General features: G+C 69.9%; 30 protein-coding genes and 7 pseudogenes (1 of these 37 running past the window's edge). 12 read left to right on the top strand and 25 right to left on the bottom strand.

Annotation, left to right across the window (positions count from 1 at the left end):
* Positions 1-488 (bottom strand): annotated as a pseudogene (locus tag ACFVJQ_RS36275) (hypothetical protein); the annotation flags it as partial.
* Positions 489-754: 266 nt separating this feature from the next.
* Here ACFVJQ_RS36275 and ACFVJQ_RS36280 point away from each other — a divergent pair.
* Positions 755-1,360 carry a dihydrofolate reductase family protein gene (locus ACFVJQ_RS36280; RefSeq protein WP_044577946.1) on the top strand — a complete coding sequence of 202 codons (606 nt, stop codon included), beginning with the start codon at positions 755-757 and terminating at the stop codon, positions 1,358-1,360.
* Between the two features lie 857 nt (positions 1,361-2,217).
* Here the strand turns inward: ACFVJQ_RS36280 and ACFVJQ_RS36285 are convergent.
* From ACFVJQ_RS36285 to ACFVJQ_RS36305, 5 genes and pseudogenes are all read right to left on the bottom strand, one after another.
* Positions 2,218-2,859 (bottom strand): TetR/AcrR family transcriptional regulator, encoded by a 642-nt coding sequence (locus ACFVJQ_RS36285; RefSeq protein WP_385789938.1) that lies wholly within the window; start codon positions 2,857-2,859, stop codon positions 2,218-2,220.
* Positions 2,860-2,954: 95 nt separating this feature from the next.
* Positions 2,955-4,172 carry an acyl-CoA dehydrogenase family protein gene (locus ACFVJQ_RS36290; protein WP_385789940.1) on the bottom strand — a complete coding sequence of 406 codons (1,218 nt, stop codon included), beginning with the start codon at positions 4,170-4,172 and terminating at the stop codon, positions 2,955-2,957.
* 188 nt (positions 4,173-4,360) lie between these two features.
* The gene (locus ACFVJQ_RS36295) at positions 4,361-5,029 is read right to left on the bottom strand and encodes a hemerythrin domain-containing protein (RefSeq protein WP_385515543.1); all 669 of its coding nucleotides are present in this window, start codon (positions 5,027-5,029) and stop codon (positions 4,361-4,363) included.
* Positions 5,030-5,284: 255 nt separating this feature from the next.
* Positions 5,285-5,638: an alpha/beta fold hydrolase gene (locus ACFVJQ_RS36300; protein ID WP_385515542.1), complete on the bottom strand. Its 354-nt coding sequence runs from the start codon at positions 5,636-5,638 to the stop codon at positions 5,285-5,287.
* A 65-nt stretch (positions 5,639-5,703) separates the two neighbouring features.
* Positions 5,704-6,222 (bottom strand): annotated as a pseudogene (locus ACFVJQ_RS36305) (SDR family NAD(P)-dependent oxidoreductase); the annotation flags it as partial.
* 380 nt (positions 6,223-6,602) lie between these two features.
* Between ACFVJQ_RS36305 and ACFVJQ_RS36310 the strand changes: the two are divergent.
* The 5 genes and pseudogenes from ACFVJQ_RS36310 to ACFVJQ_RS36330 form a co-directional block, all read left to right on the top strand.
* Positions 6,603-6,848: pseudogene (locus ACFVJQ_RS36310) on the top strand (helix-turn-helix domain-containing protein); the annotation flags it as partial.
* Between the two features lie 170 nt (positions 6,849-7,018).
* A pseudogene (locus ACFVJQ_RS36315) lies at positions 7,019-7,677 on the top strand (hypothetical protein); the annotation flags it as partial.
* A 129-nt stretch (positions 7,678-7,806) separates the two neighbouring features.
* Positions 7,807-8,286 carry a cyclic pyranopterin monophosphate synthase MoaC gene (gene moaC / locus ACFVJQ_RS36320; RefSeq protein ID WP_385515541.1) on the top strand — a complete coding sequence of 160 codons (480 nt, stop codon included), beginning with the start codon at positions 7,807-7,809 and terminating at the stop codon, positions 8,284-8,286.
* A pseudogene (locus ACFVJQ_RS36325) lies at positions 8,283-8,645 on the top strand (molybdenum cofactor biosynthesis protein B); the annotation flags it as partial. The gene moaC and the pseudogene ACFVJQ_RS36325, both read left to right, overlap by 4 nt.
* A gap of 1 nt (position 8,646) precedes the next feature.
* Positions 8,647-9,237: an IS30 family transposase gene (locus ACFVJQ_RS36330; protein ID WP_385789943.1), complete on the top strand. Its 591-nt coding sequence runs from the start codon at positions 8,647-8,649 to the stop codon at positions 9,235-9,237.
* A gap of 153 nt (positions 9,238-9,390) precedes the next feature.
* Here the strand turns inward: ACFVJQ_RS36330 and ACFVJQ_RS36335 are convergent.
* Together ACFVJQ_RS36335 and ACFVJQ_RS36340 are read right to left on the bottom strand one after the other, a co-directional pair.
* A pseudogene (locus ACFVJQ_RS36335) lies at positions 9,391-9,565 on the bottom strand (short-chain dehydrogenase/reductase); the annotation flags it as partial.
* 847 nt (positions 9,566-10,412) lie between these two features.
* A complete protein-coding gene (locus tag ACFVJQ_RS36340; RefSeq protein WP_385789945.1) occupies positions 10,413-10,709 on the bottom strand; it encodes a helix-turn-helix domain-containing protein in 297 nt (98 codons plus the stop codon).
* Positions 10,710-11,894: 1,185 nt separating this feature from the next.
* On the opposite strand from ACFVJQ_RS36340, the gene ACFVJQ_RS36345 reads away from it, so the two are divergent.
* From ACFVJQ_RS36345 to ACFVJQ_RS36355, 3 genes are all read left to right on the top strand, one after another.
* Entirely contained in the window at positions 11,895-12,161 is a 267-nt protein-coding gene (locus tag ACFVJQ_RS36345; RefSeq protein WP_385515538.1) for a hypothetical protein, read from the top strand.
* A 35-nt stretch (positions 12,162-12,196) separates the two neighbouring features.
* On the top strand, positions 12,197-15,040 hold the full coding sequence (locus ACFVJQ_RS36350; protein ID WP_385515537.1) for an AAA family ATPase: 2,844 nt from the start codon (positions 12,197-12,199) through the stop codon (positions 15,038-15,040).
* Between the two features lie 890 nt (positions 15,041-15,930).
* Positions 15,931-16,071, top strand: a complete 141-nt coding sequence (locus tag ACFVJQ_RS36355; protein ID WP_385789982.1) for a hypothetical protein — start codon at positions 15,931-15,933, stop codon at positions 16,069-16,071.
* Between the two features lie 11 nt (positions 16,072-16,082).
* On the opposite strand, the gene ACFVJQ_RS36360 is transcribed toward ACFVJQ_RS36355, so the two are convergent.
* Both ACFVJQ_RS36360 and ACFVJQ_RS36365 read right to left on the bottom strand, forming a co-directional pair.
* The gene (locus tag ACFVJQ_RS36360) at positions 16,083-17,300 is read right to left on the bottom strand and encodes an acyl-CoA dehydrogenase family protein (RefSeq protein WP_385789947.1); all 1,218 of its coding nucleotides are present in this window, start codon (positions 17,298-17,300) and stop codon (positions 16,083-16,085) included.
* A gap of 284 nt (positions 17,301-17,584) precedes the next feature.
* The gene (locus tag ACFVJQ_RS36365; RefSeq protein WP_385515534.1) at positions 17,585-17,962 is read right to left on the bottom strand and encodes an alpha/beta fold hydrolase; all 378 of its coding nucleotides are present in this window, start codon (positions 17,960-17,962) and stop codon (positions 17,585-17,587) included.
* 263 nt (positions 17,963-18,225) lie between these two features.
* Between ACFVJQ_RS36365 and ACFVJQ_RS36370 the strand changes: the two are divergent.
* Positions 18,226-18,441 (top strand): annotated as a pseudogene (locus tag ACFVJQ_RS36370) (IS5/IS1182 family transposase); the annotation flags it as partial.
* A gap of 446 nt (positions 18,442-18,887) precedes the next feature.
* Here ACFVJQ_RS36370 and ACFVJQ_RS36375 read toward each other — a convergent pair.
* The 10 genes from ACFVJQ_RS36375 to eccD all read right to left on the bottom strand — a co-directional run bounded on the left by ACFVJQ_RS36375 (position 18,888) and on the right by eccD (position 44,191).
* Positions 18,888-19,034 (bottom strand): hypothetical protein, encoded by a 147-nt coding sequence (locus ACFVJQ_RS36375; RefSeq protein ID WP_385515533.1) that lies wholly within the window; start codon positions 19,032-19,034, stop codon positions 18,888-18,890.
* A gap of 34 nt (positions 19,035-19,068) precedes the next feature.
* Positions 19,069-35,688, bottom strand: a complete 16,620-nt coding sequence (locus ACFVJQ_RS36380; protein ID WP_385789950.1) for a hypothetical protein — start codon at positions 35,686-35,688, stop codon at positions 19,069-19,071.
* A 54-nt stretch (positions 35,689-35,742) separates the two neighbouring features.
* Entirely contained in the window at positions 35,743-36,087 is a 345-nt protein-coding gene (locus ACFVJQ_RS36385; protein ID WP_385515531.1) for a hypothetical protein, read from the bottom strand.
* Between the two features lies 1 nt (position 36,088).
* Positions 36,089-36,535, bottom strand: coding sequence for a YbaB/EbfC family nucleoid-associated protein (locus tag ACFVJQ_RS36390; protein WP_385789953.1), 447 nt, complete (start codon positions 36,533-36,535; stop codon positions 36,089-36,091).
* Between the two features lie 97 nt (positions 36,536-36,632).
* Positions 36,633-39,698 carry an AAWKG family protein gene (locus ACFVJQ_RS36395; protein ID WP_385789957.1) on the bottom strand — a complete coding sequence of 1,022 codons (3,066 nt, stop codon included), beginning with the start codon at positions 39,696-39,698 and terminating at the stop codon, positions 36,633-36,635.
* Between the two features lie 86 nt (positions 39,699-39,784).
* A complete protein-coding gene (locus ACFVJQ_RS36400) occupies positions 39,785-40,309 on the bottom strand; it encodes a type VII secretion system-associated protein (protein WP_385515528.1) in 525 nt (174 codons plus the stop codon).
* A 32-nt stretch (positions 40,310-40,341) separates the two neighbouring features.
* Entirely contained in the window at positions 40,342-40,665 is a 324-nt protein-coding gene (locus tag ACFVJQ_RS36405) for a WXG100 family type VII secretion target (protein WP_385515527.1), read from the bottom strand.
* A gap of 66 nt (positions 40,666-40,731) precedes the next feature.
* On the bottom strand, positions 40,732-41,064 hold the full coding sequence (locus ACFVJQ_RS36410; RefSeq protein WP_385515526.1) for a hypothetical protein: 333 nt from the start codon (positions 41,062-41,064) through the stop codon (positions 40,732-40,734).
* 230 nt (positions 41,065-41,294) lie between these two features.
* A complete protein-coding gene (gene eccB / locus ACFVJQ_RS36415; protein ID WP_385515525.1) occupies positions 41,295-42,776 on the bottom strand; it encodes a type VII secretion protein EccB in 1,482 nt (493 codons plus the stop codon).
* Positions 42,777-42,796: 20 nt separating this feature from the next.
* On the bottom strand, positions 42,797-44,191 hold the full coding sequence (eccD, locus tag ACFVJQ_RS36420; protein WP_385789959.1) for a type VII secretion integral membrane protein EccD: 1,395 nt from the start codon (positions 44,189-44,191) through the stop codon (positions 42,797-42,799).
* A 312-nt stretch (positions 44,192-44,503) separates the two neighbouring features.
* On the opposite strand from eccD, the gene eccCa reads away from it, so the two are divergent.
* Positions 44,504-48,436: a type VII secretion protein EccCa gene (gene eccCa, locus ACFVJQ_RS36425; RefSeq protein WP_385515547.1), complete on the top strand. Its 3,933-nt coding sequence runs from the start codon at positions 44,504-44,506 to the stop codon at positions 48,434-48,436.
* 43 nt (positions 48,437-48,479) lie between these two features.
* Here the strand turns inward: eccCa and ACFVJQ_RS36430 are convergent, their stop codons facing one another.
* The 5 genes from ACFVJQ_RS36430 to ACFVJQ_RS36450 all read right to left on the bottom strand — a co-directional run bounded on the left by ACFVJQ_RS36430 (position 48,480) and on the right by ACFVJQ_RS36450 (position 56,027).
* A complete protein-coding gene (locus ACFVJQ_RS36430; protein WP_385515523.1) occupies positions 48,480-49,286 on the bottom strand; it encodes an ABC transporter permease in 807 nt (268 codons plus the stop codon).
* A complete protein-coding gene (locus tag ACFVJQ_RS36435) occupies positions 49,273-50,250 on the bottom strand; it encodes an ATP-binding cassette domain-containing protein (RefSeq protein ID WP_385515522.1) in 978 nt (325 codons plus the stop codon). Before ACFVJQ_RS36435 ends, ACFVJQ_RS36430 begins: the two co-directional genes overlap by 14 nt.
* A 38-nt stretch (positions 50,251-50,288) precedes the next feature.
* Positions 50,289-50,900: a cytochrome P450 gene (locus ACFVJQ_RS36440; RefSeq protein WP_385789962.1), complete on the bottom strand. Its 612-nt coding sequence runs from the start codon at positions 50,898-50,900 to the stop codon at positions 50,289-50,291.
* A gap of 592 nt (positions 50,901-51,492) precedes the next feature.
* Entirely contained in the window at positions 51,493-52,746 is a 1,254-nt protein-coding gene (locus tag ACFVJQ_RS36445) for a S8 family serine peptidase (protein WP_385789964.1), read from the bottom strand.
* A complete protein-coding gene (locus ACFVJQ_RS36450; protein WP_385789966.1) occupies positions 52,743-56,027 on the bottom strand; it encodes a right-handed parallel beta-helix repeat-containing protein in 3,285 nt (1,094 codons plus the stop codon). Before ACFVJQ_RS36450 ends, ACFVJQ_RS36445 begins: the two co-directional genes overlap by 4 nt.
* Positions 56,028-56,353: 326 nt before the next feature.
* Between ACFVJQ_RS36450 and ACFVJQ_RS36455 the strand changes: the two genes are divergently transcribed.
* Positions 56,354-57,671, top strand: partial view of a ricin-type beta-trefoil lectin domain protein gene (locus tag ACFVJQ_RS36455; RefSeq protein WP_385515518.1) — the 5' portion only. It continues 167 nt past the right edge of the window; 1,318 of the gene's 1,485 nt are visible here — the first part of the coding sequence; its start codon is at positions 56,354-56,356; its stop codon lies off the right edge, out of view.

Consider the following 57,671-nt stretch of genomic DNA (forward strand, 5'->3'; position numbering starts at 1 on the left):
CACATCTCGATCGGCAGGGCGCCTGGAAGCACGGAACTCAAGGAGTCCGACACACACCGATTTTCACGCCGCCAGGCGTGACGGGAGTTACGGGAGGACTCTTTGAAATTGGCCACCCCCTGCTCAGGGGTGTCCCCACACCTGCTCGCGATTCCCCAGCTGTGGAATGACCTCCTGGGGCAGGGGCCCGTTTGTCCTCGGCCGATGATTAGGTCTGGTTCGCGATCCGGCGGCCGAGCTGTTCGAGGAACCAAGCTGGACGCGGTGACCTCGAAGTCGTCAAACCAGGAGGCCGTGGTGGACTTCCAGACTTGTCCGCTGGCTCCGATCGCGAACAGATGGCTCCCGCCGTCGCTGGCGAAGACCAGCGCGATCGGTTCGCCGTCGATCGGAGCGGGGCCGTACTGACGGAAGTGCTCCGCCGCCGTCGCAGGTGAGTGGATGAAGTACCTGCTGTCGACGTCGGGCAGCGAGGCCTCACCGATCACCCAGTAGAGCGTGGTGGGCCGTTCGCGGGTGGGGCTGAGCTGGGGCTTTGACAGAACTCAAACCGCCGTTCCCAATCGCGTGTAGATCATTACCCGACTGCGTGCATAGTGCAATCATGTGGGCCTCCGGCCCTCCGAAGCAGTGCCGCTCCGCCGACCTGATCGGCTGCAGCGTCATGGGTTTTCTCGTTACTCCACAGCGCGGCCGATGAGTTTGTGGCTCCCGGCCGGTCCAAGCTCGTGACACCCTAGGAAAGGACACCGCCATGTCGGAGCTTCTCGTCGACTTCATCACCTCCCTCGACGGCCACGCATCGGGAGAGGGATGGCCCGGGTTCTGGGGCCTCGAGGGCCCGGAGTACCTCGCATGGCTCGGCGAGCAGCCCGAGGCCACCTACCTGATGGGAGCGAACACCTACCGCCTGATGTCGGGCTTCGCCGCAGGCGAGGTCCCGAATGGCCAAGACGAGTTCAGGCCCGAAGAAGAGGCGTCCGTCGACGAGCTCACGCAAGCGTCCAAGGTGGTGTTCTCCTCCTCACTCGAGGAGCCACTGACGTGGGCCAACTCCACGCTCGTCCGCGACGACGCCGTCGAGGCGGTCCGCGCCATGAAGTCGAGTGGCTCGGGGCTCCTCAGCACGATCGGCAGCCTCAGCCTGTGCCGGTCCCTGCTACGAGCCGGGCTCGTCGACCGCTTCCGGGTCGTGATGTTCCCGGTGATCACCGGGGCCACGGGCGAAGAACGCATCTACGACGGCTATCCGGACGTTGCCCTCGAGATGATCGAGCACCGCACCTTCGACGGCCGCATCCAGCTGGTCGAGTACAAGCCCCGCGTGCTCGAGCACCCGCCGCTCGGCGTCCCTGCGTGACGTCGCCCCGTCCGCCGGCCGGTCTGGACGGCCGCCAGGCCGGCGCCGGCGACTTCTCTCTGGGCCCTCACACGCGCTCTTCACTCCCCACATTCCCCACACGCTTCAAGACGCAACGAAGTGGAGGGAAAAGCGTCCCTGGCCGATTTCAGAGAGCCTCATCACGAGGTTGCCGGATAGGAGGTCAGTACCTGGACGCGGCGGACCTGGCCGTCGCGATGGGCGGCGGGGTCGGCACCCTTCACGAACTGACCACCGCCCTCTACTACGCGGGCAACATCCGCCCCGTACCCGTCTGGATTGTCGGATGGCTCTGAAGATTTCAGTAGCGCAAGATTCATTTCAGTGGAGATTTCAGTAGCGCACGAAAGATTTCAGTGCGCTCACCCAGGGTGACCGTCGTCGTTCACGTCGACGACACCGTCATGGACTACCGAGTATCTCCCATCCGCGGGCAGGGCGACGGGGGCATGGAAACGCCGTGCGAGCGGCATGATCACTCACTGGATCTTGTCCAACCTCAGCCGCACAAGGGGGGGTGGCAGCGGGAATGGGCCCGTTTTTTCGAGACACACACGAGGCAGCGGCGAGGGCCACCATGCGTACGCCTGCTTGCCGCGCGGCGTGGAGGCCCGGTGGCGTGAGGTGCCGCCGGTCGGCCGTGGCCACGGAGCCCGTGTCTCCGTCCCGGAGTCCCGGACATCCGCTGCTGCGCTTTCCGAGGTCCGGGTTTCGGGTTGGCCGATCGATCCGTGGCAGGGCAACGTCGTCGCGTCCGGGTAACACCCTGCGGCCGAAGCGTCACCCCGGCTCGGACACCCTCGTCACCGTCGTTGACCTCATAGGCAGCGGAGTCGTCAGTCGACGGTCGGGCTTCCGGGGCGGCGGTACACGCCGTACCAGTAGCCACACGCCAGTTCGCGCGCGACGACGGTGTCGTCGCTGCCGTCGCTGTTGGACACCTGCTGCGCGATGACCTGACCGCCTCCTTGGACGATCACCTTGGCCGCGAGTTCGGGGTCGATGTCCGCCGGGGTACGGCCGGCCCGCTGCTCCTCCTTCAGCACCGTCACGAGGTTGCCGATGAAGCGGTCCTGGTCGGCCGTCCACGCCCCGCGGACCATGGGGTCGTACGCGGCAACCTCGTTGATCGCCGCGAGCAGGGCCGCATGCTCGCGGTAGTGCCGCAGGATGAGCTCGTAGGTACGGGCCAGGCCGTCGAGGCCGCCGTCGGGGCCGGTGGGCCGCCAGGTCGCCGCGATCGCATAACTCTCGGTCTTGAGGGAGCCGCTCAGCCGGAGCAGCACGTCGACCTTGTCACGGAAGTACAGATAGAAGGTCGAGCGGGAGATCCCCGCGGCCTGTGCGATCTGCTCCACGCTCAGCTCGGTGTAGGTCACACCACCGCGCAGACACTCCTCGATCACGGACAGGATCCGCTTTTCGAGGGCAGCCCGCCGGTCGGCCGCGCTGGAGGGTCGTCGGGTGGTGGAAGCCATACAGGCATCCTAAGGAACCGGACGGAGGGTGTGCCGAGCATGTCACCGGCAACGTCCTGCCCACCGTGCCGAGCGCGCACAGCCGCGGGACGGGTTCAGACCATCAGGCTCACCCGCTCGCTGACGCCCAGGAGGGACTTGCCGTAGACCTCCAGGCCGACCGCCGGGACCAGGCCGGCGTGGCGCGCGGCGACGCCTGCGTCCCGCCAGATGCGCTGGAGGGGGCTGGTGTCGGCGAACGAGGATGCACCATGCACGTTCAGCAGGGTGCCGATCGCCTCGAGTACCTGCTGTGCGGCAAAGCCGGCCCGGGCCCTCACGTGCGCGCGTGCGGCGTAGTCGAGGGGGCCGCCGGAGGATGCGGCCTGATCCACCTCGTCCACGGCCCGGTAGGTGTGCAGGCGGGCCGTCTCCAGCTTCAGCGCGGCCTCGGCCAGCTGTATCTGGACGCCCACCGAGTCCGCCTGCCGGCTGTGGACGGTGAACGACAGCGGCTTCTGCGCGGCCGCCTCCACCGCCGCCTGCATGGCTGCCCTGCCCAGTCCGAGTAGCGGTCCGACCAGGCACAGCAGCAGCATGGGGCCGAACGTCGAGCCGTACAGCGTCTCGTCCCGGGACGCGCGCGGATACACGCCCTCCGCAGCCGCGGGAACCGACAGCACGCGGTGCTCGGGCACGAACACATCCCGCCCTGTCAGGGTGTTGCTGGCGGTCGCCTTCATGCCCGCGGTGTGCCAGGTGTCCTCGACATCCAGGTCCGAGGCAGGGATCAGCACGAGCGCCTGGTCCGTGACCGCTCCGTTGTCGTCCTTCAGCAGTGCACCGACCGCAGCCCAAGTGGCGTGCGGGGCCCCGGAGTTGTACGACCACCTCCCGCTGACGCGCCAGCCGCCGGGCACCCGCTCCCCCACGCCCGCCGGCGCGGCCACGCCGGTCACGCGCGCATCCGGATCGGCCCCGAACACCTCCTCCTGGGCCTTGTCCGGGAAGAGGCATGCCAGCCAGTTGGTCACCGAGATGATCATCCCGACCCAGGCCGCCGAGCCGTCGCCCTCCCCGAGGGCCTCGGAGACTTCGGTCAGGGTCCGCAGGTCGGTCTCATAGCCGCCGTACCGCCTGGGGGTCAGCAGCCGGAAGACGCCGGCCTCGGCCAGGGCGTCGACGACCTCAACCGGCAGGACGCGCTCCGACTCACCGCGCGCCGCCTGCTCCCGCAGCAGCGGCTGCAGGGCGACGGCCCGTCCGACGAGCTCGGCCCTGATCGCTTCCTTGGACAGCGCACCGGTCTTGTCCTGGTGGCTGTTGCTGTTCACTATGTCTCCTTCTGTACGGTTACCTGTCGGGCAGGCCGCCCCCGCTGTGCATGCCAGTCCGCCGGCATGAGCGGTCACGGTGCCTTCTGCACGGAGTCGTGCGCCGCGGCGGCCACCGCCGGAGGGCCGCCGCGGCGCGGTTCGGGAGGAAAGCGCGGACCGGGGGTTCTACGTCCCGGCCCGGCCGGTCAGGCAGCCGCCCCGTACACCTTGCGGGCGTGCCGGGCGTAGGCCTTCGGGCCCAGAAGGGGCATGATCAGCCGGGGCACCAGCGGGGCTGTTGAGAGCATGAGCTTGACGACGTCCGGGTCGGCGTACGAGGCGAGCATGCCGAAGACGATGGGCAGCTTGCTCTTGGGCAGTGCGTTGATCGCGTGGTCGCCGAGCTCGTGCCACTCCTTGGCCGTCACGTACTCCGGGACGATCGGCAGGACGTCCTTCTCCTCGATGCCGAGGTGCTCGGTCAGCAGGATCCCCAGGCGCTCCAGGGAGTCGGCGAGCCGCTCGCCCGAATCCTTCGCGGGCTGCGCGCGCCAGATGGCCAGCCGCTGCGCCGACTCGACGAGCAGCGCGGCGATCTCCTCATGCTGGCTTTCCAGGAGGGCCACGGCGTCACCGAGCCGATCGCCCGCACGCTCCAGGAGCTTGGGCCACAGCAGCTCGTCCTCGCCCTTGTGGTGCAGGTGGAGGAACTCCTCGATGAGCTGCGCGTGTTCTGCGACGACCGCGGCCCGCTCGACGTCGCCGGGACTGACCTCCTTGACCAGTCCGGGGAGACGGGCATAGCTCTGCCGAAAGGCCTCGTGCACCACCAGCATGTCTCGGACGTCGGCGCGGTCAGTGGATGTGTGGGGCATATCAATACCTACTCATGGAATGTCGGCAAAAGGGATTCCGCGTGGCGGCATCATGATGCCGGGGCGGCTGTTTGACAGTGATATGGGTCTACTGGAGCAGCAAAGCTCCTCAGATGAGTTCTTGATGTGTGTCATATGTCGCATGTACGTCGCGAGGGGACGGTGTGCCATCCCGTCCTGGTCAGGGCATCGCTGAAGGACTTCGCGCCCTGTAGCACCAGCCGCTTGGCGGCCTCCTCCGCCTCGGGCCGAGGTTCAACGCGACCGGATCATCGGGCACGGCCTCGAAATCACCCCGCTCCGGTGAAACGGGCGCACCGTAGAAGCCCAGGAAGCTCTCACCGACATCGAGCTGGAACGCCGCGAGGTAGACGATGCGCAGACGTTCCCCGCCTCGGCAACGGCCTGGCTGACCGGTATGCCTCCACAGGAATGGGCCACGACCACGACTGGGCCGTCGATGAGCTCCAGCTCTCCCAGCACCGCCTGCACGTCGTCCAGCACCCCGGCACGCCCACCAGCGCTCGGCAGATCAATCGTCCGAATCCGCCAGCCGTCGGCGTGAAGCACCGAGGCCAGCTTCTCCCAGCACCACGCGCGCCGCGCCACGCCCCATGCACTAAGAGCAGAGTCGGACGGGACACCCCATCAGTCACGAACTGTTCGCTTTCAGATCAGTCACAAGCGTGATGCGCCCAGCAGCGATCACGGGAGGACCCTACGGGTGATCGGACACTATGTCCAACGCAATGCCTTTCGAGGTCGGCGCCCGGTCCTCCTGCGGGCAATGACCTCTCGCTGGGCAGACGTCCCCCGTCGCGGACAACTTGGCCTCGATGTCGCGGATGGTGGCGGCGCCGAGAGGGAGGCGGATGGGCAGGGAAGGGCCCCTCCACCGCGGCGATCACGGCCTGGGCGGCCTTCACGGGATCACCTGCCTGGGCGTGACTGGTGCCCTCGGCCCCAGACCCGGGAGACCCCGGACCGGAGCTGGCCGCATAGTCGCTGATTACCGTGGCGGCGCGGTGCAGCGACGAACCGCCGAGGATGTCTATACGCAGCGGGTCCGGCTCCACGGCGCTGACCTTGATCCCGAGCGAGGCAAGCTCGAGAGCCATGGCCTCGATGAGCCCTTCGACGGCGAACTTGGTGGCACAGTAGACGCCCGATCCGGCCCAGCCGACGAAGCCACCGACGGAACTGAGTCACGATGGTGCCGGCGCGGGCGGCAGGTCGGCAGCACCGCCCGGGTGACGGTCAATAGGCCGAAGACATTGGTGTCGAAGACGCTGCGCGCCTCGCTGTCGGACGTCTCATCCATGGCTCCGACCAGGCCCGTCCAGCGGTGTTGACCAGCACGTCGATCCGGCCGAAGCGGTCGAGCGCGGCGGCACCGCGCGCATCGGCCCGGCCTGGCTTCGACACTGTGAGCTGGCCCCGTTCGACAGCTTGGGTTCTATAGGTCGTTGCAACACCTGCCCTGAGGAATGTTGCGATGACCAAGCCACGCCGAAAGCCCAAGAAGCCTGGACCTGCTCCGCTCGCCGAGAAGCGTGAGCAATACCTTCGGCTCATGGCGCAGGGAGTGAGCAACTCGGCCGCGTGCCGCGAGGTGGGTATCAACCGTAGGACCGGGACCCGGTGGAGGTACGGACGGAAGGTCGTTGACCGGGCAGGCCGTGAGCGCGTGTACGCGCCGATCGCCGAACAGCGGGACACCGTCGAGGTGTCGCCGCGCTATCTGTCCGAGGACGAGCGGATCGTCATCGCCTACCTGCTCCGGGCCAAGAAGTCCCTGCGCGCCATCGCCCGCGAACTCGGCCGCGACCCCCGCCACGATCTGCCGCGAGATACGCCGCAACCGCGACCCGCGCACCGGCAAGTACCACCCGTTTCAGGCCCAGTGGCGAGCTGCCGTGCGCCGCGCCCGCTCGAAGGAGGGGAAAATACGGCGCGATCCGGAGCTGAAGGAGTTCATCCAGCAGCACATGGACCGACGGTGGAGCCCGGAGTAGATCAGCCAGGTCCTACGCGCCGCCTTCCCGGACGAGCCGGACCGCCATCTGGCGCACGAGACCATCTACCAGGCGATCTACCTGCCGCACCGCGGAGGCCTGGAACAGACCGCGCGCTGGAGGCCGGCACCGTGCTCGGGCCGCCGCAGATCGCGCTGCTCGCCGCGATCGGCCGCGGCACGGTCCGGTCCGCCCGCGCCCCCGCGTGGTCGTCCTGTCCACCGGCAGCGAACTGGTCCAGCCTGGCGAGGAGCTGGGCAGCGCAAGCCCCAGGGCTTCGGCTCTATCGGCCCCGACCACACCCCGCTGCTGGCCCCGCCCGGCAACCCGGTGTCGTCGTACGACTCCTTCGAGCTGTTCGTCCGCCCCGCGATCCGCGCCCTGATGGGCCTGGAGGACATCCACCGGCCCACCACGCGCGCGAAGCTCACCGCGGACAGGGCGCTGACCTCCCCGAAGGGACGGCGGCAGTTCCTGCGGGCCGACTACACCGACGGCGCCGTCCGCCCGGTCGGCGGCGCCGGATCCCATCTGGTGGCGGCTCTCGCGCACGCCGACGCGCTGATCGTCGTCCCCGAGGACGTGGAGTCGGTGGAACCGGGCATCGAGGTCGAGGTCGTCCTGCTCCGCTGACCGCACCCGCGCGTGCCGTCCGCAGGACGATCCTGCGCCGTTGCCCGCGCCGACATGGGGGTACCGTGTCGCGCACAACAGGCCCGTGCGCCGCACCGCGACGGGCCGCGACCGGGAGCGGCAACGAGCATGAGTACGCAGGACCGACTGACGCACCTCGACGACGCGGGCGCGGCCCGCATGGTCGACGTATCCGACAAGGACGTGACGGCGCGCACGGCTCGCGCCAGTGGGCGCGTCCTCGTCTCCCCCCGCGTGGTCGAGCTGCTGCGTGGCGAGGGCGTCCCCAAGGGCGACGCACTGGCCACCGCGCGCATCGCGGGCGTCATGGGCGCCAAGCGCACTCCCGACCTGATCCCGCTGTGCCACCCCTTGGCGCTGTCCGGTGTGAAACTGGACCTGTCGGTCGCGGACGACGCCGTGGAGATCCTGGCCACGGTGAAGACGACGGACCGCACAGGCGTCGAGATGGAGGCCCTCACCGCGGTGTCCGTCGCCGCGCTCACCGTGATCGACATGGTCAAGGCGGTCGACAAGGGAGCGGTCATCACGGACGTGCGCGTGGAGGAGAAGACGGGCGGCAAGTCGGGCGACTGGAGCCGGGCGTGAACAGCGAGCCGTCCGCCGGTGGTGCGCTGCGCGCGCCGTATCGCGCGCTGGTCGTCACCGCCTCCAACCGCGCCGCCGCCGGCGTCTACGAGGACAAGGGCGGCCCACTGATCGCCGGGGGGCTCCAGCGCTTCGGCTTTGATGTCGAGGCGCCGCAGGTCGTCCCCGACGGGGATACCGTGGAGGCCGCGTTGCGCGCCAGCGTGGAGGCCGGATACGAGGTGATCATCACCACCGGCGGCACCGGGATATCGCCCACCGACCGCACGCCCGAGGCGACGCGCCGGGTGATCGACTACGAGGTGCCGGGCATCGCCGGGGCCGTGCGGGCGTTCGGACGGCAGCAGGTGGCGACGGCGGTTGCTGCGGTCCGGCCGCCGCGCTCGGCGCCGCCGTCGCCGCGTTGATGAGCGCGCCACCCGCTTCATCGACCCAGGCACCCTGATCAACCAGCGCCCGGCCGAAGCCACGGATCGCCAGATCGCCGGTCATGGGGAGGGCGACCTCATAGTCGGCCAGGGCAATAGATCGGCCATCGGCACCCTGGTCGACCGCACCACCCGCTACGTCAAGCTCCTGCACCTCCCCGACGGTCGGGGAGTCGAGCACGTCCGCGACGCCCTCCTGCACGCCTTCGCCGAACTCCCCGCCGAGCTCGCCCGGTCGCTGACCTGGGATCAGGGCAGCGAAATGGGCCGACACGACGAGTTCACCCGCGCCACCGACATCCCGATCTACTTCTGCGAGCCGGCCAGCCCATGGCAGCGCGGCTCCAGCGAGAAGACCAACGGCCTGCTCCGGCAGTACTTCCCCAAGGGCACAGACCTGTCGATCTACAGCGCCGAGGACCTGGCCTACGTCGCCGCCGAACTCAACGACCGCCCCAGCAAGATCCTCGGCTGGCGGACACCCGCCGAGCTCTTCACTAAGCTCGTCGCAACACTGGAGTGATCACGTATTGCGACGCTCGCTGGAAATCCGCCCTTCCGGCGCGGCTTGGTCATCGCAACATCCCTCAGGGCAGGTGTTGCAACGACCTATAGGACCCACGCTGTCAGGTGGGGCCACGAACCGTTGTCAAAGTCACCGGCCGGTCCAGGCGGCGTCGTTCACGTCCGGAGCCAGAACGAGCAACCGCTCCGTGTGCCCTGGCAGAGCGTCGACCACGGCCTTGCGGGTTGCGGGCGGCGGCCACCACGTTGTCGCGGCTCGCCAGGGCCTGCCGGGCGATCTCCAGTCCGAAGCCGCGTGAAGCACCAGTGATGAACCAAGTATGCATGAGAACACCCCATGAGTACTGGGCATCTGAAGTGGCAGGTCACGGGTCTGGTGTGCGTAGGGTTCGGGATGCTCGTGCTGCTCGCGGGCGGATATTTCGCCCAAGATCGTCGGTCACCGGGAGACTTCGCGGTTCGTCAGTACCAGCAGCGTCCTCACCAGGGCAGTCGCCCACTTGGGTTGGTGCCTACCTTGCCGAAGACCCGCCAGTTCTTCAGGCGGGCGAAGCCGTGCTCGACTGGGCCCGTACTGCGGCAAGGGCCCGTGGAGCCAGCTTCTGACCACGTGTCAGGGGACGGTGAAACCCAGCTCCTCGCCGACACCCTTGACCTGGGCCGGGCCGTCGGCGGCCCGCACCATCGCCAGAATCTGCGGTAGTCAGCGGGCAGGGCGGCCTCGTCGGGATTCTCGCTGCGGTACGGGATCAACAGGACCGCCCGCCCGCCACCCGGGCGGGAGTCGGGGCGCGGCCGCGGCGTCCTCCGCCGCGGCCCGGTCCTGCTCGGCCAGCCGGTTCAGGACCCGCTCGGCGATCACAGCTCCTCTCTCTCGGCCTGGACCTCCTGCAACCGCTTGGCCAACTCCTCAGCGAGCGCGTCCAGTTCACTACGGCGAGCCGTGATCCGCTCCAGCTCCTGCATGCCCACACCCTCCCCGCGCCTTCGCGACGTACCGGCCCGGCGACGGATCGCAAGAGCGGCACGGCGGCTGGCGCACAGAACCCGACAACGGCTCCGGCCGAGGAGCCGGACGATCTTCACCGTGGACACCCGCCGGCAACCAGCGTGAGTATCCCGCCCGCCCCTCACCCCAGACTCGCGACCTGCAAACTTCACGATGCACGGTGCTCACGGAGACTTGGTACCAGCATCGACGCCGTTCACGGCCTTTCCGGTGCGTCGCGCGCCGCGCGCCGGTAGCGGTTCGATCAGTTCGGTGATGGTGCAGTCCAGGATGTCCAACAAGGCTATTAACGTGCGGAGGTTAAGCCGCTCCGGTCGCTCTGTTACCAGCCGATACACCTGGCTTTGCGATAGCTCGACACCGCGTTCGACCAGCAGCGGCCGCAGATCTGTGGTGGCGAACATGCCGCGAGTCGCCATGATCTTCCGCAGATGCCATCGGTAGTCCAGCTCGACAGTCATGCCGTCAGCCTTCATCGCTCCCAACTCCGCCTCCAACGTCATTCACATCACCGCATGCACGACCAATGCGCCGGCCTCGATGTCGCTGCCGAGCATCAAGGCGGACCACTACCCGACACGCGCCTGCAAGAGCCTGTGCACTCTCATCCGCGGCACCAACCAGCGACTCGGTCCGCATGAGATGAACGACGCGATGGTGCGCATCGGCGCCAAGCGAGGGCGTAAAGTAGGCCTGTTGCCTGGCCCGGAGACGAAGTGGGAATGCGCAGCGCATAAGAGACAGGATCCCGCTGTCTTTACGTGCTCGTATCCGTAGCGTCCCTAGTGTGCCATCCGCAGTGTGCGGCTGGGCGAGCCCTGCTGTAGGGGCCGCCCAGGCCGGGGATCGGCAAGTCCACGATGGTGGGGCGAGGCCTGTGCCCGCGCTGAGGCTCGCGGGATGCAGGTGCTGAACACTACCGGCATGCAGGCCGAAGTCCAGCTGCCCTACACCGCAGTGCAGCACCTGTTCCCTCGGCTGCGCCCCGTGGTCTCGGCGCGACCGCCGGCGGAACGCCGCATCGTGGTCCGCACCGCACCCAGCAGGCCCTCGACGTCGTCCTGGCGTTCCAGGCCATGGAGGATCAGATGGCCCGGCCCGCTCGGCGAGCGCCGGTGCGGTGGCGCGGCCGATCCCGGTCGTGGCTCCGGTCAGCACGATGGTCGCGTTGTGGTTGTACCCGGGCGCGTCGACGAGCCGGCGACCGTGTGGGTGCACGGTTGGTTCCTCACCGTGTTGCGTTCCTCTGCGCGTTGCTGATCGCGGCAGCCCTGGCCTGCCGAGCAAGCCGGAACGGGCGCAGGCAAGCCGGCACGGCGTCGAGTCCGAGGCGTACTCGTGCCGGTCCTCAGGGGACGGTCGTAGTGCTCCGTACGTAGACGACCATCAGTCGCTCGTACGGCCAGTTCCAACGATCAGAGGCAACCGCGAGCGCCGACCACGGTTGGCGTTCATTCAGCGTGACGCCCCTCTGCACTGCGAGCAATACGGAAGGTTACGCCGGTGGTCGAACGCGCCGAGCCGCCGACTGTCCGGACTGGTCACCGCAGCGTGCTGGTTTGGTCATGCACATGGCCTGACCTGGGCCATCTTGGCGTAATGTTTCGTTTGATGCGTGCTTCGTGCGTCAGGCGAAGGAGATCTGGGTGAGCGGCGGGACCATGAGCCGCTGGAGTTCGGCGCGGCCGGCGTCGGCCGACGGTCGGCAGCCGCGCGCGGACCACATGCCCTCGTCGGGAATGCCGCCCGGCCACAAGAAGCAGCTGCCCAAAGCGGCGTCGCGGCGCGCTGGTCGGGGACCTGCAGTGATCAACGGGCGGACGGACGAGATCCAGGCGCTGACCGCCTTGCTGGACAAGCACGCCACCGCGACGGCGCGCTTGTCGCGCGGGGACATGGTGGCCGACCGGTGACGCGCGGCCGAGCTGAAGCAAAAGGCGGTTTCAGAATGTCTGGCACGTTGAGCGACGACCTGGTCTCCACAGGTGGCGTGGGCGCCGACGACACAGCGAAGGGCCGCCCCCGCCGCCCCGGCGCACAGGCCCAGCGGACCCACTCGGCCCTGCTGGGCCGGCAGGCCGAGTGCGCGGAGCTCGACCGGCTGCTGGAGGCGATCCGCGCCGGCGAGAGCCGGTCGCTGGTGGTCCGCGGCGAGGCGGGAGTGGGCAAGTCCGCGCTGCTGGAGCACCTGACCGAGGCTGCCTCCGACTGCCGTGTGGTGGGCATCGCGGGCGTGCAGTCGGAGATGGAGCTGGCGTTCGCGGCGGTGCACCAGTTGTGCGTGCCGATCCTGGACCGGCTGGACAGCCTGCCCGAACCACAGCGCGACGCGCTCGGCACGGCATTCGGGCTACGTGCCGGGCCGGCGCCGGACCGCTTTCTCGTCGGCCTGGCCGTGCTGACCCTGCTCGCGGCGGCGGCCGAGGACCGTCCGCTGGTGTGCGTGATCGACGACGCCCAGTGGCTGGACCGTGCCTCCGCACAGGTGCTCGCCTTCGTCGCACGCCGCCTGTTCGCCGAGTCGGTGGCCTGCGTGTTCGCGGTCCGCGAGTCCGGCGAGGAGGACGAGCTGTCGGGGCTGCCGGTGCTGGACGTCGCGGGCCTGCGCGACGACGACGCGCGCACGCTGCTGAACACGGTGATCCTGGGGCCGCTGGACGAACAGGTGCGCGACCAGATCATCACCGAGGCTCGCGGCAACCCCCTGGCGCTGCTGGAACTGCCGCACGACCTGCCTTCTCTCAAGCTTGCGGGCGGATTCGTGGCGTCGGCCGCACGTACGCTGTCGGCTCGCCTCGAAGAAAGCTTTCAGCGACGGCTGGAAACCCTGCCCGCCCCTACCCGGCAGCTGTTGCTCCTGGCGGCCGCCGAGCCGCTCGGCGACCCGGTACTGCTGTGGCGTGCGGCCGACCTGCTCGACAGCGGCGTCGACATCACAGCGGCCGACGCCGCCGAAGACATGATCGATTTCGGAGACCGGGTGCGATTCCGGCATCCGCTGGTGCGTTCGGCGGTCTACCGAGCCGCGTCGCCGGAGCAGCGCAGGAGCGTCCATCTCGCCCTGGCGAAAGCGACCGACATCGACGCCGATCCCGACCGTCACGCCTGGCACCGCGCCCATGGAACTGCGCAGCCGGACGAATGGACCGCCGCGGAACTCGAACGCTCGGCCGAACGCGCCCAGGCCCGCGGCGGCCTGGCCGCCGCGGCCGCCTTCCTGGAGCGGGCGGTCGCACTCACCCCAGACCCCGGGCACCGGGCCGAGCGCGCGCTGGCCGCCGCACGGGCGACTCACCAGGCCGGTTCGCCCGATACCGCACTGAAGCTGCTGTCCATCGCCACGGCGGGCCCGCTCGACGATCGGGGCCGCGGTCATGCCGAACTGGTGCGCGCCCAGATCGCTTACTCCATGGACCGCGGCAGGGACTCATTCGCGCTGCTGCTCGAGGCCGCCCGCCGACTCCAGCCGCATGACCTTCCGCTCGCCCGCGAGACGTACCTGGAAGCGATCAACGCGGCGCAGTTCGCCGGTCCGCTGGCCGTCAACGGCCAAGTCAAAGTGGCCCAGGCCGCCCGGTCGGCGCCGGCAACGACAGGGGTTCCCCGTCCCGCCGATCGACTGCTCGACGGCCTGACAACCTTGATCCTCGACGGACACGGCGCCGGAGTCCCGAGCCTGCAGCCGGCACTGAGTGCCTTCACAGAACCAGACCTGTCCCCAGAGCAGGGACTGCGCTGGCTTTGGCTCGCGGGCACCACGGCCGCAACCGTCTGGGACTACGAGACCTGGGACGTCCTCGCGACCCGGCACATCCACCTTGTCAGGGAAAGCGGCGCCGCCACCATGCTGCCCTTCGCGCTGACTGCGCTGGTCGCCGTCAATATGATCGCAGGCGACCTGGGTACGGCGGCGTCGCTGATGCAGGAGGTGAAGACGGCCTCCGAGGTGATCGGGATCACTTACCCCGTCCACGGGGACCTGCTGACGGCGGCCGCGCAAGGCCGCCAAGCCGACTATGAGCAGCTGAGCACGGTCGTCGCGGAGGCGTCCCACCGGGGCGAGGGAAGCGCGTTGATCGTCGGTGGATGGACCAAAGCGCTGCTGTGCAACAGCCGGGGACGCTACGAGGACGCGCTGGCGGCCGCGAGCCAGACAACCGGCCACCCGCATCGGGAGATCAGCGCCGCGCTGGGCTGGGCGCTGGTAGAGGAAGTCGAGGCGGCCGCCCGCAGCGGCGCGCCCGAGCGCGCCGCCGACGCCTTCCGGCGGCTCAGCGAGCGTACCGGCCCCAGCGGCACGGGCTGGGGGCTGGGCATCCAGGCCCGGTCACGGGCCCTTATCAGCAGCGGCGCGGACGCCGAGGACCACTACCGTGAGGCGATCGACCGGCTCCGCCCGACCCGCATCCGCGGCGAACTGGCCCGCGCCCACCTGCTCTACGGCGAATGGCTGCGCCGCGAGCGGCGCCGGTCCCAGGCACGCGAGCAGTTGCGCACCGCCCACGAGATGTTCACGGCCACCGGGATGGAGGCATTCGCCGACCGGGCGGCGCGCGAGCTGCGGGCCACCGGCGAGACCGCCCGCAAACGAACCGTGGAGACCACAGGCCAGCTCACACCGCAGGAAACCCAGATCGCCAGGCTGGCCCGCGATGGGCTGACCAACAAGGAGATCGCCGGCCGCCTGTTCCTGAGCACCCGCACGATCGAGTACCACCTTTCCAAGGTCTTCGCCAAGCTGGGCATCACCTCACGCAACCAACTGGGACGTGGCGCCTCCCTCGACCTGTGACCACAGGGAAGGTGTCGACGCCGCAGCGCCGGTCCGCGCAACACTGCGCCTCCGCCCACTTGAAGTCGCAGGTCAAGGGCTGGTGTGACCGGTTTTCGGGGTGCTCACGCTGGTCGTCGGCGACTGTCTGCGGAGTAGGTCGTCTGTCAGCGGTTGACTCGAGGTTTGTCAGAACGAGCAAGGCGCGCAGGAGGCGGGTCGCGTGGGCGGGGTCGGTGCGGGGTTTGGTGAGGGTCCGCCAGTTCTTCAGGTGGGCGAAGCCGTGTCCGACCGGAGAAGACGCTGATCACTCACGCCCGTACCGGGGCAGCTCGGTTTCTCGGCTACGAGGTCACGATCCAGCACAACGACACGAAGAAGACTGGCCGTTACCGACGGGTGAATGGTCAGGTCGCGCTGCGTGTCCCCCCGGAACGTGATCAAGGCCAAGTGCGCCCCCTACCTCGCCTGTGAGAAACCCGCGAAGAGAAAGGCTCTGATCAACAGCAGTGATCACGCGATCGTTGCGACGTTCGGGGCCGTCTATCGCGTGGTCCAGTACTACCTGCTTGCCGAGACGTCTTTCGGCTGCATCGGCTGCAATGGGTCATGGCGACGTCCATGCTCAAGACTCTTGCAGCAAAGCACCGTTCGTCGGCACCGGAGATGGCCGCCAGGCACAAGGCCAGAATCGACACTCCCCACGGGCGCCGCGTCTGTTTCGAGGCCCGAATCGAGCGGAAGAACAGGAAACCACTGGTGGCGCGGTTCGATGGAATTCCACTTCAGCGGCAGCGGGCGGCGGAGATCGCCGACCGTGAGCCAGTCCGGGTGGCTGTCCGCAGAAGGAACTCATCGCGAGGCTCCTGGCGGACACCTGTGAGATCTGCGGAAGCAAGGGCAACGTGCAAGTGCACCATGTCCGCGCTCTCACCGATCTCGCGCACGCCGGATGGCAGCCTTCCGACTGGGCCCGCGTCATGCTGCATCGGCGTCGCAAGACCGTCGTGGCCTGCGACACCTTCGTATGGCTACCGGTCCGTGACCGGTAGCCATACGAAGGTCAGACCATGAGGCTCACTGGTTCCCTGATGCCCAGGAGCGCCTTTCCGTAAGCTTCGTACCCGACGGTCGGCACCAAACCGGCGTGCCGCGCGGCGACATTGGCGTCTCGCCAGATCCGCTGCAGAGGGTTGGAGTCGGCGAAGGCACCCGCCCCGTGAGTGTTCAGCAGCATGTTGACGGCTGCGAGGACCTGCTGGGCGGCGTAGCCAGCCTGCGCCCTGACCTGCGTACGTGCCGCGTAGTCCAGAGAGGCGCCCTCCCGGTCCACCTGGTCGACGGCGTCATAGGCGTGCAGCCTCGCTGTCCGCAGGTGCAGTGCTGCTTCAGCCACCTGCATCTGCACACCCACGGAGTCCGCCTGCCGGCCGTGCACGGTGAAGGACAGCGGCTTCTCCGACGCCGCGTCTTTCACCACGCCGAAGGCTGCCTTACCAAGGCCCAGCAACGGTCCGACCAGGCAGAGCAGAAGCATCGACCCGAACATCGACGAGTAGAGGGGCTCGTCCTGCCGGAACGAACGGGGATAAGTACCCTCGGCAGCGGCGCGGACTGACAGCACTCGGTGTTCGGGCACGAAGACCTCTCGACCGATCAGCGTGTTACTCGCCGTCCCCTTCATACCCACCGTGTGCCAGGTGTCCTCGATCACGAGTTCCTCAGCAGGTATCAGCACCAGTGCCTGGTCGACGACTGCGCAGGACTCGTCCCGCAGCAAGACACCCACGGCAGCCCACGTCGCATAGGGGGAACCGGAGTTGTATGACCACTTTCCGCTGACGACCCATCCCCCGGGCGCACGGCGGCCGACACCCGTGGGAGCAGCCACACCAGTGACCCGGGCGTCGAGATCCGCTCCGAACACTTCCTCCTGGGCCTTGTCGGGGAAGAGACTCGCCAGCCAATTCGTCACAGAGATGATCATGGCTGTCCAGGCAGCCGAACCATCTGCTTCGCCAAGAACCTCGGAGACTTCTGTCAGAGTGCGGAGATCGGTCTCATATCCCCCGAAACGCTTCGGCGTCAACAGCCGGAAGACACCCGCCTCAGAGATCTTGTCAATGACGTGCGCCGGCACGATTCGGTCTGCTTCGCCTCTCTCTGCCTGTGCTCGCAGAAACGGCTGCAAGGCGCGGGCCCGCTCGACAAGTTCCACTCTGCTTCTTCCTTGTGTTGACGACACATTCACCGCGCCCTCGGGCGCGCTGCTGCTGTTCACGGTGTTCCCCTTGTGTATTGCTCTGCTCATCCGATGGCCCTGCTCGCCTTCTTCAGGCATGTCCAGGCGAGAGCTCCGAGCGCGATCTTCGCCAGAAGGGCAGAGAGGTTCTCCGGCACGGACAGGAAGGGCGAGTGACTGCTCGCAATGCGATGGACCTCGGTTGCCCTGGTCGCAAGATGCTCTTGGCGCTCCACAGGAAGCGCCTGGTCCTTTTCACAGACGATGTACGGTCGAGGGAATATCGTGCCAACCCGCTTGTTCCACGACGTCAGCGAATGACTTCATGCTCTGCGGCAGCAGTCGCTCAGCAGCCCCCTCAGCCTCGGGACGGGGCACGTCCCCATTGAACAAGGAGATCGGGTCGTCCCGAACCGCTTGCACTTCGTCCGAATCCGAGGGAACGGGGTCACCGTAGAACCCGGGAAGACTCTCACCGGCGTCGAGCTGGAAGGCGGCAAGGTAAGGGCCGCGACAGCCTCGCGGACGACGCGCGTGTCCTCGGCGATTCCGCTGCGCCCGCCCGCGCTGGGAAGGTCTACCGTGCGGGTCTCGATTGCTTCGACGCCCAGCCCCGCCTGCAGCTTGTCCCAGCACCAGCTGCCGTGCCATGCCCCATGAACAAGGAGCAAGGTGGGACGGACTGTCGCATCTGGAGTCACAGGTGCTCTACTTTCATGATCCTTTGATGGAGGCGCCCGTGAGCGCAAGATCGAGCGTAAAGCCGACCAGACACCATGTCCAACGAGGTGTTCAACTCCAGCCGGAGCGACGCTACAACGCCGGCCGACGACTCAATTAGGGTTTTCGGTACGGCCACTGATCGGGTGATGCTGGTGGTGGGGGCAACGCACGAGGCTCCCGTGCCGTCGGGGGAGGTGTTCGAAGTCTCAACCCACAGGCGAAGGAGCCGCGTTGGTTCCGCACCGCCCACGCCTACGCGTCGGCCGTCATCAATCTGCTCGCAGACCGAGCGCCCGGCCTGATGCGTGCCCTGCGTGAAGCCGACCCCGACCACGTCCTGCTGGACGGCACTCTCGCGGAGTGCGACCGGGTCGGTGACAGCCGGGCCGGCCCACAAGCACCGGACCGATCTGCGTTCGAAGGCGAGCACGGAGGCATCCTCATATGGCTGCCTCCCTTCGCCCGTCCGCTGGGTCTGCGGATAGGCCGGCGGTGATGGCTCGGTTCACAGGTCGGGCGCGGGTTTGGTGAGGAAGTCGGCGTTGGCCTGGGTGTCGTGGCTCAGCACGACCTGGTGGTGAGGGAGGGTGGCGAGCCGGTCGGCAACGGTCGCACGTGCCACGTGGGACGAACACACTGATCCGGGATGGAGTGGCCCGGGCTGTGATGTCCGCCGCCGACATCATGGCCTCGCTGGCCCGGATCTGAACTACGACCAGCCGCCGGACGAGTCGACCTGGAGCCGGGAGGCCGCCGGTGGCCTCCCGGAGAGCCGATGAGCGCTGGCTCCGGACCCGAGCACGGTCGCCATCTGTGAGGGCGCGCACTTCAACTGGCCACCTCGGCTCGGGCCCGGTACACCGCCGCCTCGGCGGTCGTGGTGGAAGTGCCGACCCGCGCGCGTCAGTTGCCCTCCGCAGTGGCGAGTCGGCTGACGGCGTCCGCCAGCCGGTGTCGGGCGGCCGTGAGTGCTGACAGGGCGTCGGCTTCGGCGTCCTCGGCCGTCGCCCTCTCGCCCGAGGGCACGGCCGGGTCGTCCGCTGGGGCCATGTGCTTGCCGTTGTCGCGGTTCGGCGAATCGGGCTCAGAAGGGGAGGGTGTCCTCGGGCTCCTCGGGCTCCTCGGGCACCGGTGTGAGCGGTCCCCGGGTACGTGACGGGACGTCGATCTCGGGGAGCAGCAGCGCGGCGGCACCGGGGAAGAGGTCCGGTCGGTGCTCGACCACGCGGCGCGTGTCCTCGGGACTCAGCCCGAGTTGTCCTAGCGGCGCCGATCCGCCTAGCTGGAGCAGAGAGCCGATCCGTGGGGAAAGGTTCAGGCTGAGGCCGCTCAGGTGTTCCTGGGTGACCTGGACGGCCCTGACCTCCGGGCTCGACAAATACTGCTCCAGGGTGGGCGGCGGTGGCGTCCGTGGGGGGCCCGCGTTCGTCGGATCGGCGTTCTCGTCCGGCACCTGTGTCGTTGTGTCGTGCCGGTCGTCCGGTACGGGGGCGGGGGTCGGTGCCGCGGGGTGGGGCTGGCGGGACGGGTGGGCCAGGGCGTATGTGTCACCTCGCTGGTAGAGCGTGATGTCAGTTCGAGGAGCGTCGTTCGGGGTGTGGGTTTCGGTGGTGCCGTCCTCGTGGACCACCGTGATGCGGGCGCCGTATGCCTCGGTGGCGATGGCCAGGGCGCTGCGGGTCAGTGACGGGGTCCAGCCGTGGCCCACCGCGAGCTGGGCGAGGATCAGGGCGGTTTGCTGGTCGTCGATGAACGGTGCCAGTTGGTGGGGGGCGGGGCGCATCGCCGGGTTGGGGGCGGTGCCGGGCAGCGGTCGCTGTCCTGACAGGATCTCGTGCGGTCGGCGGCGGTCCGGTTCGGGACGGGTCTGTTCCAGGGCGTGCCAGAAACCGTTGCCCGCGCCGCCTGGCGGCACCAGCTCGTACGTCTGCCCGTCGGGGGCGGTGAGGCGCGTCCCGTCGTTCGAGGTCCGCCAGGCGTCCGCGCCCCGCTGCTTCGCCCATGGCAGCGTGGTGTGCGTGGGTCGGTCCGCGAGTCCGTCGGGTCGGGGGTTGGCGGTGGCGGGGGTTGAGGTGTCGGAGGCGGCTGGGGTCCGGGCGGGCGGCGGCGTGCCCGGAGGCAGCGCCACCTGGAAGTGATCGTCCGTGAGCCTGAGTACGACCGACTGCGCCGGGGCCGGGTCTTGCCCGGCTTCGAGTCTCGCCGGTGGGAAGGTGACGAACCGGCCGTCGGTGTCCACGACCGTCACCTCGACGCCGAACGTCCGTGCCGCGAGCACGGGCAGCAGGTCGGCCGCACCCTGGTTCCAGCTCGCCTTGCTGGAGCTGGTGCCGAGGCGTCGCAGGGCTGCCGCCGCCAGGCGGCCGCGCTCCTCGTCGGTCAGGGCGTGGTAGGCGGAGAGCCTGCCCGTGGCGCCGAACTCCCTCCCAGCGGGCGTCGCGCCCAGATCGATGCCGATGGCCTTGAGGTCGTCCGCCGAGAAGGTGTCGAGGGTGTCCGCCACCGCGAACGCCCAGAGATCCGAGTTGTCCGGATCGTCCAGTCGGTCGGCCAGGAGGCCGCGCAGCGCCTCGGCGCGCTCCTTGGGAGTGCCGTGCGTGTGCGGTCCAGAGCGGGCGGGATCCGTGTGCGTCAGGGCCTCGTCGAGGGCGTGGAAGAAACCGCTGCCGTCCTTCGGGACGTCGTGGATCTCGTAGTTCCGTCCCTCGGGTGAGGTGATGACCGCCGGCTTGCCCTCGGCGGCCTCGTGGACGGTGAACTTGGGCTGTTCGGTGGTCTGCTTCGGATCTTCGGGGGGAGGGGTGAATACCACGGGGGAGGGCTTCGACACCTCGTCGCGCTGCTCGGGGGACAGCTGGTACCAGCGGGTCAGCCGGTCCGCCGCGTACCGCACCCGGTGGAACTCGATGGCCGCTTGTACGGCCGCCTCCCTGTTGCGGGCCAGCTCCTCATCGCCTTCCGTCCGGCCTTCGGTGTCCTGGTCGGTGTCCTCGCGGCTGCTGAGGGGTGTCCGGCGCCTCATCCAGTACGTCTTGTCGGCCTCTACCCAGGCGTCACCCGCGTTCTTCACCGCCTGCCACGCGTCCGAGACCTCCTGAGGGAAGTTGTGGTCGCCGATCAGCCCCCAGCTGCGGGCCGCGTCCTCGCGGATCCAGGCGACGGTGTACGTCCGTGTCTCCGTGGCGCGTCGTCCCGGGGTGAGTCTGCCGAACGGGCCGAGCGCCCAGGACGACGCCTTGTCCATCCGGTCGCGGATCGTCTGGTTCACGTGCGCGGTGGCGATCCAATCGGTCGGTACGGCGAAGAGGAACGCCATGGAGGCGGCGTACGAGACATCGGCCGTGGTGGCGTTGCTGATGCCGAGCTTCCTGCTCTCGCTGTCGGCGGAATTGAGCAATGTGCCCGACGGGCCGGGCAGGATCGCACCGGTCGAGGGCGGGACGAGGATCGGGACGGCGTTGAGCGAGGTGTCGTGCGATCCGCTGCGCGCGACGCTGACGTCCTGGCCCTGGGTCACCTTCACGGTGCCGCTCATGGTCGCCGAGGGGGCGACGGTCATCAGCCGGGCACCGCTGAAGTCCGGCCTGGCCCAGAGGCGGTGTTCGGCGCGGACGTCTCCGACGAGCGGATCGTCGGTCTGGCCGGGGACGCCGTAGCCCTCCTCGGAGAGGGCGTCCAGGAAGAAGCCGGACAGTGACGCGTCGCTGATGGCGTTCTCCCTGGCCTGTGAGGGGGCACTGCCGGGGACGGTCAGTCCGGTGCGGCGGGCCTGTGCCACGGCCCTGTCGAGGGCACGGTCGGTCAGCTCGCCGGTCTTCGGGGTCGACTTTCCGTAGGCGGTCGCCAATACGATCTCGGACGCCTCCCTGAGGTTCCGCACGCCCACAATCATGCGCGGCTGGAAAGTGTCGTAGCTGAGGCCGGTCGGGACGGGGTGTGCCTGGCGCCACGCGGTGACCTCGGGCTGCTCCACCGGTGTCGCTCTGAGGATCACCGAGCGGGAAGGGCGCGGCAGTGGGGGCGGTGCCAGCGGGTCCGGCGACGACGCCTGGTTCGAGGCGGCCGAGGGCTCCGCTTCGGACACGGTGGACGGCTTCCGTGCGGTGCCTGTTGACGCCTCCCGCGCGGGCTCCGCCGACGGATGCGCCGCAGGCTCCGCGGGCGGCTGCGCTGCGGGCTCGGAGGGTTGCTTCGCAGGCTCCGCAGTCGGCTCCTGGGCGGTAGCCGCCGACGGCTCCGGGACAGGCTCGATGAAGGCTTGGGGCGCGGTCAGGCTGAGCGGGACTCGCTCGCGGAGTTGGCCGATGTTGTCCTCCACCGGCGGAACGCCGGCGATGCCGATGGTGATCCTCAGCCGGTACGACGTTGTGAACTCGGCGTGCGGCTCGTCGAGGGAGAAGTTCTGGCCGATGGCCGTTTCCGTCGCCGTGCTGACGGTCCCGCTCTGCGCGCTGGTGCCCGCCTCGGTGTAGCCGATGCCGGCCGTCCGCGCGGTCGGGTCGCCGGTCGGTATGCCCTCCCGCGCCGAGATGCCGATGCCCCGGGACTTGGTGATCGACTGGGACGTGTCGACCGACTCGCTGGTGGACCGGTTGTCGCTGAGGGTGACACTGTGCCCAAGGCCCTCGAAGACCGTGTCGGCGGCGATGAGCTGGATGCGCACCGAGACGGTCCGTTCGCCCAGGTGCACGGTCGGCGTGATGTCCGCCAGCCGCAGGCTGCGCCAGGCGGCCCGGGCACCCGTGCCGACACCGGCGTCCGGGGTCGCAAGCTGCTGCCGCAGACCGCGCAGGGCTCGCGGCGTGACCAGGCTGCGCACCCGCTCTCTGTCCACGTCGCCGATACCCCGCGCGGCGAGCATGTCGTCGACGCGGGCCAGCAGCGCTGTGGCGTCGAGGGCGTTGAGGGGGAACGACTGGAACGGCGTCGGCCCGGACCAGGCCGGAAGGCTCCAGGTCCGCTCCGTGTACACGGGGAAGTCCGGCAGGCCGTCGTCGGCCAGTTTCAGACGGTGGGCGACGCGCTCGGTCACGGCGCCGAGCCAGCCTTCCGGGATGGTCAGACGGGTGCCGTGCCAGCGGTTCGCCGCGCCGCTGAGCATTCGGTGCGCCAGTGCGCCGGCGCCCCGGGACTCGATCAGCGCCAGCAGCGTGTGCTCGGCGGACGCGCTGACCAGGAACTTGTGGTTCTTGTCCTCCTGAGAGCTGGCGATGCTCACACTGCGGGTCACGGTGGCGGTGGTGCTCGTCTGGACGCCGAGCTTTCCCATGAGGACGTAGGTGCCCAGGACCGGCTGTGCCCCGGAGCCCTGCGCGCGGGCGAACGCCAGTTGTCCGTTGAGGGTGAACGACCAGCTCGTCGTCAGCGCGCCGGACGCCTGGAAGTCGGCGGAGACCTGCTGCTCCATGTCCAGCACGATCGCATCCGAGACCAGCGTGGGGTTGACGATCCGCACCCGGTGGACCACCGTCCCCATCCGGTCGACGTACGGACCCGGCCCGTACAGGCCGGTCATCCGCAGGCCGGAGCCGCTGGTGGTGACATCGACCCCCGAGTGCAGGAACTGCGGCAGCAAGGCACGGCCGACCGCGGCCCGCGCCGGGGAGTTGGTCTGGGTGAAGTGCCAGGAGTTGTCGGACGCCGCCGCCATGACGGCGTTCACCGCGTCCCCCAGCTCCCGGTGGGCGGCCAGGCCGATGCTCAGGTAGTGGTGGCCGTCGAAGGGCCGGGGGTCGGGGGTGGCGCGCTGGTCCGGTCGGTCGGGGCCGGGGGTGCCGGGGAGGGCGGTCTCGCGCCCGGTGGCCAGGGCGCGGGCGGTGGTGCTGTCCAGCGTCTCCCTGCGTACGACGCTCAGGGCGCCCGGTCCGGTCCGTTCGGTGGGGGCGGCTGTGCTCTCGGCGGCGGGACCGGCCTTCTTCCGCGTGGCCGACATCTCCAGCTCGGGCACGGAGAGCAGCACCTGGCCGCGTACGGCGTTCGGGCCGCCGATGAGCGTCTCCGGTGGCTTGCTCCGTACGAAGGTCTCAAGGCCCATCACCCCGAAGGTGCCCAGCCCCCGCCACAGGGCGCGCGGCCGGGTGAAGCCGCCGACCTGAGCCGTGAGTTCGAGGTCGTACCAGTACAGGTGGGAGGTCCCCTTGGCCGACACCGCCGTCTCGGCGGCCACGCTTCCCCCGTAGCCGACCTTGTCCGTCCGCGCGTGGGCCGCGCTCGGTCCCGCCCCGATGATGCCCGTGTTGGTGACGGTGCCGGAGCCGCCCGTGTCGGAGGCCCGCAGACTGAGGTCGATGCCTCCCTCCAGCGTCCGCGTGGCGTTCCGCGATCCTTCGAGCTTGTCGGTTCCGGCGGTGGTGTCCTTCAGCCAGGGCTCGTTCGTGGACCCCTCGTACCTGCGGTTGGTCATCGTTCCCTCGATCCACAGGTACCGCTGGGCGCGCGTCAGCCGCCGGGGTTCCACCAGCGGGATCCGGATGCCGGTGGTGACCAGCGCCTCCAGGTTCCCGGCCACGCTGTGGCGGTGCAGGGTGTTGATGATGCGCAGAGTGTTCGCCAACGCCATCACGAAGTGCTGGCGACCGTTCCAGCGTGGGGCGTCCGGATCGGTGAACTCCTCCAGCGGGGCGACCGTGTTGGGGTAGCGGGCGCCCACGGCCCGCAGCACCTGGTCGGTGAAGTGCTCCAGCAGGGTCGGTCCGTCGGCCTGTTCGGCGTCGGCGGGGGCCGTGCCCGTGCTGGGGCCGGGGCGGACGTAGGCGCCGTCCGGCCATCTGAAGGACTCCGCCCGGCACAGGACGAGCAGAGTGGGATGGTCCTTGGGGAGGAACACCGGCGGCTCCGGCTCGGCCCCGGCCGCTTTGCGCAGTCCGGTTCCGTCGTCCCAGCCCGCCAGTCGCCTGGCCTCGGAACGGGTCATCCGGTCCACTGCCCGCAGCGTGTACGTCTTCTCCTTGGTGTTGCCGGTCCAGCGGACGACGACCTGCTTCTCCATGCCGTAGACCGCCGTCGGAGCCCCCTTGACCTTGAGGGCCGACTTGCGCGCTCCGGACCCGCCGAAGGAGGTGCCGTGCGTCGTGGAGCGGCCGACCCTGCCGAACAGCACCGCCATCAGCCGGGCGCCGAGACCGCCCATACCGAAGCTGAAGCCCGGACCGAGCATGGCGGTGATGTCCTGGCTGTTGGTGAGGGTCAGCAGTCGCTCGTTCTTGGCCGTCTGCTGTACGACGTTGTTCATCTCGATGTCGTGGGGCTCGGATCGGAGTCGTCCGCTCCTGGGCACCACACGCTGCACCACGAAGGTGCCCAGCGGGGTGCGCTCGGCGTCGTCACGGAACAGCAGGGGGCCCGGGACCGGGCCGTGGGCCAGCCGGTCGGCGTTCCGCTCGAAGAAGTCACTGCTGAAGAAGTCGGAGATCTGCTGGTAGGCGGTGGTGCCGGGGAGCGCTCCGACGGCCTTGAGGGCGTCCTCGCGCAGCTCTGTCACGGACAGCACGCTCTCGGTGTTCACCAGCCGGTATTCGGACCCGGGGCCGAGTCTGAGCTCCTCGGGGGTGAGGGACCGATCCGGGTCCACGTCCCGGCGCTTCATGTCGTCGGTCAGACGCAGCGTCAGTCCGTTGTGGACGGCGAAGGAGAAGCGGTCCAGGTCCGTGATGTCCCAGCGGATCACCCGCCGCAGGCCGGGGATGGCGTCGCGGTAGGACGGGCGCAGCCCGGTGTGCCTGCGCACCCTGATGTCGTAGTGGACGTCCGTCAGGTGCAGCGGGACCGCCTCGGTGGAGTTCGTCTCGGTCTGGCTGACGTTCTGGTCGGTGAGGGTGAACTCGTAGCCGCGTCCCCGTCCGATGCCGAGGCCCACGCGGGCGATCGCCGGGAAGGGGACGCCAGGGCCGAAGGACACGGCGGGGGCTATCTGCCGGGTCGTCGACAGGGTGCGGGTCGCACCGCCGGTCGTCTGGCTGCGCCTGCCGTACTTGAGTTTCGCCGCGGCGGCCGGGTCGGTGAACCGCTCCCAGTACGGGTACGGGCGGGTGACGATGTGCAGGGTACGGAGGGTCTTGTCGGCCGCCTGGAACGGTGGCGACTCCCATCCCTCGCCCGCGAACCGGCGCGGATCGGTGCGCAAGGCGTGCCGGAGACGGGTGGCTGTGCGGTTGCGGTCCTCGGCGTCGGGGATGTCCGCCCTGCTGATGATGTGCGCCACGACGTCGTCGGTGCCGCGCAGGGTGGGCCGGGAGCTGCCGTAGGTGGGCGTGGCGTCGCCGGTGAGCCACTCCGGAAGCTGCGTCCGATCGTCGAACGTTACCGGCTGGGCCAGTGGCGTGGGGGGCGGGAGGGTGTCGTCCAGCCGGGGCGGCCGGTGCCGGTCGAGCGCGGCCTCCACGTCGACGGGTTCGGTTTTGGCGGTGCCTTGGTTCGGGTCGGTTCCAGGGTTCGGATCGGTGGTGGACATCGGGTCGGTGGCGGCAACCGGCTCATTCTGCGCGGTGTGGCCGGTCGCACCGCTCTCGGACTCCTGCACGGCCGGGTGCCGGCCCAGCAGACCAGCCAGGGAGAAGCGACGGGACCGCCCCGGTGCGGGCGGGTCGGTGCCCGGGCCCGGGTCCGCGTGGCGGCTGTTCTGGTCACCGGCCTGCGGGGCGGCGTCCGCACTGGCGATGTGGCTCTGGAGCAATCGGAGGTAGCGGTCACGCAGCCCGCCCTGGGGCAGCCCCTCGGGCGCGGAGCGGTGGTAGTTGCCCATCAGGCTGCCGTCGATGTCCGGGCGGTGCTGGGCCGTCTCGTCCTGGTACTCGTCGCGCAGGCCCAGCTGGTGCCCGATCTCGTGCGCCAGGTCCTGGTCGGTGGCCGCGGCCTGCCACTGGTGCTGGGTCGTCGCGGACCCGGGAGCGCCGACCTCGACGGTCAGATGCGGGTGGGCGGAATCAGCGTCGGCGCGCTCCACGGTCACATGCAGCCGGTCGCCGTCGGGCAGCCGGTGGCGCGGGGCGTTGAACACCCGCTCGACTCCCGCCTGGACGCGGCTCCACAGCGCTTCGAGCTGGGGCTCGGTCACGGCGTCGGTGCCGGTGAGCCGCACCCGTACCGTCAGATCCGTGACGGGTTCCGCACCGAGGCGGAACCGTCGTATGTCGAACCCGGACCGCACCTCGTACCGGGGCGCGTGCGCTCCCGTGCCGCGCGGGGTCGACACCGGATCCACCCAGTGGTGCTCAACCGTCCGCACAGCCGCCGCGTCACGTGCCGCGTGCCACCGCGGATCGCGTACGGCGCCGACCGGCTCGGCGCCCGAACCGGCGGGGACTGGCCCGGATACGGAAGGGCTGCCATGGTCCCGTTCCGCGTCGTGGTGCGGGGCGGACGGCAGCAGGGCCTCGGTGATGTCAGCCTCCGTCGGCGGCACTCCCGCCGCTGCCTCGGCCTCCCGCTTCAGCGCCGCGCCCCAGTGGGGCTTGAGTCCCTGTTCGATGAAGGTGCGGATCTGGCCGCGCCGGAAGACGACGTCCCTGTTGACGGACTGCCACAGCAGCATCCGTTTCTGCTCGGCGACCTCCGCCTGGCCCTGTTTGTGGAGCAGCACGTTCACCAGGTCCCGCGTCTGCACCTGGTCCTGCGCGAGACGGGTGGCCGTGGCCGCGAACTGCTCGGGGCCGGTCACCCGGCCGAGCTGCTCCACATCCGTCTGAGCCTGCTTGATCAGCAGGTTGAAGGCGAGGCGCAGGTTCAGGTTGTCGATGTTTGCGGGCAGCAGTGGCAGTTTGTCGTTCTCGGCCCGCGTCAGCTCCCGCAGGCGCTCCTGGGCACCTCTCAGATAGATCTTCGCGGTGTACGACCACTCGTGCCCGGGGGTGAGACACACCGGACGGTGGTCGAAGCGGGCCAGAGACGTCCGTGCCATGTTGTCGAAGGCGACGTGCACCTCCTGACTGAGGAACTCCCACCCCTGGTCGCCGCGCCACATGACGTTGGTGATCTCGGGAGCCGCATCCGTGCCGAGGCTCTGGTACTCGGCGTGGCCGAACCAGTCCATCGGCCGATGGCGCCGCCGGAAGGTCTCCGCGTGCTCCCTGTTGCTGTCGGGCGACTGGTAGTGCCACACCGTGAACGACCCGGCGTCCGGCCCGGCCGTCACCGCGAGCGCGCACCCGTTCATTCCCGCGGTGAACACGATGTCCGGATTGAACTCGCCACCCCGTCCGACCGGGACGACCCGGTGCCCCACGTCGGTGCGTGGCCTGGCCGTGCCACCGGTCTTGTACGGCACGTAGTGCGCCGCGATGTACTCGCTGTCCGCGCCGACCGCCGGGAGGGCCCGGCCGCCGATGATGTCGCGGAGTTCTGCGTCGGCGGCGTACTCCTGGTGGTACCTCTCCACGGCCGGGGTCAGCAGGTAGACGCCGTGCTCCCCGCCCACCGCGGTGGCAGACGGGGTGAGGGTGAACCAGTGTCTGTCCTGCCGGTCCAGCCACTTCAGGAAGGCCCGGTGATCGATGCCGAGGCCGGGCGCGCGAGCCTCCATCCCCTCGCTCATGCGCAGCAGCACCTGATGCCGGCCGAGGAAGTCCCTGGGCGCGGCCATGAAGTCGGCGACGGCTCGGGCAGAGCGGTCCCGGCCGGGGGCGTGACGTCCGGCGTCGCCGGTGGAGGTCGCCGGTCGCGGGCTGCGCGGCTCAACCGTCGCGGGGGATCGCCGCTCCGGTCGTTCGGCGGCGGCCTCTGGCGTGATCGTGGGCGGGACAGGGCGCGGGACCGGCGCCGGGAGACCGAGTTCCTCGACGATCCTGCCGAGGTCCTCGGTGGCGAAGCCGCGGTCGCCGGGCTCGATACCCCGCTGCCGGAGTGCCTCGTACTTCGCCGCCCGGCTCGTTTCGTCGTCCGGCCGGCCGTCCCGCCACGGCGGGGGTTTCTCCGTTCCCTCGGACCGGGCCGTGCTGGTGACCCACTGGCCGCTCAGTGTGGGCACCTTGGAGATGACGATGCGCCGGTAGCCGACGGTCCTGTGCCACGGTTCGAGCCGTCCGGCCTGAAGGTTGCCCTCTTCCTCCAGGTAACGCACCTGGTGGCCGATGAGCGCGTACGGTTCGAGGTTGCCGCTGCGGAAGCCCAGGTGGCTGAGGCTGTTTCCGTCGCCTCTGGCGAGGTGATCGAAGACTTTGAACTGGTCGGCGCGCGTGGCATTCGGGAAATGCCGTCGCCACAGTTCGGTCTTCCAGAACTCTGTCAGGTCGAAGACGTTCTCATGGGCGTCCGCGAGTTCCCGGTAGGGGTCGGTTCCACCCCCCTTCCTGTCCCCGGCGATGATGACGGTCGTCCCGGACGGCAGCACCGCGACCAGCTGACGTATGCCTGTGACACTCGTGTCGTGCTGCGGGTGCGCGCCGCCGTGCTTCCCGCTGAACCGCGACCAGAGCACGACGTAGCCGCCGCTGAGCGGAACGCCCAGTTCGCCGAGGAACGCCCCCGCGCCCGCGTCCGGCCGGTCGCTGAGACCCCAGGCGGTACGGATCTTGGCCTGCTCGTGGTTCTGGCGCCCCCAGCGGACCGTCACCTCCTCGGTCGCACGGGTGACCGGGTGGTTCAGGTGCCGGGTGCGGAGATTCACCGGCACCGGCGGTCGTACCGAGTCGTACGGCAGCGCCTCGTCCTGGCGGGCCAGCGTGGTGTACAGGGCATGCGGATTCTTCGCGTAGAGGACGTGCACCCGGTCGCGCTCGGCAGCCACTTCCGCGGCGATCCGCGCGTCCAGCTCCGCCTCCTGCGGCGCCGGGGTCCGCGCCGCCGGTCCCTGTGAGGCGCGCAGTCTGGCGCGTTCCCGTTCGTACCGCGCCCGTACCTGGGTCTCCAGGCCGTTGCGCAGGAAGTCGCCGACCTGGTCGGGGTGGTGCGGCCCGGTCAGCACGGTGACGTGCAGCTTCGGATTGAGCAGCAGCGCCGCAGACAACCCGAACATGTCGCCGGTGAAGTTGCCCACGGTGAGGATCATGCCGCGGTGCGGCGGGGCACCGGCGTGGAAGACGTCCTTCAGATCCTCCAGGGCGGCGGTCAGCCGTGCGACGTCGTCCCGGTCCGCCCCGAACTCCCGCCACCGTGCCTGCAACTCGCCCAGCAGGTTTCTGGTCTTGGCCACCTCGGCGAGATCGGTGGTGAGCTTGGTGGTCAGGGAGCCCTGGGGGTTCGTACGCCGGAACGCCTCGCCCCTCAGTTCCTCCAGGGTGTCGCGCAGCGCCACGGAAGCGGCCGGGTCGCGGTGCAGCGACCACAGGAGGTCGAAGAGGTCCTTCTGCTTCTTCGAACCGGTGCGGACGGCGAACGAGAAGGCCTTGTCCACGACGGCGTCCCGGTCGGAGGCGACGAGGATGCCGTTGATGGTGAGGACGTCGGCATAGTGGGTGGCGCTGGGACCGATGGTGATCTCCACACCGTCGATCCATCCGGTGACCGCCCGCTTGTCCTTGGCGTCCGGTGCGAACGGTCGCAGGGTCGCGTCCGGACGTTCCCGGCGGATCGCGTCGTTCAGCTCCGCCGCCCTCGACGCCACATGCGGGACCTCGGCCCGGAAGTCGAGGTCCGCGACAGGGCGCGGGCTGCCGAACTTCAGGGCGGTCTGTGCGCCGCCGGCCAGCAGCACCGGCAGGCCGAGCCGCTTCTCCATCAGCGCCGAGAACCAGGCGCCGACCTCGAACTTCTTCTCCCTGCTGACCGCCGGTGACGTGGTGGCCGCGACATCCGCCGTCGCCTCGGGCGGTCGGCTCGGGCCTGCCTCGGACCCGGTGGCGGACCGGTCGGCCTGCTTCAGCACCACCTCGAAGCTGAGCGACCTTGTCGCCTGCCCCTGCGGGTAGGCGAGCAGCAGTTTGTGCCTGCCGGTCCTGAACGGGCGCGCGTCAGAGGGCACCGTGATCAGGGAGCGGTATGCGGAAGCGCCGATCCTGTCGAGGACCCGGTCCACCAGCTCGGACACGGGGACGGCATCGCCGTCGATGACGATGTCCAGCCGCTTCTCCTTGCCAAGGGCGGCCTGCCAGGCCCGCTGGAGCGGGTCTGCCGCGTCCGGGTCGAGCCGGAGCGACACATTGCCGCCGCCGCGCAGCCCGGGACGGCCCTGGCCCAGCACGCGGGCCGCGACCTCACCGGCGACCTCACGCACCGTCAGCCGGGTGAGCGCTCCGCTGTCGGCCAGGTCGCGGTGGATCCGTGCGACATCCTCCGCGCCGACCTGCCCCATGCCTGGCGCCTGACGCCGCACCAGCAGGTTGACCTCGTGGTAGAGGTCCGCTTCCGGGGACAGCGCGTGGGCGTCCGCGCCGGTCACCGCGGGCACCGTGCCGCCGGAACCGCCGGGGTCCGACCGGTCGTCGTCGGCCCGGTCCGTGCCGTCGCCGTCCTGGGGCGGGGAGGCGTCGGCGGCCTCCGGTCCGTCCGGCCGTACGATGGCCCGGCCAGTGTCCGCGACCGGCGGCCATGACTCCCCGGCAGACCGTGAGCCGGGGGTCGTGTGGGTGTTGAATTCCGCCGCTAGCAAAGCGGAGAGCCGTTCGGCGGCGTTTGGGTCCGTTGCCGACGACAGGTCCCCGTAGGTGAACGCGAGCAGGTGGATCATGTCGTCGTGCAGGCGGGTGTAGGCGGCTTCCGGCGAGTCGCCGTCCTCCTCGACGGGAGGGACCGGCGGCTGGTGGTCACGGGCCATCAGATCCCGCGCGCGACCGAGCAGGGCGTCGCGCGTCCTTGCGTCCAGGCCGTTCAGGAACCCACGGGCCTGCTCGAAATCAGTGCGCCAGTCCTGCAGGACGTCCGGATCCACGCGCGGGACCGCGGTAGGGCCACCAGGAGCGTCCCGGCCGGCCGGGCGCGGCGCACCCGCCGGGGCGGTTGCGGCGTCCTGGGCGTCGCGAGGAGGCAGACCGAGGGCGATCTCGTCCGGGAACAGCCCGTTCTCCGCGACGTCGCGCCGCAACTCGGCCTCGGTCAGCGGTGCCAGATAGCGGTATCTGCTCCACCCGTCGACATAGCTGAATCCGTGCTCGGCGGCGTGCGGCCACAGCGCGGAGGAACGGATCAGCTCGTGCGCGGTGTGGTGTCCGCCCACCAGCATGGCGCCCATCAGCCCGAGCCGGAGCTCGGCCATGTCGACAGGGGTGTCGAGAAGAAGCTGAAGGCGGTGGGCCGTCTCCAGGATGATGATCAAGGAGCCCGAGGAGCCGGTCGCGACGAGTCCTCCGGTGCGGTCGCCCCCCTGGTGCAGGGGCGCGCGGAACGGAAGGTCCATCTCGTCCCTGGCGCGCTTCCAGACCACGTATTCCCTGCCGTCGTCGTCCCGTGCTCCCGCGGCTGCGAACTCCCGCTCCGTCACCGGAGGCTCGAAACCGTCCACGGGGAACGCTCGCGCGCTCCCCGTGGCGTAGCGCCGCCATACGCGCTCCGCGGTCAGCCACGGGAAGTCGGAGGTCGTCGGTGGGTCGATGAACCCGTCCAGCGCCAGGCTGGACGCGCTCGAGAACAGGAGCGCGGTCAGCTCCCTGAGGTTGCCTTCCGCGACCACGTCTTCCAGGGTGTCGATGTCCGCCCTGACGCTGCCGCTGCGGGCCGAGCCCGTGGGCGGCATACCCAGCAAGTGAAGCCGTTCCGGAGCGTACTGGCCGAGGAGCGACCAGATGTCCTGTGCCAGCGTCCTGACCGCGTCCACCGACTGCGGTCGCCGTACCAGGTATGCACCGAGCTTGCGGTCGAAGACCTCGGCCGCCTCGGCGTAGCGGATCGCCGTCAGATCGGCCGTGCGCGCGTCAGGCGGCGGCATGGTTCTCAGGCTCTGGGACGCCTGGTCGTGCAGGGCCGTGACGGCATCGAGCAGGGATCTGTCCGCGCCCTGGTGCCCGCGCCAGACCTCGATCCGGGCGAGCAGCTCGCGGAGCGCCCGCTCGTCGCGACGGTCGCGCTGCAATCTGCGCACCGCCTCGTCGACGCTGCGCAGTTCGGTGGAGCGCGGGTGTGGCGACCCATGGTGGGTGAGCCGGAACCAGTCCTTGATCCAGTCCGGCGGGGTGGCCGGAGCGGTCCCCCGGCCACCCGGGGTGCGGGATGACGGTGCTCCGCCGCGCATGGGGAAGGCGTCGCCGTGGAGGGAAGCGAACAGGTGATCGGCCTGGTGACGAAGGGGCTGCGAGTCCATCGACCGGATCCGCTCGTCGTCATAGGCCTGGGCCACCAGGGCGGTGATCTCCTCCCTGGAGAGGCCGTCGAGACGGGACGGCCGCTTCCCCTGCAGCAGGAAGAACTCGTTCAGCAGATCCTCGCGGTCCCGTTCCGCGAGGTCGGTCCAGGGCGAGTCCGTGCGAGCGGCGACGGTGGAGGACGCGGGGGGCGGGGGTTCGGCGGGCGTCCCGTCGGTGTCGGGCACGGTGGACGGTGTGCTGCGGTCGGGCGCCGTCGTGGGCACCGTGGGCGCGGTGCTGGTGGTGGTGTCGGGTGTGCCGGGGGTCTGCTCCGGCGCCGCCGGGGCAGTGGCCTGCGGTGTGGAGGTCAGGCCGACGGTGGTGGGGGCCGAGAGGTCGTCCGCCGTCTCGGCGGTGTCCTCGGACGCGCTGTCCGGTCGGCCGGTGGGACCGGTGTCGGGAGTGCCGGAAGCCGGGCGCCCACCGGGCCGGGTGGGCGAGGTCGCGGCGGTGGCGGAGGCGGCTGCCGGGAGGTCCGTTCCGGCCACCTCCCAGGTGGCCGGAGCGACGGTGCGCGGCGTGGCGGGGGCGAGCGGCGACGACAGCGCGGACGCGGAAGGAGGGATGCCGACGGCGGCGTCCCCCGCTGTGTCGTCGGTCGCGGTGAGCGTCGCGTGGTCGTCGTCGGTCGCGGTGGGTGTGGTGCCGTGCTCGTCCGTGCTGGAGGTGGTCGAGGGAGACTCGTTGTTGCCCGTGCGGGTGCTCGTGCTCCCGGGGCGGCTGCCGGTGGTGGGCGCCTCGGCGCGGGTGGGCGAACTCTCCGTACGTGCGCCGGACGTGGTGTCCGTCCGGGTTCCTGTCGGCCCCTCGGGGCGGGCGGCGGCAGGCGTCTCGGTACGGACGCCCGGAGCCGGGGCGCCCGGTGTGGAGCGGGATGGGTCCGCCGGGGCGCCCGGCGAGCTGGGCCGGGTGGTGTCCCCCGAGGTCGGCACGGTGTTCGACACGCCGTTGTATGCCACGCCACTCGGTACGGCGCCCTGATCCGTGTCGGCGGCGGTGTCGGTGTCGGCGTAGAGGGCCTCGTCGGGGGCGCGCAGGAGGTTGTCCCGTTCGTCGCGGGAGCCCGTCGTACCCGGAAGGCCGGACAGCGGGCCCCGGCCGGACGCGCTGCCAGAGCCGGTGTCGGAGGAACCTTCAGCTCCTCTGGCGCCGGTGCCGGTGCCGGGAGTACCGGCGGTTCCGGACCTGGTGCCGGTGCCCGTCGTGCCGTTCGTCGCGGATCCGGCGCCGGTGTCTGTCCGGCCCTGGCTCCGGACAGAACGAGACCCGTCGGACGGATGGTCGCGGCCGGAGCCCGTCGCGCCGCTACGGACCTGGCCACCGTCGCCCGTGACGCCGCCGACCGCACCCGAGCCGGTACGCACCAGGCGGTCGTCCGACCCGGTATGTCCAGGACTGTCGCCGGCCCCGGCGTCGGCGTCTGTGCCCGAGCCGTTTCGGTTGCCCCTGCCGGAACCGATGCCGTTGAACGTGGGCAGGCCGAAGCGCTCCCGCAGGGCGGCACCGAACTTCTCCACGCCCCGCGCCGCGCCGCCCTCGGCGGCCGACATGGTGCCCGCGGTCCACAACGTGGTCCAGTTCCAGACGAAGCCATGGCCGAACGCGCCCATGACAAGAACCTCGGCCACGGCCTCCGACAGACCCCCGACGACGAAGCCCTCGCCCGCGTCCACCGCGTGGCTCTCCGGCCCCCGGTTCGGCCTCCCGCCCCCGGTCGGCAGGGCGTTGACCGGCCCGAGGCCTCCCCCGGGCGGATCAAGGAACACCCTGTCGGCCCCGTTCCGGAACGGATTGGGCGTCAGGTTCCGCAGACCACCCGTAGCGGCACCGAAGAAGGTGCCCAGACCACCGGCGACGGCGCCGAACGCCGCGGACTGCCCTACGTCATTCCAGTCCACTCCGTCCGGGCGATTCCGCTGCGGCCCGAACGCCATCAGCGCCAGACGTGTGATCAGCGTCTGGAACGCCTCGTCGGCGGCGCCGGTCAGCACGCCCATGTACTGCTGCACCCGCGTCAGCATCATCGCCAGGTACGTCAGCAGCGTCACCCGGCTGCGTGCCGTCGCCTGGGGGATCTGGCTCGCGGCAGAACCACCCGTGAAGTACGAGATGAGCAGCAGAACCTTGATCTCGATGAGCAACCGCACCAGTTCGGCGAAGATGCTCCACTTGCTCTCGACGACGTTGACACCGATGCGTTGCCTGCCGTCCGCCACCGACTCCATCTGCCGTGCGAACTCCAGCAGATGGTTCTCCCCGCCGTCGTCGAAGAGCGGACGTATCGCCGCCAGGAACGACCGTCCGATTGACGGGGGCAGCGCACGCGCCGTCTGCTCGGAGGTGTCCCGCAGCATGTCCGAGAACTCCCGCAGCTGGCGTGCCATTTCCCGGTAGGGGGCCTGGCTCAGCGCCACGAGGTCCTCATTCGCCTGCGGGAACGGCTGACCGGCCACCACCAGCATGAACGTCCGCAATTCGGGCGGCAACTCAATGGCCATGGTTCACCAGTCAGGAATCGGACGGACAGGGACGGTCGGACAGCGACAGGGCGGTCAGCGCAGACGGTTGCGCTGCTGGTTGGTGCGGTCGTTGACGGCGTCGACGGAGTCCTCCAGCTGGTTGGTGATGGCTTGCGCCGTCACCGACACCCCACGCCTGATGCTTTCGACCGCACCATGGAGGTGGGTGCCGGTGCTGATGGCGGTCTCGGTCTCCTGCCGTTCCATAGGCCGCATCTGCTTGGCCAGCTCGTCGTCCACCCCCGGCCACGCACGCGTGGGAGCGATTCCCGCCTGGAATGCCTCGACGATGGCCCGCGCGTACTCGGCATAGCCATCGAGGTTGCCGGCCGCGTACCGCAGCCGTCCCGTGCTCGCCGAAAACACCTCGTCGGGCATGCTAGTTCTCCTCGTCCTCGTTGATCTCGTCCCGCAGCCTGCGCTGCGAGTGACGGATGTCGTCGTCGGGCTCCTCCAGGACGCCCGGGCCGAAGAGCTTGGCCCAGTCCACGGTCAGTCCGGGCATCTCGGGTATGGCGGGCAGGGCGGCCCGGGTGAGAGGGTCGAGGACGCTCATCACCTGGCGCGCCATGATCATCCTGGCGCGTTCCACGGCCTCGAGGACGCTGGCCGCCAGTTCCGCGGCCGACATGCCCCGGTACAGACCGCCGAGGAAGCGCATCGCGACCAGGGACCCCTGAGCGTCGACGGTGACCTCGACCGACCGGTCGGCCGACTGCACGGTGCAGGAGGAGTCCGCGAGTTCCTCCTCGGCCCGCGCGACGGCGGCCTCTGTCTCCTTCAACTGCTCCATCGCTTCGGCAAGTTGCCTCTGCAGGGCATCCATTTCCTCTCACCTGCCTTTCCTGCCGTTTCCGTTGCTTTTCCTACCGTTGCTCTTCCTGCCGTCGTCTGCCCGGCGGCGGGTCGCGCGGGGAGGTCGGTCATCGTCCGATGACGGCTGGTGCGCCGCCCTCGTCGGTGCCCCAGACGTCCTCGTCCTGGGGCTTCCAGTTCTCGCGGGTCCCGACGCTCTCGGTGCGACGGTAGGCGCCCGTGCCCGGAACGTGTGTGCCGGAGCTGGTGGCGGTACGTCCACGGGTGACGACGACGTCCTCGTCGTCGAGGGCGGGGGTACGGCCGCCGGTGCGCCTGGGGGTGATGCCGGCGGTGCCCTGGGCGCCCGCGTAGACCTCGCGGCGGCGCTCTGAGCCGCCGTCCTTGCCGCCGGCGCCTCCCGCGCCGGGTGCCGTCGTGCCCGGCGGCATCATGCCGGGCGGCATCATGCCCGAGGACGCCACGGCGTCCGCCCCGCCCGGGTTGAGAGGGCTGCCGCCGCCCGCGCTGGCCGCCGCGGGCTGCGCGGGCGAGCCGATACCCCGTCCGGCGACGCTGTCGTGGTCCCGGTCCTCGTCGAAGTAGGCGCTCTCCTCCGAACCGCCGGGCCCCAGGCCGCCCACCGTGGTCAGCCCGTCGTTGAGCGGGATGCTGCCACCGCCACCGGACGAGCCGGAGGCGAGGTCGCTGCTGTCGAACGTGGGCACCTCAAGGTCGAGGTCGTCCGGGAGGTTCAGGCCACCACTGCCGCTGCCGCTGCCGGTGTTGGGCAGGACGGAGCCGTTGAGGTCGGTGGTCTCGGTGGTGCCGTCCGGCCTGGTCGTGGTGAGAGTGCCTTTGTCCGGGTCGAGGGTCGTGACGGTGCCGTCGGGGCGCTCGGTGACGAGATTGCCGGTGGCCGGGTCAAGCGTCACGGTGGTGCCGTCGGGGTGGGTGGTGATGAGCGCGCCGGTGTCCGGGTTGAGGCTGACGCTCCCGCCGTGCGGTGTCTCCAGCGATCCGTTGTTGAGGTCGGTGGTGGTAGTGCCGCCGTCCGGGTCGGTGGTGGTGGCGAGGCCGGAGTCGGGGTCGACCTCGACGGCGGTGCCGTCGGGGAACGTGGTGGTCAGGGTTCCGTCCGGCGCCAGCGCGGTCAGTGTGCCGGTGTCCGGGTCGAGCACACTGACAGAGCCGTCCTGGTGTGTCGTGGTGATCGATCCATCCGGGTTGGCGACCGTGACACTACCGTCGGGGTTGAACAGGGGGCCGTCGTCCAGGTCTGTGGTGGCGGTGGAGCCGTCGGGCCTGGTTGTGACAGCGGTGCCCTGACGGGGGTTGAGGGCGACGGAACTGCCGTTTGCGTATCTCGTGGTCAGCGTGCCGTCCGGGTTGAGCTGGGTCACCGGCGGGGCCGGCAGCCCTCCACCGCTGCTGCCGGGCGTGGGCAGCAGCGGAACCCCAGGGTTGAGGGGGAAGTCGCCGATGACACCGCCGGGCGTGCCGCCGCCACCGGGCAGGTCGCCGCCGGTGCCCCCGGGCACCTCGCCGCCGCCGAGCAGACCACCGGGGTCCGGGAGGTCGCCCAGTCCGATGTCCGGGTTGAGGGGAACGCTGCCTCCGGTGCCGCCGCTCCCGCCGACCCCGGCGTCTGTCGCGGTTCCGCCCCCGCCGCCGAGCAGGCTGTCGGTGTCGGGGAGGTTGCCGAGCCCGGCATCCGGGTTCAGCGGAACGTCAACTCCGATTCCCGCGTCCGATGAGCTGCCACCCCCGCCGCCGAGCAGATCGTCCATACCGGGGAGGTCGCCCAGCTCCCGGTCCGGGTTCAGCAGGCCGCCGCCTCCGGCACCGTCGTCGGCGAACAGCCCGTCGAGGCCGTTGAAGTCGAGGCCGTCGACGGTGAACAGGTCGTTGATGTCGGGGAGGTTGTTGCCGTCCGCCCCGCTGTTGATCTGGCTGGGCGTCTCCGTGGCCACCTTGTGCACCTCGTCGCCCGCGGTTTCCCTGGCCTGCCGCCAGTTGTTGCTGAGGTGGCTCGTGACCTGCTCGGCGATCACGCCGATCGTGGCGTCGATGTGCTGGTTCCACTTGGCGATGCCCGCCTCGGCGACGCGCACCCAGGTGGACGGGTAGGCAAGGGGACCCCAGTCGTGGTCCTGACGGAAGGCCTCGGTGGTGTGGTAAGAGCTGCTGAACATCTCCGCACGAGGCGCTTGGGGAATGTCGGAATCGTCGTCTGTGCGCACCTGCAGATGGTTGTTCTCGACGATCCACAGGATGAGATCCCTGATCTCGTCCGCGACCCACCGGTAGGGATCGTGCCGCCCGTCGGCCGCCCAGTGGTCCCAGGCGGCACGCAGGGACGCCGCCCCGTGCCGCAGGGCTTCCTGGGCCCAGGCCAGTGAGTCGGCGATCTGGGTGCGGGGGGCGTGGCCGTTCAGGAAGGTGCGCCCGGAGGCGAAGTCACGGCCGCCCAACTGCTCGACATAACCGTCGTAGTTCTGGCGGATGATGTGTATCAGGTCCCAGAAGGCGCCCGCCGCCTGCCCCCGCCAGGGAGACTCCTCCTCTCCGAAGGAGCGCTCCCACTCCATCAACACGTCCGACCGGCCCTGGAAAAAGAGTGCGGCGCGGTCGAAAGCCATGCCGGTGCGCTGGAACGAATCGAGACTGACGTGGGCCGTGTCCGGGACGGAGAGTCCGGAGAACGTGGTGTGACGCGTGCTGTAGTAGGGCGGCTGGAGCAGGGCGTCCAGGGCGACGGTGGGGCCGGTGATGTAGGCGGCGAGCTGTCCCCGGTTCCACTGAGAACTGGCCTCCGCGGCGGCTCTGTCCTCCGACAGGGTGGCGCCTCCGCCAAGCAGGGGCTGGCCCGGCGGAGTGCCGATGAACCGGATGTTGACGCCCCGCATCCGGACTCCGAGCCCCGCGCCGTTGCCGCTGCGGGTCTCGTAGAACGGCACGACGTAGTCGAAGCCGTGGGTCTGCCAACCCCAACTGGTGCGCCCGACAGGCTGCATCGGCCAGTGGTCGATGCCCACGATGTCGAAGAGAGGGATGCCGTGCTGGCTCGTGAGGTCTTCGAACACGCCTGAGCGGTCGGGCATGGGATAGCCGGTGAGCAGGGTGATGGCTCTGCCCCAGGAGTCGTTGGCGGCTGCCGCACCGCCTCCGGCCTCGGGTGCGTTCTCTGACATGGCGTTCTCTCAGACAGGGTGAAGTGGGGGAGACACGTTCGGCCGATGCGGCCGGCAGGCCCGGATGCGTACGCGGGAGTGCCGGACTAGTCGGAGTCCTCGTTGTCGTCAGAAGAGTTCTCGTCGTCCGACGAGCCGGGGTCGTCGAACAGTTCGGTGATGCCGGGGGCATCCGAACCGCTATCTCCTGAGCCTCCCCCGAGAGCGTCCTCGACCTCGTCCAGATGCTCCAGGAAGTCCTTGGCGGAGATCGTCTGGAGGTTGGCCTCCTGGTGGGTGAGGAACTCGGTGATGATCTCGCCCAGGGCCTCGGAGATCGCCGGGAAGAGTTTCCGCTGGTCCTGCTGGAGGAGGTCGTCGATGTTCTGTGCCTCGTCCCGCACCCGCTCCAGCAGGGCCCCGCCGTTCACCGAACCGGAGGTCATCTGCCCGATGACCATCAGAGGGTCCTGCTGCCGGGCACCGTCGTCCGCCTCCTCGCCGCTCAGCAGGCCGACGAGGGACGGAGCCCAGTCACCACTCCTGATGCGGTCCAGTTCGCGGATGAACTCGGCGACATCGTTTTCCCGGAACGAACGCATGCCATTGGCGTCGAAACTGATGATGGCCATGGGTGTCGCGGTCCTTTCGAACGGCGGTCAGCTCAGCGCAGTCCGTCCCACATGCCCGTGCCGCGCCGGTCCACCGCCTGCCAGCCGTCCCGAAGATCCAGCAGCAGTCCGGTGTGGCCCTCGAAGATCTGCTTCATCTCGATGACGTGATTGTTCCAGGTCGCCTGGACGGCGTCGTACGCCTCGCGGGCCGCGCCCTGCCACATGGTGTAGGTGGCTATCTCGGACTGGAGGTTCGTGATGATGTCCTCGATGTTGCGGCTGACCCGCTGCATCTCCTCAGCGGTGACTTGCGTTCCGTTGGGGTCCATGTAGATGTCGGCATCGAACATGCCACCACCAGTGGGCGTCGTCATCGGTCAGACACTCCTTTGTGAAACGGGATTCGGTGTTACGGCGTTGGGAGCTCAGGGGAGCCGCTCTCACCGGCCGAGCATGGCGTTCCTGGCCGCTGCCGCGGCCACCTGCTCGGCCGCCTCGGCGGACTGATTGCTCATCATCCTGGCGTTGGTCCCGAAGGTGTCGATGATGTGGTCGAGGTCGTTCAGGATCGCGTTGGCGTGCCCGAGCCAGTCCTGGAGGAGGCGGCCGTACGCCGAACCGTCGAGACCCCCGAACTGGGTCTGCAGGTTTCCGCGCTGACCGTCGATGTTGTCGAGGTTGGTCAGGATGGCGTTCCTGGCCTCTGACAGGGTGTTGAGCGCCCTCTGGCTCTCGTCGCCATCGCCGGAGATGAGCCCTGCGGGTGTGGTCATGTCTGTCTCCTTCGGAACACTCGAGCAGCCGAACAGGCTGTGACAACGGACCGGAGTGCCGTGGGCAGGTCAGGCACCACCTGGTTTCCCACTGCTGGTTTCCCACTGCTGGTTTCCCACTGCGCACACTGACGTCCACACTGACATTACACGCAGATCGTATGATTCTGGTACAGTGCGGGTGAATTCCTAAGACGCCGGGGACAGACCGCCGTTCGCGGCCCCGGCTCTCAAGTCCTCCCTCCGCACGCGGCCGTTGTGGTCCTGACCTGCGCACTCCCCGTGGCGGCTGCCTGGCTCAGGTCCGGCCCGGTGGGCAGCATCGCGAGCAGTGGGGAAGGGAGTTGGACGGCGTCCTGAGCGCCGTATCCGAGCGCCTTCAGCGCGGTCTCATCGGTGACCCGGTACTTTACACCGCTCTCCGTGACGAGGTACGTCGTGTCACCCAACGTACGTCCGGCGGCGCCCAGCACCCGGACGAGCGCGCCGTGCCGGGGCGGCACGACGATCCCCTGGACGGCATAGCAGGCGGGGGTGGTGGACTGCTCGGTGTGCTGGGCGAGCGGAGCGAGGGCCGCGGTGGGCACCAGGGCGCCCGAGACCTTGGTGCCGTCGGAGTCACCGGGCTCGGTGACGCTGCACAGGGCGTCGGCGGCGAGGTCGGTGAGCCGGGGCGGGGCCTCGGGGAGGGCGGCTGAAGAGCCGATGCCGCCGGCTGCGAGATGGGACCCGAGGACGTCGGAGGTGAGGGTGCGGGGTCGGGGAGCCTCACCGTCGTAGGCGTCGGTTCGGGTCCTGGGGTCGCCGAGGAGAAGGGCGGCGGCGGTCTCGGTCAGCGGGCGCAGACCGTCGTCGGCCAGGACGTGCCAGACCGGGTCGCCGCCGGGGACCTGGACCTTGAAGAGCTGGCCGACCCGGGTGTCCTGGCCGCCGAGCGCGGGACCCGCGTCGCCCCGGTGGGGGACGGCGGGGGGCGTGAGATCGGGGCCGGCGGGCAGGGAGTCGAGGAAGGCGGCGGTGACCGGCCGGGGGGTGGCGGAGCCGTAGCCGAGGGAGGCCACGGCCCCGTGGTCCTCGTCGAGGCGGAGCCTGCTGCCGCGCCACATGAGGTGCAGGGTGTCGTCGGGGCCCTTCAGAAGGGCGGCCTCACCGGCGTTGAGCGGGCGGTCGGCGCCGCGGTCGCCGCCCACCGTCAGTACGGTCCCGAACCTGGCGGCGTTCGGCCCGCCGCCGTCCTCGGCCTGGGCTGGGGCGGTGGAGCACACCCGCCAGGCGCGCTGCTCCAGCCGGTCCCGGCCCGGCACGCTGTCGGGCGCCCCCTCGATGCCGACAGGGGTGCCCACGGGGGTGTCGGCCAGGGAGCGGGTGCCGACGCTGGCGACGGTGAGGTCCTCGCCGAGGAGCAGGCGGGCGGAGGCGTAGTTGCGGACAGGACGGAGGCGGCCGTCGAGGTAGAGGTAGCGAGCGCCGGTGTCCTTGTTGACGACGAGCGCGGTGCCGCTGCGCCAGGTGTTGTTGCCGCCGGGTGACAGCAGCCCGTAGACGAAGGCGCCCGCGCACAGGAGCAGGGCGATCACGATACCGAACACCATGCCGCGGCTGGTGCGGGCGAGCGGGCTTTCGGGGGCGTCCGGCTCGGCGCTGAGCATGCCGGAGTTGAGGCGGCCCATGACGAACATGTGAGCCTGGACCTGGTCTCGTTTGGACTGCACGGTGCTTCTCCGTTCCTCGGTCAGCCGTTGATGCCGCGCAGCCGGGCGAGGACGCCGAGGACCCACAGCAGCAGCGGGAGCAGGCTCACGGCGAGCAGGCTGTGCAGGATCTCGGCGGCGCGGCCCCAGTGCGGGACGAGCCGACGGCCCGGCAGGAACCACGAGGCGACGGCGAGCACCGCGGCGGTGGCGATGGCCCCGGCGGCCAGCAGCAGACGGTCGGCCGGTGAGGCGGTCGCGGCTGTGGACAGGGCCAGCAGGGTGAGTCCGGCGGCGCCGGGCAGGACCATGGCCAGGCGCTGCCAGACGTTGCCGATGCGGCGGCTGTGCAGCAGCAGAAGCAGCGACAGGACGGTGACGGTGACGCGGTCGGGCAGGGCATCGCTGGTGACCGCGGTGGCGAAGCAGCCGGTGAGCACGGCCGCGATGGCGCCGTAGAGGGCGGTCATCCATGTGCTGGCCGTCTCGGTGCGGGCGGTGACCAACTGGCTGGGGTACGGCTCGATGTCCTCCTGGAGTTGTTGCGGTGTGGAGGGCAGGAAGGGCATGCGCATCCCGGCCAGTTTGAAGGCCAGGGACGGCACGAAGGGGCTGGCGATGGCGCCGATGGCGGCGACGAGCAGAGTGCCCTCCGTGAGATCCAGTCCGGCGAAGGCCATCAGTGCGCCGGTGCCGGCACCGGCCAGGGCGGCGAGGATCAGAGCGCTGAACAGCGGGGTGTGCAGTCCGACGAGGGCGAGTGCCAGGGCCGCCGAGCCCGCGCCTGCCGCGCCCGCCGCGAGCAGGGCCGCGCCCAGCGCCTGGTCGCCCTGGTCGGCGGAGACGCCCGTGACCAGGGCCCCGGCCAGCGCGAGACAGGGCGGCGCGAAGCTCCCGAGGAGCGCGCCGGAGGCCGCGTCGCCGACCGCGCGGCCCGCGGTGGCCGCGGCGGCCAGCAGCAGTACGGCGGTGACGCCGAGCATGGTGACCCTGGTGCCATCGGCGAGCCCGGGGGTGGCGAGGATGAGCAGGCCGGTGGCGAGCGCGAGGCCGGTGAGGCCGCGCAGCAGGATGCGGCTGCTGCGCGGGCCCCACGTGTGCAGCCGGTCGCGCATGGTGTCGGCGATGCCGTCGACCAGGTCGTCCAGGCGCACTTGGGGTAGTTGGTCGCTGCGGGGTCGCAGATAGAGCACCTCGCCGTCGTTGATCCCCGACGACGCGAGGGTGCCCTCGCCCTCCAACGGGCGGCCACCGAGCGTCTGGAGGACCCAGCCGGCGTGTTCCAGACCTTCTTCCTCGGTTTCGGCACCAGTGTGGCGCAGCACTGCGGGCAGCAGGTCGGCCACGGATACGTCGGAGGGTACCGCGAGGTCGAGCGAGTGGCGGGGCGTGCGGACGGTGAGACGGCACAGTCCCGCGGTGGATATCTCGGGCATATGGACAGGCGCCTTCTTCGGGGCAGCGGCCGGACCGGCTTTGGAGTGCGGTGGTTTCGGAGGCAGACTACTCGGGTTGACACCTGATGGCGGCACGGATGGAAGTCCTTTCCGCTGCCGGCGATCCACACCAGTGTCTATCAGTGTTTATCAGTGTGCCTGACGCTGATCCCGTCCGGTGGGACCGGAGCTGCTCCGTCCACCGGCCTGCGTGTCGGTGCGTACGCGTCAGAAGACTTCGGTCTTCCTTAAGGAGGCTTTCACTTGAGTGTGATTCTCTTCAGGCGCCCGGCCCGGCGCCGGGGCCCCGAGATGCCGGACGGCGAACTGAGCCTCCAGGAGCCGCCCGCACTACCGGAGGTGGTCCCGGACACCTCGGCCGTGTGGACGTATCTGCCGATGGCGATGATGTCCGGTTCCATGATGTTCATGTTCCTGCGTCCCGGGCAGGGCAACCACGCCTTCAGCTACCTGGCGTTGGGCATGATGCTGCTGGGTGCGCTCATGATGCTGGTGGGGCAGTGGGCGCGGCGCAGTGGTGAGCGCAAGCAGCGGCTGCACGGTGAACGCCGCGACTATCTGCGGTATCTGACCCAGGTGCGTGGGCAGGTCCGTGGCGCCGTGGCTCAGCAGCAACGGGCGCTGGCGTGGCGTCATCCGGAGCCGGCGACCCTGCGCGGCCTGGTGCGTACCACCCGGCTGTGGGAACGGCGGCCGGGCGACGAGGACTTCGGCGAGGTCCGGGTCGCGGTGGGCGACCAGCAGCTCGCGTTGCAGATGACATCGTCGGCCACCATGCCGGTGGAGGACCTGGAGCCGCTCAGCGCGCATGCTCTGCGGCGCTTCGTACGGGCGTATTCCACGGTGCCGGATCAGCCGATCGCGCTGTATCTGCGGTCGTGGTCGAAGGTGCTGCTGCGTGGTGACGAGGAGGCTGGCCGTGATCTGGTGCGGGCGGCGCTGGCGCAGCTGGCGGTGTTCCACGCCCCGGACGAGCTGTGGATCGCGCTGTGCGTGGCGGAGGAGCGGCGCGGCGAGTGGGAGTGGGCCAAGTGGCTTCCGCACCATCTGCACCCGCATGAGCAGGACGGCGCGGGCGAGGCGCGGATGGCGGCGTCCTCGGTGGATGAGCTGGACGATCTGCTGGGCGCCGAGGTCTTCGAGCGTCCAGCGTTCGATCCGGAGGCGGTGCCGGGCCGGGACGAGCCGCTGACCGTCGTTGTGGTGGACGGGGTGCGGCTGTCGGCGGAACACCGGTTCAACGGGGCGGGGTTCCGCAATGTCGTCGTCGTGGACGTCTCCGGCGAGTTGGTGTGGCGCCCGGGGCGGACCACGCTGCGGCTGGATGTGCGGCGGGACCGGGTCGCTCTGGTGCGCACCGACAAGTCCCGCAAGGAGCAGTCGGCGGAGCTGGGACGGCCGGACGCGCTCGGTCCGGAGATGGCTGAGGCGCTGGCACGGCTGGTGGCGCCGTACCGGATGAGTGTGGGGTCGGACACCTCCGAACCGCTCACCACCGACACCGAGCTGACGACGCTGCTGTCGATCCCCGATCTGCACCGGCACGATCCCGCGGTCCTGTGGCGGCGAGCGACGGGTTCCTCGCGGCTGCGGGTGCCGGTGGCGGTCGGGGTGGACGGCCAGCCGGTGGAACTGGACATCAAGGAGGCCGCCCAGGGCGGGATGGGCCCGCACGGCATGCTCATCGGCGCGACCGGTTCGGGTAAGAGCGAACTGCTGCGCACCCTGGTGCTGGCGCTCGCGCTGACGAACTCCTCGGAAACCCTGAACTTCGTCCTGGTGGACTTCAAGGGCGGCGCGACCTTCCTCGGCCTGGACTCGCTGCCACACACCTCGGCGGTCATCACCAACCTCGCCGACGAGGTGGCCCTGGTGGCCCGGATGAAGGACGCCCTCCAGGGTGAGCTGATACGCCGCCAGGAGCTGCTGCGGGCCGCCGGCAACTACAGCTCGGCGCTGGAGTACGAGAAGGCACGCGCCCAGGGCGCGGAGCTCGCTCCGCTGCCGAGCCTGTTCGTCGTGGTGGACGAGTTCAGCGAACTGCTGGCGGCGCACCGCGACTTCATGGAGCTGTTCGTGATGATCGGTCGCCTGGGACGGTCGCTCGGCATACATCTGCTGCTGGCCTCGCAGCGGCTGGACGAGGGGCGGATGCACCAGCTGGAGAGCCATCTGTCGTACCGGATCGGCCTGCGGACGTTCTCCGCCATGGAGAGCCGGGGCGTGCTGGGCGTGCCCGACGCCTACGAGCTTCCGTCGCAGCCGGGTGCCGGGTTCCTCAAGCACGGTACGGACATGCTGATCCGGTTCCGGGCGGCGTATGTGTCCGGGCCCTACCGGCGGCGGCTGGCGGCGGCCGTGCGGGCCCGGGTGGCCCATCAGATCGTGCCGTGGACGTCGGCCTGGGTGGTGCCCCGGGAGCCGGTGGCGGCCCCGGAGCCGGATGTTCCGGAGGGCGACGACGAGAACGCCGAGTCCTTGCTCGCCATCGCCGTGGAGCGGCTGCGGGACGCCGGGCCGCCCGCACACCAGGTGTGGCTGCCGCCGCTGAACGAACCGCCGACGCTGGACCGGCTGCTGCCCGGCCTGGCCGCGGACGCGGAGTACGGGCTGCGCGCCGCCCACTGGCCGGGCACGGGACGGCTCAGAGTGCCGGTCGGCATCGTGGACAAGCCGTTCGAGCAGCGGCGCGACCTGCTGACGGTGGACCTTTCGGGGGCGGGCGGTCATGTGGCGATCGCGGGTGGCTCACAGAGCGGCAAGTCGACGCTGGTACGGACGCTCATGTCGGCGCTGGCGCTCACCCACACCCCGGCCGAGGTGCAGTTCTACTGTCTGGACCTGGGCGGTGGCACGCTGGCGCAGCTCGCCGGGCTGCCGCATGTCGGCGGGGTCGCGGCGCGGCTGCACGCCGACCGCGTCAAGCGGACGGCCGCGGAGGTCACGGCGGTGCTCAACCACCGGGAGCAGCTCTTCGCCGACCACGCCATCGACTCGATGACGACCTACCGCAAACGCCGTGCGCAGGGCGACTTCCCCGAGGAGCGGCACGGGGACGTGTTCCTCGTGGTGGACGGCTGGCAGACGGTCCGGCAGGACTTCGACCATCTGCTGCCGGTGGTGAACCGCATCGCCACCTCGGGCCTGAACTATGGCGTCCATCTGATCGTGACGACGACGCGGTGGGTGGAGCTGTCGGCGCAGGTGCGCGACCAGGCGGCGACGAAACTGGAGCTGCGCCTCGGCGACGGCATCGACTCGCTGGTGGACACCCGCAAGGCCAGGGAGGTGCCCAACATCAGCGGGCGGGGCCTCACCTTCGGTGACAAGATGCACTTCCTGAGCGCGCTGCCGCGTATCGACGGGCGAGAGAGCGCGGAGGAACTGGCGGACGGCCTCAGTGACCTCATCGCCCGGGTATCGGAGGCGTGGCAGGGGCCGAGTGCGCCGCCGGTGCGGACGTTGCCGTCCAGGCTGCCCGTGCGGGCTCTGCCCGGGCCGGAGCGGCAGGGCCCGGCACTCAGGGTGGCCATCGGCCTGGACGAGGAGCAGCTGGCGCCGGTGTGGCACGACTTCAGCCGTACGCCGCACCTGATGGCGGTCGGTGACACCGAGAGCGGCAAGACCAACCTCCTTAAGCTGTTCGTGCGGGCGATCGTCGAGCGCTACTCGCCGCAGGAGGCGAGGATTCTCACTGTGGACTTCCGGCGGAGCCTCGCGGAGGCGGTGCCGGAGGAGTACCGGCTGGGTACGGCGGTGTCGACGCAGGTCCTCCAGGAGCTGGTGGCCGGGGCGGCGGACGCCCTCAAGCAGCGGCTGCCGGGGGCGGACATCACCCCGGCGCGCATGCAGCTGGCGGACTGGTGGACCGGCCCGCGGCTGTTCGTGCTCGTCGACGACTACGAGCTGCTCGGCGGCGGCACCATGGGTGTGCATCCGCTGGCGCCGTTCTTCGAGTACCTGCCGCTGGGACACGAGGTGGGGCTGAACCTGGTGGTCGTCCGCTCGGCGACGGGTGCCTCACGGGCCGTGTCGGACGCCCTGATGCGGCGGCTTGACGAGGCGAACGCGCCGGGTCTGCTGCTGTCGTGCCCGCCGACGGAGGGCTATGTGTTCGGCAACTTCAAGCCGAAGAACCTGCCGGCGGGCCGTGGGCACTACTTCGTGCGCCGCAAGCCGGTGATGATCCAGACGGCGGTGCTGGAGGAGGAGGGGCAGGAGTAGGAGAAGCGCGGGGCGGCCCGGCCGGGGAGCGGCTGGGCCGCCGTCATACGCGTTCCTGGCCGGAGAAGACTCTGACGGCCCAGGTGATCGCCAGAACGCCCGACGCCGTAGCCCAGGCGAGTCCCACCAGGACACCTGGATTGTCGAAGTCGCCGATGAAGACTTGCCTGGACGCCGTCATGACATGAGCGGCCGGGTTGAACTGCGACAGCTTGAAGAGCCATTCGGGAGCGAGTTCCTCGGTGATGGGAAGAAAGGTTCCCGACAGCAGCAGGAGAGGCATCAGCGACACGTTCACCACAACGGGAACGGTCTCCTCATTGTTGATCCACAGCGCCAGGGCGTAGGAACACGAGGACAGCACGACGGCAAGCGCGGCCGTGAACGCCAGCGCGGCCAGGACGCCGAGAACGGGAGCCTTCAGCCCGAAGGAGAAGTGGCACAACACAAGAATGAGGATCGACTGTACGAGCGTGTAGGCCGTCACGCACGCCACCTTGCCCAGCAACAGGGCGGCCGGTTTCAGGGACGTGACCCGGAATCTCTCCAGGACGCCACTGCGGCTTTCCACCAGCAGGTTCAAGCCGACGGTCGATGTCCCGACCAGCACCATCTGAAGCATCAGAGCGGGGGCGAATATCTGCCACATCGTACCCGGCGGGAACCCGGGAGTGTAGGCGACGTATTTCTTCAGCAATGGGCCAAAGAAATACATGAAAAGCAGTGGTTGCAGCAGGCCCAGGGCCATCCAGGTCGGCTGTCTCACCCGGTGGCTGATTTCCCGGCTGAACACGAGATATGTTTGGTGCAGCAGCATTTGATCGTCTCTCAGCAGCTCATTTTCCGGCATCGCGGTTGCCGGATATGGGTTTCCCGGTCACATGCGAGAACACCTCGTCTAGGGTCGGCCGTTGGATGTGCAGCGACGTCGTCGTCACCTCGGCCTCGTTCAGCGCGTGGACAATGTCCGGCAGGGCGTTGTCGCTGGAGACCTTCGCGCGCACAGAACCGTCCCTCTCCTTCGAGACGTTCGCCACGCCCGGTGCCGAACTCAGCGCGACCACCGCGTCATCGAGGAGTTCCGGAGGCACCCGGAGCGTCAGGGTGTCCTCGGTCACCTGGGACTTCAGGGTGTCCGGAGCGCCGTCGGCGACGATCTGCCCGCCGTCCATGATGAGGAGACGGTCCGCCAGGGCGTCGGCCTCGTCGAGGTAGTGCGTGGTGAGGAGCACCGTGATCCCGTCCTCGCGGTGCAGCCTGCGGATGTATTCCCACACATTCGCGCGGCTCTGGGGATCGAGTCCGGTCGTCGGCTCGTCCAGGAACAGAATCGACGGTGAGTGCACGAGGCTGAGCGCTATTTCGACTCTCCGCCGCTCTCCGCCGGAGAGGTTCTTCGTCAGTCGGCGCATGAGATGGTCGAATCCGAACGCCTGCGCAAGTTCCTCCGCCCGCTGTTGAGCGGCCTTCTTGCGCAGACCGTGCAGCCGTCCCTGGATAAGCATTTCCTCGGCCACACTGCTGCCCGGCGACAGACCGTTGCCCTGTGCGACGTAACCGATGTGACGACGGATCTCCTTGGTCTGGCTCAGCAGGTCGAACCCGGCGATCTGCGCCATTCCCGCAGTAGGGCGCAGAAGCGTCGTCAGCATCCGCATCGAGGTCGTCTTGCCGGCACCGTTGGGACCCAGGAACCCGACACATTCCCCTTCTTTTATGGAAATGTCAAGCCTCTTGACGGCGCCCACTTCCTCGCTCCGGGATCCCTTGCGCCGATAGGTCTTCGCCAGTCCACGCGTGACGATGGCGCTCATGTGACTTTGTCCTTTTGCTGGGGGTGCGGCGACCGGGGTCACCAGGTCACGGGCAGGGAGTCCAACGCATAGACCGCCGCGTACGACCGGAGAGCAAGCTGGTCTTCCGTGACGGCGGGCCGTATGCCCGGAAGCCTGCGGAACAGCAGGGGAAGTGCAGTGCGCAGTTCGGCCCGGGCCAGCGGCGCGCCCAGGCAGTAGTGGATGCCGTGCCCGAATGCCAGATGCGGGTTCTTCTCCCGGTGAGGATCGAACACGTCGGGCTCGGTGAACCGGTCGTCCCGATTTCCGGACGGGAGAAAACAGGCCAGCCGCTCACCGCGCCTGACGCGCTGCCCGCCCAGCACGCAGTCCTCGCGAGCCACACGCGGCACCCCGGTCTGTACCACGGTCAGATAGCGGAGGAGTTCCTCCACGACCGTGGGCGCCTGCTGTGGATCCAGCAGCATCTCGGCCCCGTCGGGGTGCCGCATCAGCAGCAGACTGCCGAACGACAGCATGTGCGCGGTCGTTTCGAAGCCGCCGAGCAGCAGAAGATCCGCGATCCCTACCAACTCGGTGTCGTCGATCTGCCCCGCATGCTCCCTTATCAGGTCGCCGATCAGTCCGTCGCCCGGATGCGAACGGTTGCGGTCGACCAGCTCGCGCATGTAAGCCAGTGAGTCCTCTAGAGCCTTTCCGCGGGCCCGTTCGCTCTCTCTTCCGTCGAACCGTTTCCGAGCACGTTCCTGGAACTCCGCCCGGTCCTCGTACGGCACGCCGAGAAGCTCGCATATGACTTGGGACGGAATGGGCAGGGAGAAGTCGTCGACCAGATCTGCCTCATGACCGCGTCGGATCATTCGATCGATGGAGCCCGTGACGAGTCTCTCGATCGTAGCGAACAGACCATTCAAGCCGTATGCGCAGGGGGATGCGTGCAGAATTGCCGAAACGTTTCTCTTTCGAGTTCGAATCAGGGCATCTGTCGACGCGTCAGAGGCTCTAGCTTCGCTCTAGGGTGGCTGTCCAGATGAGGAAACAAAGGTTTGTGTTTTCTCTCAGGTGAATGATTGCGCCGGGCAGAGCCTCCGCTGTTCACCGAACGCGGAATTCGGTTGCATCCCCGTTCGGGGCGGATGTGCGCAGGGATTGCGCGCGAAAAGCCGTACTGGTCAGCTTGTTGACTCGCGTCGGGACTCTGGAGGTGATGCGCGTGTTGAGAAGGATTTCTACTGGTTGCCCGATCTGTCGGCAAGTCCCTCATCCTCCGTCCTCCTCCCCCCGCCGTCGGCGCGCGTGCACCGCCAGGGTCGACCAGGCCACCACGCCCGCGGTGGCCGCCCCGACGCCGGCCATCAGCGTGCCTCGGCGCACCGCCGCCTCGGTGGGCTCGGTGTAGGAGAGCCGGACGGGCCGGGGTGTGGGCTCCGGGACCGCTTCCGGGCCGGACACGGAGCTGCTGAGCGCGGCGTAGAGGTCCAGTCTGGGCACCGTGGCGGGGTAGGCGCTCCTGGTGAGCCGGTCGGCGGCAGCGGCAGCGGAAAGGTCCGGGTACAGGTCGCGCACCAAGGCCGCCGCACCCGCCACAAAGGCGGCGGCGAGCGCCGAACCGCTGCTGATGAAGTGGCCCTTGCCGCGTGGGCCCACGCCGATCACCCCCGCCCCGGGCGCGGACAGATCAGCGTCTTCGGGCAGCGCCGTACCGTCCGCGAGAGAGCCGTCCGGCGCCGTGCCCAGCACGGACAGTACGCCGTGCTGTGCGGCGGGCCAGTAGTCCCGGGGCGGAGCCGGTTCCTCCCCCGACTCGATCTGGGGCGCCGCGGAAGCCACGACCAGAGCGTCCTTGTCGGCGGCGTGCTCCACGGCACGGGTCAGGGCGGATGACTTCGTGGGGAGCGCCGGACCCACCAGGATGACCCGGGCACCGGCGTCGGCGGCGTCCCGGATGCCCGCGGCGAGTGAGGACGCTGTCGCCCTTCCGCGCTGGTCGGTTCCGCGTACGGCGAAGACGTGCGCCTCGGGCGCCACCCCGCTGAACTCCGTACCGGAGACGGGGGCCGCCGCGACCAGCCCGGCGAGGAAGGAGCCGTGCCCGACGCAGTCACCGTCGCCGCTGACCCGGGTGACACGGCCCTCCAGCCGGGCTGTTCCGGTGGCGACGCCGGTGTCCACGACGGCGACCTCGACCCCGCCGCCCCGGCTGAACCGCCAGGCCTGTTCGAGGTCGAGGGAGCGCTGGTAACCGGGTTCGGCCCGCACCGTGCGGGACGAGCCTCCGGTGCAGGGGGCGTCGTCGTCGAGGACGGCGGGCATCACCGGCAGCTTCACCTCGGTCGCCCGCGCGGCGGTGCCCCCGGCCGCGGACGCTGTCTGGGGCACCAGCAACGCCAGTGCGGCCGCGGCGGACGCGACGCCCAGCACCGGACCGCCCGGGCGGGCGCGACGGGCCCGCCGAGAGGCGCGGGGCGCGAGGATGGCTCGGACGAGGCCGGTTCCGGATCCGGTGCCGGTCACAGCGCCACCGCTTCGGCCAGGTCTTCGGGGAGCAGGGTGCGCAGTTCCTCCAGGGACGGCGCCGACATCTTGCTGAGCCGACCCGCCTGCCTGGTGATCATGCCTTCGAGGACCCGGCGCGCGAGCCGTGCGTTGCCGAACGTCCGGTCACGGGGCACGGAGTCGAAGTACGCCCGCAGGGCGGATGCGGTGCCGGGCGCGCAGTCGTAGTGGGCCGCCGCCGCGTGCCGGCGCACGATGGTGACCAGTTCGTGGGAGGAGTAGTCGGCGAACTCCACGCGGCGTGAGAAGCGCGACGCCAGACCGGGGTTGGAGGACAGGAAGTCGTCCATCTCCTCGGTGTAACCGGCGACGATCACCACGACCTCGTCCCGGTGGTCCTCCATCAGCTTCAGCAGTGTGTCCACCGCCTCCCGGCCGAAGTCGGCGCCGGAAGCGCCCGCCGGGGTGAGGGTGTAGGCCTCGTCGACGAAGAGCACACCGCCGCGGGCCCGTTCGAAGACCTCCCGGGTGAGCTGGGCGGTGTGCCCGATGTACCGGCCGACCAGATCGGCCCGGGAGACCTCGACGAGCTGGCCGCGCGGCAGCACACCGAGGGAGACCAGCAGTTCCGCGTAGAGGCGGGCAACGGTGGTCTTGCCGGTGCCGGGCGGGCCAGTGAACACCAGGTGGTTGCTGATGCGGGGCGCGGGCAGCCCGGCGGCCTCCCGGCGCCGCGCGGTGCCCAGCAGGTTGACCAGGTCGGTGACGTCCCGCTTCACCGTGGCCAGGCCGGTCAGCTCGTTCAGCCGCTCCAGCGGGGTGCCGGAATCCGCCCCCGTACCCGCGACCTCGGCGGCCTCCTTCTCGCCGACGTCCACCGGCAGCAGTGTCGTCAGATCACCGGGTTCGGGGTCGCGTACGGCGGAGAGCCGGTACGCCTGCCGGTCGACCATCTCTTCGAACACCTGCCGGGCCGCGCGGCCGTTGCCGAAGTTCGCGTCCCGGGGCATCCGCTCGAACAGCAGCGTCAGCGCCTCCCGCGTGCCCTCGCCCAGTACGTACTGGTGGGAGGCGCACAGGCTCTCCATGATCGCTACGAGTTCGGACACGGTGTAGTTCTCGAACTCGATCGTGCGCGAGAAACGGGACTCAAGGCCCGGGTTGGATGCAGTGAACTCGGCCATGCGGTCGGAGTATCCAGCCACCACGACCACGACCTCCTCCCGGTGGTCCTCCATCAGCTTCAGCAGCGTGTCCACCGCCTCCCGGCCGAAGTCCGCGCCGGAACGGCCGCCGTCCGACAGCAGGCTGTAGGCCTCGTCGATGAACAGCACCCCGCCGAGGGCGCGCTGGAACGCCTCCGTGGTCTTGATGGCGGTGCCGCCGATCACCTGGGCGACCAGGTCGGCCCGGGAGACCTCGACGAGGTGCCCGCTGGGCAGCGCGCCGAGACCGGCCAGGATTGACCCGTACAGCCGGGCCACGGTCGTCTTGCCGGTGCCGGGCGGGCCCGCGAAGACCAGGTGGCGGGCCATCGGCGGGGCGGGCATGCCGAGTTCGGCGCGGCGGTGGGCGAGCTGCGCGAGGCTCACCAGGGTGCGCACCTGGTGCTTGACGTTCTCCAGGCCGATGAGCCGGTCGAGTTCGGCGAGCGGGCCGGAGCCCTGCGCGAGCCGACCGGGGGTCAGGTGGTCGAGGGCGCCCTCGCCGTACGCGTCCGGGGCCCCGTTGCCGGCCGAGTCCAGGTCCTCGACGGACAGCCGGTCGCCGGGCCGGGTCTGTACCAGGCCGGCGCCCTGGTTCTCCCGGGCCGAGCAGCCGGCCAGCACGATGGGCTCGGTGCTGTCGATATGGAAGCCGTCGCCGCCGCAGGCGTCGGACACACAGGAGTTGAGAGAGCCACGGGCCTGCTCGGCGAGGACGATGCCGTGCTCGTCCGCTGCCCGCACCCGCAGGCGGTTCGCGGTCATCTCACCGCCCGCCTCGACCAGTACGCCGACGCCCTTCGCCCCGGTGACCACGCAGTCCCGCACCGTCACCGTTCCCTCGGACCCGACGACGAGTCCCGGAGCCTGCGGCTCCTCGATGCGGCTGCCGCCGATGTAGAGGTCGCCGCCGCCGGCGACGTACACCGCGCTCTCCCCGGTCCGCTCCAGGTGGCAGTTCTCCAGCCGTCCGCGCCCCGAGTCCGCCACGTCCACGCCGCGTCCGCCGGATCCGAGCAACCGAGCGCGCCGGACCAGCGGATTGGCGCCGCCGCGCACGGACACCGCCGTACCGCGGATGTCCGCCAGCTCCAGCCGGTCGAGTTCCGGGGCGGCCTGGCCGCCGAACTCGGCGCCGGAGGCGCTGTCGCGCACGGACAGGCCGATCAGGACCGGTGTGGCGGCGCCGTTCACCTGGAGGGCGGCGACGTCGGCCGACTCCAGCCAGCAGTCCTCAAGGGTTCCTCGGGAGCGCTCCGTGATCAGCAGCCCTGGTCCCTTGGTGCGGCTCGCGCGGCAGCGGCGCAGCACCGGATCGGTTCCGTTGGTCAGGACGAACCCGGCGGCACTGGTCGCCGTCACCCGCACCTCCTCCAGCTCGTTGCGGGCCACGCTCGACAACTGCACCCCGGTGCTGGTGTCGTGCACCACCGTGCGCAGCACCCGCGTGGTGCTGTTCTCCTCCAGCGCGAGGGCGGGTTTGTCGGTGGAGGAGATGTCGCAGTCCTCCACGGAGCCCGCCGCCGACCCGTTCGCGAGCACGCCGTTGCCCCGGGCGTCTCTGATGGTGCAGCCGCGTACGGTGGCATGGCTCTGGTCGCTCAGGACCACGCCGCTGGTGCCCAGGTGCTCCACGACGGTGGACTCGATTGTGGACGCCCGGCCGGAGGTGTCGACGATGCCCGCCCCGCGCGGGTTGCTCACCCGGCAGTCCCGCATGGCCAGCGCACCGTTGTCCCTCGCCAGTACGGCGGTCCAGGCGGCGCCGGTGATCTCGCAGCCATCCATGGCCAGTTGGCCGCGTAGCGCGGCGACGACAGGCACCTCCTCGTCCCGGCCGCGCAGCACGATGTCCGTCATCATCATCGAGTCCGCCTTGAGGATCAGCGCGCTGCCCTCGGGAGGGCAGATGTGGACGGAGCCACGGGCCTCCTCGGCGGTTATGGTGACCCGGGTCGTGACCACCAGGTTCTCCGGGTACTGCCCCGGTGCGACGCTGATTACCGCGCCGCTGCGGGCCCGGCTCAGCGCTTCGCCGAGAGTGCGGTGTGCGCCGGGCCGCGACGGGCCGACATGGAGTACCTGGCGTGACACAAGCGAAATCCTCCTCGTCCTGGCACCGCGTGGCCCTCTGACATGGGTCGGATGCCGGTGCGGCAGTGCCTTCATCGCCCGTAGCCCGTCCTCGCACCGAATGACACTGCACGGGGCACAACACACAGCGGCCACAATACGCCTACCGGGTGGCGTACGTAGGCGATCCGGCTCGGCACTTCGGTGGGGAATGGTGTCACATCGACATGGCACAATGCCGCCATCGCCGAGCCTTCGGCGGTCAGAGGGCGTTGGGATCCGCTGCGTGTGGCAACGACACGGGACGGCACCTCGTCCAGCTGACCAGTTCTTGTAAAGGAGCACGGATGTCAGCGGATTCGTCGATGTCCTCTGCCGCGTCACCCGACGGGACGCGTGAGGGAGTCGAACCCTCCCCGCCAGATGCCCTTGCGGCGTCGGCCGAGGAGGAAACCGAGGCGGTCGCTTCCGCACGGGCGAGTGCTACGTCGGAGTGGGCGTCCAGGCGCCGCCCACGTGCGGAATCGGGCTCCGCGAGCCGCCGTGAGGAGTCCTCCGCCACCACCGCGGCGCAGGACGAGCCGGACGCCGACCCCGAGGGCGACGACGAGGCGTCGGCCGACACGTCGTCAGCCAGGCAGCCCACCCTCCGGGGGAGCATGGCGGGAAGGGCGGTCATCAGGGCCACCGACGAAGAGGCCACTGACGGCGAGGACGTATCCAGTGAGGACGGCGACGTAACCGGCGAGACCGGTGAGGACGAAGGCGGGGGCGAGGTCGGGGGCGCCGTCACGGGGCAGCGTGGGCCCGTCCGCCGCGGCGGACGCCTGTTCACGCTCGGGCTCCGGCGTAACCGGACCGCTGCCACGGCTGAGCCGACCGCCGACGGGGAGGCAGAGGGCGGCACACCCAAAGCGGTTGCCGCCACGACCACGGCGACAGCCGCCACCGCTGGCGCCGACAGCGCGGCGGACGGAGCGCCGGACGACGCGGGCCGGGTCCGCAAGAGCCTGCTCGCGGGCGCCGCGATAGCCGGTGTCGCCCTGCTCACCGTCCCGTTCCTCGTCAGCGCCGACAGTGACGACAGCCGGAGGGCATCCGCGGTGGCCACCGACGGGACCGTTCTCGGCGGGGGTGCCGAGGGCGGTGAGGCGAGCGTCGGTTCCGCGTCCCCCGAGCCGCGCGAGCGCGAAGCAGCGGACAAGGGCGGCAAGGACGGGAAGCCCGGGAAGGGCAGCAAGGCGGGGCAGGCCGGAAGGGGCGGTGGCGTGGGCGGTTCCGCCGACTCGGGCAACGACTCCGCCGGGGGCGGCAGCGCGCCGAGCGGCGGCAAGGACACCACCGGCACAGGCGACAACCAGGCGCCCGCGCAGTCCGGCACGACGTTCCAGCAGCCCGCGACACAGCCCACCACCGCCGCACCGAAGCCGTCGTCCGGCCCTTCGATCGCGGGTGTCCTGGTCGTCAGCCACGCCTCGCAGCGGTGCATCACCGTCAGTGGCGGGCAGAGCAGGGACGGGGCGCCGCTGCAGATCTGGACGTGCAACGGCTCCTCGGCCCAGAAGTGGCAGTTCATGTCCGACGGGACCGTCCGTTCCATGGGCAAGTGCATGGACCTAGCCGGGGCGGGCACCTACAACGGCACCACGATCCAGCTCGCCAACT

This window comes from Streptomyces sp. NPDC127197, from assembly GCF_042672405.1.
Classification (GTDB): Bacteria; Actinomycetota; Actinomycetes; order Streptomycetales; family Streptomycetaceae; genus Streptomyces; species Streptomyces flavusporus.

Excerpts from the sequence above, each read along its gene's own strand:
- ACFVJQ_RS36280 (WP_044577946.1), top strand. The coding sequence starts at position 755 with ATGTCGGAGCTTCTCGTCGACTTCATCACCTCCCTCGACGGCCACGCA.
- ACFVJQ_RS36285 (WP_385789938.1), bottom strand. The coding sequence starts at position 2,859 with ATGGCTTCCACCACCCGACGACCCTCCAGCGCGGCCGACCGGCGGGCT.
- ACFVJQ_RS36295 (WP_385515543.1), bottom strand. The coding sequence starts at position 5,029 with ATGCCCCACACATCCACTGACCGCGCCGACGTCCGAGACATGCTGGTG.
- moaC (WP_385515541.1), top strand. The coding sequence starts at position 7,807 with ATGAGTACGCAGGACCGACTGACGCACCTCGACGACGCGGGCGCGGCC.
- ACFVJQ_RS36340 (WP_385789945.1), bottom strand. The coding sequence starts at position 10,709 with ATGACTGTCGAGCTGGACTACCGATGGCATCTGCGGAAGATCATGGCG.
- ACFVJQ_RS36350 (WP_385515537.1), top strand. The coding sequence starts at position 12,197 with ATGTCTGGCACGTTGAGCGACGACCTGGTCTCCACAGGTGGCGTGGGC.
- ACFVJQ_RS36375 (WP_385515533.1), bottom strand. The coding sequence starts at position 19,034 with ATGGCCCCAGCGGACGACCCGGCCGTGCCCTCGGGCGAGAGGGCGACG.
- ACFVJQ_RS36380 (WP_385789950.1), bottom strand. The coding sequence starts at position 35,688 with ATGGCCATTGAGTTGCCGCCCGAATTGCGGACGTTCATGCTGGTGGTG.
- ACFVJQ_RS36385 (WP_385515531.1), bottom strand. The coding sequence starts at position 36,087 with ATGCCCGACGAGGTGTTTTCGGCGAGCACGGGACGGCTGCGGTACGCG.
- ACFVJQ_RS36390 (WP_385789953.1), bottom strand. The coding sequence starts at position 36,535 with ATGGATGCCCTGCAGAGGCAACTTGCCGAAGCGATGGAGCAGTTGAAG.
- ACFVJQ_RS36395 (WP_385789957.1), bottom strand. The coding sequence starts at position 39,698 with ATGTCAGAGAACGCACCCGAGGCCGGAGGCGGTGCGGCAGCCGCCAAC.
- ACFVJQ_RS36400 (WP_385515528.1), bottom strand. The coding sequence starts at position 40,309 with ATGGCCATCATCAGTTTCGACGCCAATGGCATGCGTTCGTTCCGGGAA.
- ACFVJQ_RS36405 (WP_385515527.1), bottom strand. The coding sequence starts at position 40,665 with ATGACGACGCCCACTGGTGGTGGCATGTTCGATGCCGACATCTACATG.
- ACFVJQ_RS36410 (WP_385515526.1), bottom strand. The coding sequence starts at position 41,064 with ATGACCACACCCGCAGGGCTCATCTCCGGCGATGGCGACGAGAGCCAG.
- eccD (WP_385789959.1), bottom strand. The coding sequence starts at position 44,191 with ATGCCCGAGATATCCACCGCGGGACTGTGCCGTCTCACCGTCCGCACG.
- eccCa (WP_385515547.1), top strand. The coding sequence starts at position 44,504 with ATGCCGGACGGCGAACTGAGCCTCCAGGAGCCGCCCGCACTACCGGAG.
- ACFVJQ_RS36430 (WP_385515523.1), bottom strand. The coding sequence starts at position 49,286 with ATGCCGGAAAATGAGCTGCTGAGAGACGATCAAATGCTGCTGCACCAA.
- ACFVJQ_RS36435 (WP_385515522.1), bottom strand. The coding sequence starts at position 50,250 with ATGAGCGCCATCGTCACGCGTGGACTGGCGAAGACCTATCGGCGCAAG.
- ACFVJQ_RS36440 (WP_385789962.1), bottom strand. The coding sequence starts at position 50,900 with ATGCGCGAGCTGGTCGACCGCAACCGTTCGCATCCGGGCGACGGACTG.